The sequence below is a fragment of the Paucibacter hankyongi genome (assembly GCF_037482915.1).
In the GTDB taxonomy this organism is placed as follows: domain Bacteria; phylum Pseudomonadota; class Gammaproteobacteria; order Burkholderiales; family Burkholderiaceae_C; genus Paucibacter_A; species Paucibacter_A hankyongi.
This window is the reverse complement of sequence record NZ_JBBHJX010000026.1, coordinates 1-43,520: the sequence shown is the minus strand read 5'-3', so window position 1 is coordinate 43,520 and position 43,520 is coordinate 1. Positions and strand designations below refer to the sequence as shown.

The following is a 43,520-nucleotide window of genomic DNA, read 5'->3' as shown; positions in this document are numbered from 1 at the left end:
GACATGAAAAAAGCCCCTGGTGTCAGACCCAGGGGCTTTGTTTTTTGCGACCGGACTAGGCTTGAGGCCAAGCCGGTCGAAGTGCTTGATCAGGCCGTGGTCAGCGCCTTGCGCATCTTCTTCATAGCGGCCACTTCGATCTGGCGAATCCGCTCGGCGCTGACGCCGTACTCGGCCGCCAATTCATGCAGCGTCATGCCACCGCTGGAGTCATCGTTGACCTTCAGCCAGCGTTCCTCAACGATGCGGCGGCTACGTTCGTCCAGCGCTTCCAGCGCGCGGGTGATGCCGTCGCCGGCCAGCGTGTCACGTGCTTGCGCTTCCAAAACGCGAGTTGGCTCCTGGGTTTCATCGGCCAGGTAAGCGATGGGGGCGTAGCTCTCGCCGTCGTCGTCGGTTTGCGGCTCCAGGGCCACGTCACCGCCTGACATGCGGGTTTCCATCTCCAGCACTTCTTCGCGCTTGACGTTGAGTTCCTTGGCCACGTGGTCCAGCTGAGCTTCGCTCAGGCTGTTGCGGTGGCTCATATCGTCACTCATGTCTTCCTTCATGCTGTGCTTCATCGAGCGCAGATTGAAGAACAGCTTGCGCTGAGCCTTGGTCGTGGCGACCTTGACCATGCGCCAGTTGCGCAAGACGTACTCGTGAATCTCGGCCTTGATCCAGTGCATGGCGTAGCTGACCAAGCGCACGCCCTGATCCGGGTCATAGCGCTTGACGGCCTTCATCAGGCCGACATTGCCTTCTTGGATCAGGTCGCCCTGGGGCAGGCCGTAACCCATGTATTGGCGCGAAATCGACACGACCAGACGCAGGTGCGACAGCACCAGCTTTCCGGCGGCCTCCACATCGCCATGGTCACGCAACTTACGTGCGGCTGCACTTTCCTCTTCGGGGGTCAGCAGCGGCAGACGGTTGATGGCAGAGATGTATGCATCCAGATTGCCCAAAGAAGGCACCAGCGACCAAGGGTCACGCACCGTCAAAGCAGTAGGGGTGGACATCGTCATCATCCTTTTTCAAGAAGCAAACCTTTCGGTTCGACAGCATCAATATTAGCACTCATGAATGATGAGTGCTAATCGTCAGGGGTCTTTGGGGTTGGCCTTTAATTTAAAGGCTTAAACCGAGTGCGACTACTAACTTGCTCGGCAGAGCGAGCGCGCGACTCAGTCCATCAGGCCAAAATCGGGGCTGGCGACCATGGCTTCGATATCGAGCAGGATCAACATGCGCTCACCGATCTTGCCCAGGCCCGTGATGAAGCGCGCATCCAGCGCGGCGGCCACTTCGGGGCGCGGTTTGATCTGGTCGGTGGTCAACTCCAGCACATCCGACACCGCATCCACCACCACGCCGACAACGCGTTGGCACACATTCAGCACGATGACGACGGTGAAGGCGTTGTACTCGCCGGACTGACCGAGGCGCAGGCGCAGATCAACGATCGGCACGATGACGCCGCGCAGATTGACCACACCCTTGACGAAGGCCGGCGCATTGGCCACGCGGGTGGGCGCCTCATAGGAGCGAATCTCCTGCACGCGCAGGATGTCGAGGCCGTATTCCTCTTCGCCGACATGAAAGGTCAGGAATTGCTTCGCATCGGGTCGCGCCTGCTCGGAGGCCAATGCGACACGTGAACCTTGGGCGGAAACCAGTTCGTTGGAACTCATGATGGGATTCGGGGTGAACGCGGAACAGTTGAATTGAACCCTATTCTGCACGTTCCAGCGGTCCTGCATCGCTGGATCTGGTGGGCGCGGCCTTGTCTTTTTTCGGCCTGTCGCCCTCAGCGGCGATGCCGGGCGTGCGCAAAGTGCAAGGCCCCACCCGAACCGAGTCGAGTGGGGCCTTGGCTTTATTGACGGCGGGCTGGGCCCGCACTGCGATCAATCAAACATTGAACAAGAAATTCAGCACGTCACCGTCCTTGACCACGTATTCCTTGCCTTCGGCGCGCATCTTGCCGGCATCCTTGGCGCCTTGCTCACCCTTGTAAGTGATGAAGTCTTCATAGGCGATGGTCTGGGCGCGGATGTAGCCGCGTTCAAAGTCGGTGTGGATCACGCCGGCCGCTTGCGGGCCGGTGTCGCCCTTGTGGATGGTCCAAGCGCGCACTTCCTTCACGCCGGCAGTGAAGTAGGTCTGCAGGCCCAGCAGGCTGAAGCCGGCGCGGATCAGGCGGTTCAGTCCCGGCTCGTCCTGGCCCATCTCGGCCAGGAACATGGCGCGGTCTTCATCGCTCATTTCCGACAGCTCGGCTTCGGTCTTGGCGCAGATGGCCACCACCGGGCCGTTTTGGGCGGCGGCGTATTCCTTCAGGCGGTCCAGGAAGGGGTTGTTCTCGAAACCATCTTCGGCCACGTTGGCCACGAACATGGCCGGCTTGGCGGTGATCAGGCACAGGGGCTTGAGCAAGACCAGCTCTTCCTTGCTGAAGTCGATGGTGCGCACCGGCTTGGCTTCGTTGAGAGCAGCTTCGCACTTCTCCAGCACCTTGACCAGGGCGATGGCTTCCTTGTCGCCGGCGCGCGCCACCTTGTTGTAGCGGTGCAGGCTCTTTTCCACCGTGCCCATATCGGCCAGGCAGAGTTCGGTCTGGATCACTTCGATGTCGGAGATCGGGTCGACCTTGCCGTTGACGTGCACCACATTGCCGTCTTCAAAGCAGCGCACCACATTGACGATGGCGTCGGTCTCGCGGATGTGCGAGAGGAACTTATTGCCCAGGCCTTCGCCCTTGGAGGCGCCAGCCACCAGGCCGGCGATGTCGACGAACTCGACCACGGCGGGCAGGATGCGCTCGGGCTTGACGATCTCGGCCAGCGCTTGCAGGCGCGGGTCAGGCAGTTCCACGACGCCGACATTGGGCTCGATGGTGCAGAAGGGATAGTTTTCGGCGGCGATGCCCGCCTTGGTCAGCGCATTGAAGAGGGTGGACTTGCCGACGTTGGGCAGGCCAACGATGCCGCATTTGAGGCTCATGAATGACTTTCTGGGTGGGGCGCCGGTCGCGTATGCGGGGCAAAGCCGGCATTTTAGTCGTTCGCCGGCCTTGCGCGCCGCGGGGTCTGTGGCGCCTGCCTACAATGCCGCCATGCAAAGCTATGAGGTCTTGATTCGTGGGAGCGGCTGCGTCGGGCGCAGTCTGGCCCTGGCCCTGGGTGCGCAAGGCCTGCGTGTGGCCATGTTGGGCAGCGTCGAAGCCAGCCCCTCGCAGCGCGAGGACGTGCGCAGCTACGCCCTGAATGCCGCCTCGGTGCGTCTGTTGCGTGAACTGAAGGTTTGGGATGCCTTGCCCGCCGATGCGATCAGCCCGGTCTATGACATGAAGGTGCGCGGCGACCAGGGCGGTGCGACGCTGGAGTTTTCGGCCTGGCAACAGGGTGTGGCCGAATTGGCCTTCATCGTCGATGCCGGCGCCTTGGAGCAGCAATTGGCGCAGGCCTTGCGTTATGCGCCGCATGTGCAGGTGGTGGATGCGCCGGTGCCGGCCGATCTGGTGGCTCTTTGTGAAGGACGCGACTCCGCGCACAGGGCCGAGTTGGGCGTGCGCTTCGAGAGCCACAGCTATGGGCAACGCGGCATCGCGGCGCGATTGGTCTCGGACTCCCCGCATCAAGGCGTGGCCCACCAATGGTTCCGTTCGCCCGATGTGTTGGCCTTGCTGCCGATTGCCAAGCCGCAGCCGGGTGCTTCGTTCGGCCTGGTCTGGTCGGCGCCCGAAGCGCAGGCGGCCGATCTGTTGGCGAAGTCCGAAGAAGAGTTTGAGGCGGCGCTGAATGCCGCCACCGGCGGCGAGGCCGGACGCCTGCGTTTGGCCAGTGCGCGCTCCTCCTGGCCTTTGGCGCTGGCGCGTGCGCAGGCGGTCTCCGGGCCCGGCTGGGTGCTGCTCGGCGATGCCGCTCACTTGGTGCATCCGCTCGCCGGTCAGGGCTTGAACCTAGGGCTGGCCGATGTGGCCGCACTCGCCGGGGTCTTGGCGGCCAAGGAGGCCTGGCGGCCACTCGGCGACGAGCGCCTATTGCGCCGTTTTGCACGCGCCCGCTTGGCGCCCAACTGGGCCATGGGTGAATTGACCGATGGCCTGCTGAAGGTGTTTGCCAGCGACAAACCGGCCCTGCGCGAATTGCGCAACCGTGGCTTGACCGCTTTGAATTCTGTCCCTCCCTTGAAGCGCTGGCTGACGGCGCGCGCCCTGGGCTCCTGATCCATTCCGACCTAGATGACGATGTTGAATCTGAAGACTTTGACGATGAATGCCGGCGCTGCCGCGGCGGCTCTCCTTGCTCTCACGCTGCCCTTGTCGACGCAAGCCAATGAGGCCGTGATCCGCAAGTCCCTGACCGAAAAATTGACCGGCCTGCCCAAGATCGAGGAGGTTCGTCCGAGCCCGATGGCGGGCCTGTGGGAAGTGCGCATTGGCAACGAGATCCGCTATACCGACCCGACCGGCAGCTATCTGGTTGAGGGCGAGTTGATCGACCTGCGTACCCGCCGCAACCTGACCGAGGAGCGGGTCGCCAAACTGTTGACCATTGATTTCGCGGCGCTGCCCTTGAAGGACGCGGTGGTCTGGAAAAGCGGCAATGGCAAGCGCAAGATCGCCGTCTTTGCCGACCCCAACTGCGGCTACTGCAAGCGATTTGAGCGTTCGCTGCAGGACATGAAGGACCTGACGGTCTACACCTTTCTGATTCCAATCTTGGGCGGCGACTCTCCCGACAAATCGCGCGCCATCTGGTGCGCCAAGGATTCAAGCTCGGCCTGGCAGAGCTGGATGTTGGAAGGCAAGGCGCCGCTCAAACCGATGGGCGCATGCGACGACGCTGCCATCGAGCGCAATCTGGCCCTGTCGCGGCGCCACCATATCAACGGCACGCCGGCCATCATTTTTGAAGACGGCAGCCGTGCCCCGGGTGCGCTCAGCGCTGACCAATTGGAAAAGCGTTTGCAAAGCGTGGGCAAGAGCTGATGTGCCGAGGGTTTGGTGCGCTAGGTACGCCTTGCCATCGCCAGCCCTTGGTGCTTTTGCTGACTGATGATTCACCCGTACCGTCCTACCCTGAACCGCTTCGGAGTTCCCCCGCATGCCTGCTGATGCCAGCACCCCACCTTCGCCGATGATGGCCGTCCTGCCGCAAGCCCAACGCTTGGGTTTGTTGGGGCTGTTGCCCTTTGTGTTCGGCGCCATGCTGGTCTGGCTGGTCGGGGGGCGCAATGTGGAGGCGCACGCCTGGATCAGCTTTGCCTTGTCGGCCTATGCGGCCTTGATCATCTCCTTCCTGGGTGGCATTTATTGGGGCCTGGGTTTTCGCCAGAGCGAGCCCAGCCTGCAGCCTTTTGTCTGGGGCATCATGCCGCCGCTGGGCGCGTGGATCGCGCTGGTGATGCCGGCTTATGCGGGCCTGGTGTTGCATGGCGTGATGCTGGTGGTTTGCTATTTGGTCGACCGCCGGCTTTACCCCGCCTTGGGTGCTTCGGCCTGGTTAACGCTGCGTTTCCGCCTCAGCGCCGGCGCGGCACTGTGCTGCTTCCTCGGCGCAGCGGGCAGTTGATTTGGCGATTCAGCAAGGGCAGCACATGAATGGCATCAGCTATCAGATCGATCTGGATGAACCCTCCAGCCATGTCTTTCAAGTCACCCTGACGATACCGGCGCCGGCGGCGCAGCAGCGTGTCAGCCTGCCGGCCTGGATTCCCGGTAGCTATTTGCTGCGCGAGTTCTCGCGCCATCTCAGTGGCTTGCGCGCCTCGCAGGGCAGTCGCGAACTGGCGCTTGAACAGATCGACAAGGCGACCTGGCAGATCGCCTGCAAAGGTGCCTCGGCCCTGGTGCTCTGCTACCGGGTCTATGCCTTTGACAACTCGGTGCGCGCCGCTTTTTTGGATGCCCATCGAGGCTTCTTCAATGGCACCAGCCTGTGCCTGCGTGTGCATGGGCGAGAGCAGCAAACACACCGACTGAGCTTTGGCCGCCTGCCGGATGACTGGCGCATTGCCAGTGCCATGCCGCGCCAAGACGCGCAGGGGCAAAGCGTCTTCCACGCCGCCTCCTACGAGGAGTTGGTGGACCACCCGTTTGAGCTGGGCACTTTCTGGCAAGGCCGTTTCGAGGCCGGCGGTGTCGAGCATCAGATGGTGGTCAGTGGCGCCTTGCCGGTCTTTGATGGCGAACGCTTGCTGCACGATGCGCAACGCATCTGCGAGGCCCAGATCGCCTTTTGGCACGGCCCGGCCAATAAGCGCCGCAGCGCCCCGCCGTTCACCGGCTACACCTTCATGCTGAACGCGGTGGACGAGGGCTATGGTGGCCTGGAGCACCTGGCCAGCACGGCGCTGATCGCGCCTCGCCGTGACCTGCCGCGTGTTGGGCAGACCGAAGCGTCGGACGGTTATGTGCGCCTGCTGGGCTTGATCAGCCACGAGTACTTCCACACCTGGAACGTCAAGCGACTCAAGCCCGCAGACTTTGCGAGCCTGGACTTCACGCAGGAGAACTACACCGAACTGCTGTGGTTCTTCGAGGGCTTTACCTCCTACTACGACGACTTGATGCTGGTGCGGGCCGGCCTGATCGACGAGGCGCGCTACCTGAAGCTGCTGACCAGTACCGTCAACGGTGTTTTGGCCACGCCGGGCCGCAAGGTGCAAAGCCTGGCGCAATCGAGTTTTGATGCCTGGGTCAAGTATTACCGGCCGGACGAAAACAGCCCCAACAGCACGATCAGCTATTACGGCAAGGGGGCTTTGCTGGCCCTGGCCTTGGATCTGAGCTTGCGCTGCCAAGGTGATCCTCAGCACAAGCTGGACGATTTGATGCGCGCGCTGTGGCAACACAGCCATGCCGGTCTGTCCACTGGGGCACGCGGCGCCATCAGCGAGGCCGATGTGTTGCACCTGATCACCGAATTGGGCGGCGAAGGCCTGGCGCAGGAGTTCCGCCAATGGGTGCATGGCTTGGCCGATTTGCCCCTGGCCAATCTGCTGGAAAAAGCCGGCGTGCAATTGCGCAGCGACAAGGCCACATTGGCACAGCGCCTGGGCTTGCGTGTCAATGAGGCGGGTGGGGCGGTGGTGGTCAAGCATGTCTTGGCCGATTCGGCCGCGCAGGCCGGGGGCCTGTGTGCCGGCGACGAATTGCTCGCCTGCAATGGCTGGCGTTTGCGCCGCATCGAGGACGCCGCGCTCACCTTGAGCGCCGACCAAGCCGGTTTGAAGTTTCTGCTGAGTCGGGACCAGCGCCTGTTTGAGATGACGGTGGATCTGCCGGGCTCGCGTGTGGCCGGCTCAAGCGGCGCCGAGCCCTTGCTGCTGAGCCTGGCCGAGAAGGCGCCGGCGCGTGTGGCCAGCCTGCGCAAGGCATGGCTGAGCGGCTGAAGCGAGGCCGCGCCGGGCCCAGTGGCTGGGCTTGGCTGGTCTTGCTGGTGCCGGTGCTGGGCTTGCATCTGTGGCTGCTGCTCCGCTTGCAAGACTTGCAGCAGGATTGGGCCGAGATGGACAGCGCGATGCCCGCGCGCATGACGGTGGCTTTTGTGCGGGCGCTGCAGCCGGTAGCCGATGCGGCAGCAGCCGCGGCGGTGAAGCGGCCTCAGGCCAAGCCGGCTCCGAAACCAAAGTCAACGCTGACGCCGGGACCCATAGTCAATGAGTCGGCAGCGTCCTCGCCCGCTGAAGCCGTCGAGGTGCCCGAGCCGGAGCCAGCCAAGTTGGCGCCAGACGCTGGCCAAGTGCCGCTGAATGACGGGTCAACTCCACCTGCTCAGCCGGTCGAGCCGCCGGCTGAGCCCCCAGCACCCGAAGCGCCGCAGGCTTTTGAGCCCGGCCCGGAATGGCCGCCTTCGACACGGCTGAGTTACCAACTAACGGGCAATTACCGCGGTGCCATCTACGGCAGCGCCCAGGTCGAGTGGTTGCGTCAAGGTTCGCACTACCAAATGCATATGGACGTGGCGGTAGGCCCCAGCTTTGCGCCCTTGATTTCGCGGCGCATGAGCAGTGATGGTCAGCTGACGGCGGCCGGCATTGCGCCGCAGCGCTATGACGAAGACACGCGGGTCTTGTTCTCGGCGCGACGCCGCTCCACGCTGATGTTCGGCCCGCAAACCGTCACCTTGGCGAATGGCCGCAGCGAAGCCTCGGTGCCGGGCACCCAAGATGCGGCCAGTCAGTTCGTGCAACTGACCTGGTTGTTTTTGACCGGGCGTGAATCGATGCAGGCCGGCAAGCTCTTGGATTTGCCGCTGGCCCTGCCGGGGCGGCAGTACCGCTGGCGCTATGAGGTGCTGGGGGAGGAGATATTGCAGACGCCGATGGGCGCCTTGACGGCCTGGCATTTGGCACCGCGCAGCCTGGCCAGCGGCGGCGACTTGAGTTCCGAGGTGTGGTTGGCACCCAGCTTGCAGTACCTGCCGGTACGCCTGCGCATCCGCCAAGACGACAGGAATTATGTGGACCTGCTGCTTGAATCGGCTCCACTGCAGGAGGCCGCGGCAGCGGCTGCATCATCACCCGCATCACTCGCTTCGGCGCCGCGCCCCAGCCGCGCCTCTATAGTTGCGCCACAAGTTTCAGACAAGGAGAACCCATGAGCTACGAATGCATCATCACCGCCGTGCATGGCAGCGGTGCGCGCCGCACCGGCCTGATTACCCTGAACCGCCCCAAGCAACTGAATGCCTTGAACGATCAGCTGATGGACGAGATGGGCCAGGCCCTGCTGGCCTTTGACGCCGATGACAGCATTGGCTGCATCGTCTTGACCGGCTCCGAGCGCGCCTTTGCGGCCGGTGCCGACATTCCGACAATGGCTCCGCACAATTTCATGAGCGCCTTCAAGAGCGGCCTGATCTCGAAGAATTGGGAAACCATTCTTCAGGTGCGCAAGCCGGTGATTGCGGCAGTGGCCGGTTTTGCCCTCGGGGGTGGCTGCGAGCTGGCGATGATGTGCGACTTCATCATCGCGGCCGACACCGCCAAGTTCGGTCAACCCGAGGTCAAACTGGGCATCATCCCCGGCGCCGGTGGCACCCAGCGTCTGCCGCGTGCGGTGGGCAAGAGCAAGGCCATGGACTTGCTGCTGACTGCCCGCATGATGGATGCGGCCGAAGCGGAGCGTGGTGGCTTGGTGTCGCGTGTGGTCGCGGCCGATCAACTGATGGCGGAGGCACTGGCTGCGGCCGAGACCATCAATGGCTTCAGTGGCCCCTCGGTGATGCTGATCAAGGAATTGGTCAATCTGGCCTATCAAGGCCCGCTGACGGATGGCGTCAATGTGGAGCGCCGCTACTTCCATGCGCTCTTCGGTACCGAAGACCAGCGCGAAGGCATGGACGCCTTCATCAACAAGCGCAAGCCGGAGTTCCAGCAGCGCTGAAGCCGCCCAACTCTGTGTGCAGGCCATGACGCAAGTCATGGGATGAACGGCCCGCCGGCTTGCCTGCGGGCCGTCATTGTTTCTGTTTCGTCAATGCAGAGTTCTCGTGAGCCTAGTGTTTTCCCTCGGTGCGAATCCCTACAGTTGCGGTCATGGACTTCCGGCATGTTGCCGAAGCCAACAAGCCGAAGTCGGGCCGAGCCTGACCTCATCGACACCGTAGATAGGATTTCAGCCGATCATGAACAAGCTCTCTTTCACAATCTCCGCAGCCTTGATGTCGCTCACGCTGGGTACTTCGGCCATGGCTCAGGCAGCCGATGCCGGCAAGACCCGCGCCGAGGTCATTGCCGAACTGGAGCAGGCTCGCGCCAGCGGCGACTTGGCCCGCAGCCATGCCGAGGTGGGCGTGGGCGGCTATCAGGCGCCCAATCTGCCGCGTCAGGCCTTGCCGAGCGTGGCCGTCAAGGCGCCGGCGGCCGCCGTGCCTGCCAAGCCCGCTGCGGCGGTCGCTGCAGAAGGCAAGACGCGTGCTGAAGTGCTGGCCGAGCTGGCCCGGGCTCGCGCCAGCGGTGAACTGGAGGCCCTGCACAGCGAGGGCGGGCCGGGCTACTTCCCGGCGCCGGTCGGCCGCATCAATGGCGCGCCGGTGCTGGCCGGCCAGCCACGCAGCGGCAACTGATACGGCTCACCGCCGCTGATGGCGGTGATGGATGAAAAAAAGGGCGACTCAAATGAGTCGCCCTTTTCGCGTGGCCAATGGTCTATCAGGCTTCGCGGCGCAAAGCCGGGAACAGAATAACGTCGCGGATCGATGGGCTGTCGGTGATCAGCATCATCAGGCGGTCGATACCGATGCCGCAGCCGCCAGTCGGAGGCATGCCGTATTCCAGGGCGCGGATGAAATCGGCGTCATAGAACATCGCCTCTTCGTCGCCGGCGTCCTTGTTGGCCACCTGGGACTGGAAGCGAGCGGCCTGGTCTTCAGCGTCGTTCAACTCCGAGAAACCGTTGGCGTATTCGCGGCCGGTGATAAAGAGCTCGAAGCGCTCGGTGATCTTGGGGTTGCTGTCCGAGGCGCGGGCCAGCGGCGAGACCTCGACGGGATAGTCGATGATGAAGGTCGGCTGCCAGAGCTTTTCTTCCACCACGGCTTCGAACATGCCGAACTGCAACTCGGCCAGCGTCCAGTGCTTGGGCGCCTCTTCGCCCAGGTCCTTCAACTTGGCGCGCAGCAGTTCGGCGTCGTCGGCCTGGGCTTCGCTCAGGCCGGCATGGGCCACCAGCGACTGGCGCACCGACAGACGGGCGAAGGGCTCGTCCAGATGCACCTCTTTGCCGGCGTAGCTGACGCGGGCATTGCCGGTTGCGGCACGAGCGGCATGGCGCAGCACTTCCTCGGTGAAGTCCATCAGATCATGGTGCGTCCAGTAGGCCGCATAGAACTCCATCATCGTGAATTCGGGGTTGTGCCGAACCGAGATACCTTCATTGCGGAAGTTGCGGTTGATCTCGAACACGCGCTCAAAACCGCCCACGATCAGGCGCTTCAGGTAGAGCTCGGGCGCGATGCGCAGGTACATCTCCTGGTCCAGCGCATTGTGGTGGGTGATGAAGGGCTTGGCGTTGGCACCACCCGGGATCGGGTGCAGCATCGGCGTTTCCACTTCCAGGAAGCTGTGCTCCACCATGAAGCTGCGGATCGAGGACACGGCCTTGGAGCGAGCCACAAAGCGGGCGCGGGCGTGTTCGTCGGTGATCAGGTCGACATAACGCTGGCGGTACTTTTGTTCCTGGTCGGCCATGCCATGGAACTTGTCGGGCAGCGGGCGCAGGCTCTTGGTCAAGAGGCGCAGATTGCTGACCCGTACCGACAGCTCGCCGGTCTTGGTCTTGAACAGCTGGCCTTCGGCACCGACGATGTCGCCCAGGTCCATGTGCTTGAAGGCGTCGTAGCTTTCCTCGCCGACACCGTCCTTGGTGACGAAGAGCTGGATGCGGCCGGTGGCGTCCTGCAGGGTGCCAAACGAGGCCTTGCCCATCACGCGCTTGAGCATCAGGCGGCCCGCCACCGAGACGGCCACGGCCTGCGGCTCCAGCGTCTCGTTGTCCAGATCCCCATAGCGCTGCGTCAGCGGCAGGGCGCGGTGCTGGGGTTTGAAATCGTTGGGGAAGGGAACGGCGGTCTTGGCGCGCAAGGCGGCCAGTTTCTCGCGGCGTTCGGTGATCAGCTGGTTCTCGTCGACGGCGACGGGACTGTGGTGCGGGGCGGCGGGGGTGTGCTGGGTCATCATCAACTCATTGAATTTGCTGTGATTTTAGGCGCAGTGGCGCACCCGATCGGGTGCGGCTCTTAGAATCTGCGCTCTGAATCCCGGCCGGGATCTCTTTTTTTGCCCCCATGAGCCCGAACAATCCCCTGTTGGATCGCCCCGTCCGCTTTGCCTTGGTCGGTTGCGGTCGCATTGCCAAGAACCATATCGAAGCCATCCAGGCCCATGCCGGTCGCGCTGAATTGGTGGCGGTCTGCGACACCAAGCCCGAGCATCTGGCCGCCGCCGTGGCTTTGACGGGCGCAACCGGCTATGCCTCTTTGGACGCTTTATTGGCCGGCCACAGCGCCCCCGATGTGGTGGTTTTGGCCACGCCCAGCGGCTTGCATCCGCAGCAGGCGATTCAGGTCGCTCAGGCCGGCTTGCATGTGCTGAGCGAAAAACCCATGGCCACCAAGTTCGAAGAAGGCATGGCCATGGTGCGCGCCTGTCGCGATGCCGGGGTCAAACTCTTTGTGGTCAAGCAAAACCGCTTGAACGCCACGGTGCAGCAGGTCAAACAGGCGATTGATCAGGGGCGCTTTGGCCGCATTTTCCTCAGCACCGTCAATGTGTTCTGGACCCGCCCGCAGAGCTACTACGACGCTGCCCCTTGGCGCGGCCGTTGGGATCTGGACGGCGGCGCCTTCATGAACCAAGCCAGCCATTACGTCGATCTGCTTGATTGGCTGGTCGGCCCGGTGGACAGCGTTCATGCCTACACCGCCACGCTGGACCGTGACATCGAAGCCGAAGACACCGGCGTGATGAGCGTGCGTCTGCGCCACGGCGGCCTGGGGTCCATCAACGTGACCATGTTGACCTATCCGCAGAATCTGGAAGGCTCCATCACCATCCTGGGCGAAAAAGGCACGGTCAAGATCGGCGGCACGGCGGTCAACAAGATCGAGCATTGGCAGTTCGCTGACAGCCGCCCCGAGGACGCGGCCGCGCAGGCCGCCAGTTATGAATTGGGGCAGGGCGGTGGCAGTGTCTATGGATTCGGCCACCCGCTCTACTACGACAACGTCATCAAGACCTTGCGCGGCGAAGCCAATGCCGAGGTCGATGGCTACGAAGGCCTGCGCTCGCTTGAAATTCTGATCGCGGCCTATCGCAGCGCTCGTGATGGCCAGCGCGTTGGCCTGCCCCTGGTGTTTTGAGCATGAGCTACTGGAAACACGACTCCGCTATCGTCGACGAAGGCGCGCAGCTGGGCGAGGGCACCAAAGTCTGGCACTTCGCTCATATCAGCCCGGGTGCCCGCATCGGTGAGCGCTGCGCTTTCGGCCAAGGCGTCTATGTAGGCAATGATGTTCACATCGGCCACAACGTGCGGGTGCAGAACAATGTCTCGGTCTACGACGCGGTGACGCTGGAGGACGATGTGTTTTGCGGCCCCAGCATGGTGTTCACCAATGTCTACAACCCTCGCGCCGCCGTGGCGCGCAAGAACGAATATCGGCGCACGCTGGTGAAGCAGGGCGCTACGCTGGGTGCCAACTGCACCATCGTGTGTGGTCACACGATCGGACGTTATGCCTTTGTCGGCGCTGGCGCGGTGGTGCAAAAGGACCTGCCGGACTTTGCTTTGGTGGTGGGCGTGCCGGCGCGTCAAATCGGCTGGATGAGCCGCTTCGGCGAACGACTGCCTTTGCCTTTGAAGGGCGAAGCTGAGGCCACCTGCCCGCATACCGGCGACGTCTATCGCCTCAGCGGTGATCGCCTTGTACTGATCTCGGAAGGAAAGCTCGCGTGAGCGTCAACAGCCCCCAGAACCTGCCCTTCATCGATTTGAAAGCCCAGTACGCCGCACTCAAGTCCGAGATCGATGCGCGTATCCAGCGGGTGCTGGACCATGGTCAATACATCATGGGCCCCGAGGTCAAGGAGTTGGAGACCGCGTTGGCCGCCTATGTCGGCGTCAAGCATTGCATCACCGTCTCCAGTGGCACGGAGGCGCTCTTGATCGCGCTGATGGCTTTGGATCTGAAACCTGGCGATGAAGTCATCACCACGCCCTTTACCTTTGCCGCCACGGCCGAGGTGATTGTTTTGCTGGGCGGTGTGCCGGTGTTTGTGGACATCGAGCCCGACACCTGCAATATCGACGCGCGCCTGATCGAAGCCGCCATCACGCCGCGCACCCGCGCCATCATGCCGGTCAGCCTCTACGGCCAGGTGTGCGATATCGACGAGATCAACGCGATTGCAGCGCGTCATGGCGGCATTCCGGTGATCGAGGATGCAGCGCAGAGCTTTGGTGCCACGTACAAGGGCAAGAAGAGCTGTGGCTTGAGCACCTTTGGCGCGACCAGTTTCTTCCCTAGCAAGCCGCTGGGTTGCTACGGCGACGGCGGCGCTTTGTTCACCGATGACGATGGCTTGGCGCAGGCGGCGCGTGAGATTCGCGTGCACGGCCAGAGTCAGCGTTACACGCACACGCGACTGGGCGTGGGCGGGCGCATGGACACGCTGCAATGCGCCGTGGTCTTGGCCAAGCTGCCCCGTTTCGACTGGGAACTGGAGCAGCGCCTGCGATTGGGTGCGCGATATCAAGCGGCCTTGGCCGAATTGCCCGTGCAAAGCTTGGCCGTGCGCGAGGATCGCAATTGCGTTTGGGCGCAGTTCACCTTGCAAGTGGACGACAGGCCGGCGCTGCAAGCGGCATTGACGGCCGCAGGCATTCCGACTGCCATTCATTACCCCAAACCGATGCATCAACAGCCGGCTTATGCCCGGTTCGGCCAAGGCGGCAGCTTCCCCAATGCCGAGCGCGCCGCGCAGCGTGTGATCAGCCTGCCCATGAGCCCCGACCTCAGCGAAGCGCAGCAAGACCAGGTGCTGGCCGCCTTGCGCTCGGCGCTGGTTTGAGATGGCTTGGGTGCGCGTCACTGAATGAAAAGTAGCGGCCTGCTGCGTTCCACGCTCACTCTGTTGGCGGGCAGCGCCTTGGCGCAACTGCTGCCTTTGTTGCTTGGCCCTTGGCTGACACGTATTTACACGCCGACCGAGTTTGGCCAGTTTGGGTTCTTGTGGGCCCTGGCCAGCAATCTGGCGGTGGTTGCTTGCGCCCGCTATGAATTCGCGCTGCCGATGGAAATGGAGGATTCAGCCGCTGCCGTGTTGCTGGCTCTGTGTGCGCGCGTCTTGCTGTGTGTGGTTTTGTTAGCGGGCCTCGTGGGCTTGCTCCTTTGGCGCTGGCAAGACCTGGCCCTGGCCTGGGGGCTGCCACTGGCCGTCTTGGCTGCTGCCTTGACGCAAGCCCTGACCCTGTGGGCGACCCGGGCGCAGCGTTTTCAAGCCTTGGCCCTGGCGCGGGTGGCGCAGTATGGTGGAGGTGCCTTGCTGCAGTTGCTCTTGGGCCTGGCGGGCGCGGGCGTCGCTGGGCTTTTGCTGGGGCCGGTGGTCGCGGGTGTCGTGGCCGCATTGATGCTGGCTCGGCCTGCGCCTTTGGGTGGGTGGGCCGCTTTGTGGCGTATGCCTGTTGCGGTGCTCAAGCCCATGGCGATCAAACATCGCGACTTCCCCTTGCTGAATACGCCGCATGCCTTTGCCGGCGCCTTGCAAGATAGTCTGGCCATGATTTTGATTGCCGCCTGGTCGGGCGATGCTTCTGCCGGCTATTGGGCCTTGGCCTTGCGTTACTTGAAGGCGCCGGCCAGCTTGGTCGGTGGCGCCTTGTCTCAGGTGCTGTATGCGCGTCTGGTGCAGGCAAGACACAGTGGGACTGAGTCGCTTCGCTTGGTGCGTCAATGCATGGCGCTGCTGCTGCTCTTGGCCTTGCCGATGATGGGGGCCTTGATGCTCTGGGGGCCGGCTCTGTTTGCCGCCGTGTTCGGTGAGCGTTGGCAGGATGCCGGCGAATTGGCGCGAGCCCTGGCACCCTATATTGCGCTGCATTTCGTGGCCTCGCCCATGTCGGTGGCGATGATGGCTTGGGGTGCGCAAGCCTGGGGCTTGCGGCTGGCGCTGTTCGGGCAGGTCTTGTTTGTATTGGGCTTGGTCGCCGGTCTTTGGCTTGGGGGGCTGATCGGGGCGGCCTGGGGCGTGTCCGCCGCTATGCTTGCCTACTTCGCCTACTTCTTCTGGGCCTTGGCGCACTGGAAGACGTTTCCAGCGCATCAAAACCCGACGCCAAACGAATATCAGAACTGAAAGCAAGACCGCGTGCGAGCCTGGCTGAACCCATTCATCAACCGTTGCCGGCGGCGTTTGCAACGCCTGCTCAGCCATCGCATCATCTTCGGTGAGCGAAGCTGGGACGGCCGCTCCTTGCGGCACACCCGCATCGCGCCCAGCACCTGCATTGAGGGCGAGGCGGGCTTGCGCTTGGCCGATCATGTCTTCATTGGGCAGTTCAACTTCATCGAAGCCACAGCGGGCCTGCAGATTGATGAAGGCGTGCAGATCACCAATTACGTCAGCATGGTCACCCACAGCTCACACCGTTCGATCCGATTGTTGGGCGCCAGTTATTCTGCACATCAAGGTGAGCGCCCCGGCTATATCAAAGCGCCGATTCACATTGGCGCCTACAGTTTTGTCGGGCCCCACAGCTTGATTGAGGCCGGCAGCGTGATCGGCAAGGGTGCCTTGATTTGCGCCTATGCGCAGGTACGTGGCGAGGTGCCAGCCTTTGCCATCATGGCCGGTCAGCCGGCCGTGCAGGTGGGCGATGTGCGCGATGGGGATGCCAAGCTCTTGGCGCAGTACCCCGAACTGGCACCGCACTACCAAGCCTGGGCGGGCGAGTTGCCCAAGACCTTCGAAGCATGAAAGTCGCAAACATCCCTGCCAAGCCCCTGCGATGGGTGCTGATCGGCGACGGCGAAAGCCCGCATCTGCTGAAGTGGGCCCGCGCCTTGGCGCAGCGTCCCAACATCGAGTTATGGGCCGCCTCCTCACGCGGCTTTTTGCCCGAGTTTGATTGGCTGATTCCGGCGGGGCGGCGTCATGCCATGAACACCCGGCCCGAGCACGCTGGCGGCAACCTTGGCGTGTTCAAACAGCTGCCGGGCCTGGGCGCCTGGTTGGCCGAGGTGGACGCCGACTGGCTGCATGCCCATTACCTGACCTCGCATGGCACCCTGGCCTGGGCGGCGCGTCGCGGTTGGCGCCTGCGGGCGGGCATCATCGGTTCGGCCTGGGGCAGCGATATCTTGGTGACGCCGCAGCAAGGCTGGGCTTACCGCTGGTTGACCCGCAAGGTGCTGCAGGCCTGCGCCTTGAGCACCTCGGACTCTCAGCACATGAGCGGCGTGATGAAGACGTTAGGTGCGGGCGAGGTGATGACCTTCCCCTTCGGCTTGGAGGCCATGCCCAAGAGCAGCAATGCAGCAGCTTCGCGCAAGCAGCCATGGTTGTTCTTTGCCAATCGTGGTTTGGAGCCGATTTATCGGCCTGAGCGGGTGATTGCGGCCTTTGCTGCGGTGGCGACTGAAGTGCCCGAGGCCCGGCTGGTGGTGGCCAACGACGGCTCGCTGCGCGAGCCCTTGCAGCAACAGGTGCGGGATCTGGGGCTGGCCGAGCGTGTGCAATTTGTGGGTCGGCTCGACGTCACCACGCAAGCGAGCCATTACGCCAAGTCGACCTGGTACTTCAGCCTGCCGCAGAGCGACTCGGTGTCGGTGTCGGTGCTGGAGGCCATGGCGCATGGCTGCGTGCCCTTGCTCTCAGACCTGCCGGCCAACCGTGAGCTTTTGGGTGAGCCGACGCAGCGCGGCCTTATTGTTGATGAGGCGGCTTTGCCTGACTTGCCTGCGCAATTGCGGGCGCTGAGCGAGCGTCTGCCTGCCTTGGCCGCCGCCAACCGCGCCTGGGTGGCCGAGCACGGGCTCTTCGCCCCGGCGGTGGAGAAATTTTTGAAGCGTGTGAAAGAACTGGATTCGACGACGTGAAGCTGCTGCTGATCAACCATTACGCCGGCTCACCCGAGCATGGCATGGAGTACCGCCCTTACTACTTGGCAAGGGAATGGGTGCGCCAGGGTCATCAAGTCTTGATCCTCGGCGCTTCGCAGTCGCATGTGCGCAGCACTCAGCCGCAAGTGGGCGTGCAGATTATCAATGGGGTGCATTACTGCTGGTACGACACCCCCGAGTACGCCGGCAATGGCTGGCAGCGCCTGCGCAATATCTGGAGTTTTTGCCGCCAGATTGCTGGCGATGCCAAACATCTGGCCGAGGGCTTTGCGCCCGATGCGGTGATCGCGTCCAGCACCTATCCCATGGACATCTGGGTAGCGCGCAAGATCGCCCGCCAAGCCAACAAGTTGCGCCCCTCGCAGGCGCTTACGCCTTCGATCCCCCAAGGGGATGTGGCCGCCCTTGGGAGCGGCCCGGCGGGCGGCCGGACCAAGCTGGTCTACGAGGTGCACGATCTGTGGCCCTTGTCGCCGATTGAACTCAGCGGCATGTCGCCTTGGCATCCCTTCGCGCTGCTCTGCCAAAAAGCCGAGAACGATGCCTATCGAGACGCCGATCGGGTCGTTTCCATGCTGCCCAAGGTTCACGAGCACATGGCGGCCCATGGGCTGGACCTAAGCAAGCTGAGCATCGTGCCGAATGGCATCACGATCGATGAGTGGCAAGGCGAGCCCGAACCCTTGCAGGCTGAGCTGGCGGCGCATTTGGCCTTGCTCAAAGCCAGCGGTCGGCTGGTGCTGGGCTACGCCGGCTCGCATGGTCTGCCCAATGCCTTGGACGTCTTGCTGGATGCGGCCAAACTGCTGAGTCAGACGGAGGCCGGACGAAAGATTGCCATCGTCATGGTCGGCGGCGGGCATGAGAAAGCCCGCTTGGCGGCGCGGGTGCAGGCCGAGGGGCTGAGCAATGTCAGCTTGTTTGACCCCATTCCGAAGGCGCAGATCCCGAGCTTGTTGACGTGTTTCGATCTGGCCTATATCGGTTGGCAGCGCACGCCGATTTATCGCTTTGGCATCGCACCGAACAAGCTGATGGATTACATGATGGCGCAAGTGCCGGTGCTGCATTCGGTGGAAGCGGGCAATGACCCGGTGGCCGAAGCTGGCGCGGGCCTGACCGTGGCGCCCGAGGACCCGGCCGCAGTGGCCCAAGGCGTTTTGCAACTGGCGCAGCGCAGCCCGGACGAGCGCGCCGATATGGGGCGAAAAGGGCGGGCTTTCGTGCTGGCGAACCACACCTATCCGGTGCTGGCCCAGCGCTTCATCGACGCCTTGAGTTAAACCTGCATGAGCCAGCGCCAAGAAGAGCTTGAGGCCATTGCCGAGCGCTACCAGCGCCGCGCCGGCGCTGTGCCTGTCGACCGGTACAGCTTGCTGAGGCCCGAAGTCTGGCAGATGTGGCAGGAGCGGCAGCGGGCCTTGCTGCGCGTCTTGGCGCAAAAGCCGGGCTCGCCGGCGGACTGGCGCTTGGCCGAGGTCGGCTGCGGCGCCGGTGGCAATCTGCAAGAAATGCTGCGTTTTGGTTTCAGGCCTGAGCATTTGCAAGGCGTGGAGTTGTTGCCCGAGCGTCATGCGGCGGCCCGCGAGGTCTTGCCCGAGGCCGTGCGCCTGAGCTTGGGTGATGCCTCGCAAGCCGAGATCGCGCCGGCCAGCCAAGACTTGGTTTTGCAATCGACGGTTTTTTCCTCGATCTTGAGCGACTCGGTGCAGGTGGCCTTGGCCCAGGCCATGTGGAACTGGCTCAAACCGGGCGGCGCCGTGCTTTGGTATGACTTCATCGTCGACAATCCACGCAATGCCGATGTGCGCGGCGTGCCGATTCAGCGGGTGAAGGCCTTGTTCCCGGATGCCCGCATCCGCTGGCAGCGGGTGACGCTGGCGCCACCGCTGGCCCGGCTGGTGTGTCGCCTGCATCCCAGTGCCTATACCGTGTTCAATAGCATTCCTTGGCTGCGCACCCATGTGCTGGCCGTGATCGAAAAGTCATCTTCATGAGTTCTGAGTCCTCGTCTCAAGTCCCGTTTCTGCCCTTTGCCTTGCCTGAGATTGGCGAGGATGAGATCAATGAGGTGGTGGACACGCTGCGCTCGGGCTGGGTGACGACCGGCCCCAAGGCCAAGCGCTTTGAGCAAGAGTTCGCTCAGTTTTTGGGCGAACCCGAGATTGAGTGCATCGCGGTCAACTCGGCTACTGCTGGTCTGCACTTGGCTTTGGAAGCTTTAGGCATCGGCCCCGGCGACGAGGTCATCACCACCACCCACACCTTCACCGCCACCGCCGAGGTGGTGCGTTATTTGGGCGCGGACGTGGTCTTGGTGGACATCGACCCCAAGACCCTGAATATCGACCCCAAGCTGGTCGAGGCCGCCATCACTCCGCGCACCCGTTGCATCATCCCGGTGCACTACGCGGGTCTGGCGGTGGACATGATCGCCATCCTGGACATTGCCCGCAAGCACGGTCTGCGCGTGGTGGAAGACGCGGCTCACGCCTTGCCCACGACCTTGGAGAAAGAGCTGATCGGCACCATGGGTAGCGACGCCACGGTGTTCAGCTTCTATGCCAACAAGACCATGACCACCGGCGAGGGCGGCATGCTGGTGACGCGCAATGCTGAGTTGGCCAAGCGCGCCAAGGTGATGCGCTTGCACGGCATGAATCGCGATGCTTTTGATCGCTTCACCGCCAAGGTGCCGAGTTGGTATTACGAGATCGTGGCCCCCGGCTACAAATACAACTTGACCGATATTGGCGCGGCGCTGGGTATTCACCAACTCAAGCGCTTGCCAGCCTTTCAACTGCGGCGCGAGAAGATCGCGCAGGCTTACAACGAGGCCTTTGCCGACCTGCCGCTGATCTTGCCGCCGGAAGCGATCGAGGGGGATGTGCATTCCTGGCATCTCTACGTGCTGCGCTTGAGCGATGCCGCTGACATCGACCGCGACGCCTTTATCGAAGCGATGTTCGCCGCCGGCATCGGCTGCAGCGTGCACTACATCCCTTTGCATCTGCAGCCCTATTGGCGCGACCGCTATGGCCTGACACCCGAGCAGTTCCCGCATTCGCAAAAGGCCTATGAGCGTAGCTTCAGCATCCCGCTCTACACGGCCATGACGGATGCTGATGTGGAGCGGGTGATCGCTGCTGTGCGCCTCATCGCGCGGGCTTGATTTCGCCGTCGCAACGAGTTCCTCTCCATGGCCAAACGGCTTTTCGATCTCTTCTGTTCCGGCCTTGGCCTCGTGCTTCTGTCGCCGCTGCTGCTCGTTGTGGCGATCTGGATCAAGCTCGACTCACCCGGCCCGGTCATGTTCCGGCAGGAGCGGGTGGGGCGATTCGGCAAGCCTTTTTACATCCATAAGTTCCGCAGCATGCGTGTCGATGCCCCCGCCCTAGGGCCGCAAATCACGATTGGCCAAGACCCTCGCATCACGCGCAGTGGTCGCTGGCTGCGCGCCAGCAAGATCGATGAGTTGCCGCAATTGTGGGACGTGTTCCGTGGCGCCATGAGTTTGGTCGGCCCCCGGCCCGAGGTGCCGCGCTATGTGGCGCTGTACACGCCAGAGCAACGTGATTTGGTCTTGTCGGTGCGGCCGGGCATTACCGATCCGGCCTCCCTGCAGTTCCGCAACGAGAGTGAGATCCTGGCCAGCGCTGCGGATCCCGAGCGTGAGTATGTCGACGTCATCATGCCGGCCAAGTTGCAGATTGCTGGCGACTATGTGCGACATGCCAGTGTTTGGACTGATTTGCGCTTGATCTTGGCCACGCTGGGGGCCCTGGGTCACATGGACTCATACTCTGTCTCGAACAATAAAAAATAGCAGTACGCAATGAACTGGTTGTCTCTCGACGCTTTCTTGACCCGCATCCGGCCGCAGCGCGAGGCGCTGGCCCTTGGGCTGGATCTGGCCGTGGTGGCCTTGGCTTGGCAAGCCACGTATTTGTTCCGCCTCGGCTTTGAGCGCTGGTTCAGTGCCCGGCCCGCTTACGACCACTGGGTCTTGCTGGGCTTTGTGCTTTTGTATGCCTTGGTGCTGAAGGGACTCAAGGTGCCCAAAGGCATGTGGCGCTTCTCGGGTTTTGGTGAGGTGCAGCGCTTGGCCCTGGTTTGCTTGATCGCGGGTTTGATCGGCGCCACCGTGGTGCTGATGGCGCAACTCAGCAAAGTGCCGCGCGCAGTCTTGGCTCTGCATCCTCTGTTCACCCTGATGGGTCTGGCCATGTTGCGCATGGTCTATCGCATGCTCTACGAGCATATGCGCAGCCGCATCAGTGGCAGCGCGCAGGAGCAGCGCCGCGCCTTGGTGATGGGCGCAGGCGACGCGGGGCGACTGCTGGTGGCCGGCATCCAGCACAGCCAGGGCTGGGTGGTGGTGGGTTATTTGGATGACGCACCGAGCAAGCGCGGTGCTCGCGTAGGCGGTGTGCCGGTGTTGGGTGCGCTGGAGGAGGCCAAACACTTCTCGGAATTGCACGGCATCACCCATCTGATTGTGGCCATGCCAGCGGCGACGGTGGCCCAGCGACGCCGCGCGCTCGATTTGGCGGGTCAGGTCGGGCTGCCGGTCTTGACTGTGCCAAGCAGCCAAGAATTGTTGGAAGGCCGCCATGTCGACCAAGTCCGCGACATCGAACCCGAAGACCTGCTGGGCCGCGAGCCTGTGGAATTAGACGAAGGCGGCATCAGCGAATGCCTCTCAGGCAAGGTCGTCTTGATCACCGGCGCCGGCGGTTCGATCGGCTCCGAATTGTGCCGGCAAGTAGCCCGTTATGGCCCGTCCAAGATCGTGCTCTATGAGCTCAGCGAGTTCGCGCTGTACACCATCGAGCAAGAACTGGGCGAGAAGTTCCCTCACATTTCCTTGGTGCGCCTGGTCGGCGACGTCAAAGACCTGGAACACCTGCGCTACGTCTTCGGCAAATACAAACCGCAAATCGTCTTCCATGCTGCGGCCTACAAACATGTGCCCTTGATGGAAGAAGAAAACGCCTGGGCCTGTCTGCGCAACAACACCCTCGGCACCTACAACGCTTGCCAGGCCGCCGCCGAGCATGGTGTTGAACGCTTTGTGCTCATCAGTACCGACAAGGCGGTCAATCCCACCAACGTCATGGGCGCCACCAAGCGCGCAGCCGAGTTGGTGATCAGCCATATGGCCGCTGAATCAGAGAAGCAGGGCCATCCCACCAAGTTCATGGCCGTTCGCTTCGGTAATGTGTTGGGCTCCAGTGGCAGCGTGATCCCCAAGTTCAAGGAGCAAATCGCCAAAGGCGGGCCGGTGACGGTGACGCACCCGGACATCACGCGTTACTTCATGACCATTCCCGAGGCAGCGCGTCTGGTAGTGCAGGCGGCAGTGATTGGTGAGACAGGGCAGGTGTTGATTTTGGACATGGGCGAGCCGGTTAAGATTCTGGACCTCGCACGCGACATGATTCGTTTGGCTGGGCGCGAATCGGCAAGTATCAGAATCGAGTTCTCAGGGCTTCGGCCAGGAGAAAAGCTCTTTGAAGAATTGCTGGCTGATTCGGATCACACGCTACCTACCGGGATTTCTCGGCTGAGAGTCGCATGTTTGGCTCAGCAAAGCGCTGAGATTGAGCGGCTCATGGCCTTGCTTGAACACGCAAAACAGGCTTTGGCTCCGCAGGCTGATCAATTGCATGACGAGTTGGCGCGCGTGGGTCTGGGCTACCTCAGATCTGCGGAGTTGAATTTTCAGCCTCCGTCGCGTTAGAGCTTGGTAAGAGCGGGCAGGGCTGAACGGCTTTTGTCGACGGACACAGAGCCGATTGATTCAATTTACTTGTAGAACTTTATGACCATTCTCGTTACCGGCGGTGCCGGCTTCATCGGCAGTAACTTCGTTCTTGACTGGCTCAAAGGCTCTGACGAGCCCGTAGTGACGCTGGACGCCCTGACCTATGCCGGCAATCTGGAAAACCTGGCCGTGCTGCAAGGCGATGCCCGGCACACCTTCGTCAAAGGCGATATCTGCGATCGCGCCTTGGTCGACCAACTGCTGAGCCAGCATCGCCCGCGCGCCCTGATCCACTTCGCCGCTGAAAGCCATGTGGACCGCTCCATCAGCGGCCCCGGCGCCTTCATGCGCACGAACATTGAAGGTACTTACACCCTGCTGGAAGCCGCGCGCGCCTACTGGAGCGGCTTGAACGATGCCGACAAGGCCGCTTGGCGCTTCCACCATGTTTCGACCGACGAGGTCTACGGCTCGCTCAGCGCTGAAGACCCGCCGTTTGCTGAGTCCAAGACCTACGAGCCCAACAGCCCATACTCGGCCAGCAAGGCCGCCAGCGACCACCTGGTGCGCGCCTGGCACCATACCTACGGCCTGCCGGTGCTCACCACCAATTGCAGCAATAACTACGGCCCCTTGCACTTCCCTGAGAAGCTGATCCCGTTGATGATCGTCAATGCCTTGGCGGGCAAGGCCTTGCCCATCTACGGTGATGGCAAGAATGTGCGCGACTGGTTGTTCGTGACCGACCATGCCAGCGCCATTCGCGCCGTGCTTCAGGGCGGGCGCGTGGGCGAGACCTACAACATCGGCGGCTGGAACGAGATGACCAATCTGGAGATTGTGCATACTGTGTGCGAGTTGCTCGACGAGCTACGTCCCGATGCTGCTGGCAGCTACAAGCGCCTGATAGCCTACGTCAAAGACCGCCCCGGCCACGACCGCCGCTATGCTATCGACGCCCGCAAGATCGAGCGCGAACTGGGCTGGCGCCCGGCCGAGACCTTCACGACGGGGATCCGCAAAACCGTGCAGTGGTACTTGGATAACCCCGAGTGGGTCGCGCGCGTGCAAAGCGGCGCCTACCGTGACTGGGTCGCCCAGCAATACCAAGCCTGAGCGGCCGATTCATGAAAATTCTTTTGCTAGGCAAGAACGGCCAAGTCGGCTGGGAGTTGCAACGCGCGCTCGCCCCTTTGGGTGAGCTGGTCGCGCTGGATCGCAGCGAAGGCGCCGACCTCGCTAAGCCCGAGGTCTTGCGGGCCACGGTCCGGGCGGTGGCGCCGCAGGTCATCGTCAATGCCGCAGCCTACACCGCGGTCGACAAAGCCGAGACCGAGCAAGACCTGGCCCTGCAGATCAATGCCCAAGCGCCGGGTTTGCTGGCCGAAGAAGCCAAGCCACTTGGCGCCGTGCTGGTTCACTACAGCAGCGACTATGTGTTCGACGGCAGCGGCAACACGCCGCGCGATGAAGATGCCGCCACCGGCCCCTTGAGTGTCTACGGCCGCAGCAAGCTGCAAGGCGAAGACGCCATCCGCGCCAGCGGCTGCCAGCACCTGATTCTGCGCACCAGCTGGGTCTACGCCGCACGTGGGGGCAACTTCGCCAAGACCATGTTGCGCCTCGCGGCTGAGCGCGAGCAACTCAAAGTCATTGCCGATCAGATCGGTGCGCCCACCGGGGCCGATCTCTTGGCCGATCTGACGGCACAGATGCTGCCCGCATTAAGAGCAAAGCCTGAACTCAGTGGCACCTATCACGCCGTGGCCAGTGGCGAAACCAGTTGGCATGCCTACGCGCAGTATGTGATCGAGTTCGCCCGCGCCCGGGGGCAAGCCTTGCGCGTGGCGCCCGAGCAGGTGCTAGCCATCCCGACCCGGGACTACCCCACGCCCGCTCAGCGCCCGCTCAACTCCCGCCTGTCCACCGCCAAGCTGCAAGCCGCCTTCGGCCTGCGCCTGCCGCATTGGCAGCAAGGGGTGGCGCGCATGTTGATGGAAATTCTCTGAGCCCCAAACACATGGCAGGGCCTGACTGAGGCGAGCTTCTTATCCCAGCCCGCCCCTCGGGCCCGTCACCGCATCAAGGAGAGACCCATGACGAACAAAAGCCGCAAAGGCATCATCCTCGCCGGAGGCTCCGGCACCCGCCTGCACCCGGCCACCCTGGCCATGAGCAAGCAATTGCTGCCGGTCTACGACAAGCCCATGGTGTACTACCCGCTGGCCACGCTGATGCTGGCCGGCATCCGCGACATCTTGCTGATCAGCACCCCGCAAGACATCCCCCGCTTTGAAGCCCTGCTGGGTGACGGCAAGCGCTGGGGTCTCAACATCAGCTACTGCGTGCAGCCCAGCCCGGATGGTCTGGCCCAAGCCTTCATTCTCGGCAAAGACTTCATCGATGGCGCCCCCAGCGCCTTGGTGCTGGGCGACAACATCTTCTACGGCCACGACTTCCAAGGTCTGCTCGGCAGCGCCAATGCCTGCCAAAACGGCGCCACTGTGTTTGCCTACCATGTCACCGATCCTGAGCGTTATGGGGTGGTGGACTTCGATGCCAACAAGACAGCCTTGTCCATCGAAGAGAAGCCTGCCGCACCCAAGAGCAACTATGCGGTCACGGGCCTCTACTTCTACGACGAGCAGGTCTGCGACATCGCCGCCGGCATCAAGCCCAGCGCGCGCGGCGAGTTAGAGATCACCGACGTCAATGCCCAGTACCTGCGCCAAGGCCAGTTGCAAGTCGAGATCATGGGCCGCGGCTATGCCTGGCTGGACACCGGCACGCATGACAGCTTGCTCGAAGCCGGGCAGTTCATCGCCACGCTAGAAAAGCGCCAAGGCCTGAAGGTCGCCTGCCCCGAGGAGATCGCCTTCCGCTCGGGCTGGATCACGGCCGATCAGCTGGCCGCGCTGGCCAAGCCGCTGGCCAAGAACGGCTACGGCCAGTATTTGCAAAAACTCCTGAGCGAGAAAGCGTTTTAAGCTTCACTATGAATGTCATCCCCACCGCCTTGCCTGAAGTCCTGATCCTCGAACCCCGCGTGTTCGGCGATGCCCGCGGCTTCTTCACCGAAAGCTGGAATGAGCAAACGTTCAACAAGGCGGTCGGCCACGAGGTCCGCTTTGTGCAAGACAACCACTCTCGCTCAGTCCGCGGCGTGCTGCGTGGCCTGCATTTTCAAAGGCCCCCGCACGCACAGGGCAAATTGGTGCGCTGCATCAATGGCCGAGTATTTGATGTGGCTGTGGACATTCGTAAGTCCAGCCCTAATTTTGGAAAATGGGTCGGTGTGGAACTCAATGCAGAGAATCACAAGCAGTTGTGGATCCCGCCTGGTTTTGCGCATGGTTTCCTGACGCTCAGCGAAAGCGCCGACTTTTTATACAAAACAACTGCGTACTATGCCCCACAGGCTGAAGGCGCAGTACTGTGGAACGACACATCAATTGGAATTGTATGGCCTGATACAGGTTTACCACCGACTCTTGCATATAAAGACTCAGTGGCTGCGCCACTGAGCAGCCAGACTAATAAAGTATTTGAATAATCTTACCCTATGAAAATCACCGTTGTTGGCTCAGGCTACGTTGGACTATCAAATTCTGTCTTACTGGCTCAAAAGCACCAAGTCACCACACTGGACATCGACCTAGCTCGGGCAGATGCAATCAATCGCAAGCAATCGACCGTTTCAGATGCATTGATTGAGGACTATCTCGCCACCCGGCCCTTGCAATTAGTTGCAACCACGAATAAAGAACTTGCATACCAAGATGCAGAGTTGATCATCGTTGCGACACCGACGGACTACAACCCTGAGACCAATTATTTCGATACATCGAGTGTCGAATCTGTTTGCCGGGACGCTCTAAAGTTTAATAGGGCTGCACCCATCGTGATTAAATCGACCATCCCGGTCGGATTCACCAAACGGCTTAGCGAATCTTTGCAAACAAACAGAATCATCTTTTCACCTGAATTCCTTCGGGAAGGTAAGGCGCTTTTTGACAATCTGCACCCATCACGCATCGTCGTTGGCAATAAGGGCGAATCTGGTCGCGCCATTGCCGAAATGTTTGCAGACTGTGCTGAAAAACAGAATATCCCGGTCTTGTTGACTGATGCTGACGAGGCCGAGGCGATCAAGCTTTTCGCCAACACCTACCTGGCCATGCGCGTCGCCTTCTTCAATGAGCTTGACTCTTATGCCGAAGTTCATGGCTTGGATTCCAGGCAGATCATTGAGGGAATCGGACTGGACCCCCGCATCGGACTGCATTACAACAACCCTTCATTTGGCTACGGTGGCTACTGTTTACCCAAGGATACCAAGCAACTCTTGGCCAACTACAGGGATGTGCCTAACAATATCATCAGGGCCATTGTTGACAGCAATACAACTCGCAAAGATTTCATTGCTGACTCCATTTGCAAGCGAAATCCCAAGACAGTCGGTATATACAGGCTGGTAATGAAGGCTGGTTCTGATAATTTTAGAACTTCTTCTATTCAAGGCATCATGAAAAGACTAAAGGGCAAAGGGATTGACGTGATAATTTACGAGCCCACCTTATCTAACGACTTGTTCTACAACTCAAAAGTAATAAGCGATTTTGAGTTTTTTAAGTCGAGCGCCGATGTGATTATTGCAAATAGAATGTGCCAAGATTTAATGGATGTCCAGAAAAAGGTCTATACACGAGACCTTTTTGGCAAAGACTGATTCAGGGGCGCCAACTTGAACGCGAGAATGCTATGGTTTATTCGATAATAACGATATGCGCCTTGTTTGGACTTGCTTACGCCCCTTCTTTTGGGGCCGTTATTGCTTTATTGATGATTGCAATTTTGTCGAGCCCTTTGCTTTTTTTGCATAGTCCGCTGGCGACTGGCGTGGCTGAAGGCGGAAGCGCAAGAAGTGTGAATGTCGCATTATTAATTGCATTCTTGGCAGGAGGGGCGAATTTGGTTTTTATTATTAATTCGGTTGGTGCCGACCCATCCATGATGTTTGATTTCGAAGGAATTTCAGAAATTGCTGTCAAATCCACTATTAACCGTTACGAAGAAAACGTAGATTCAAACAGTGGGAATCCGCTTATTCTGGCCCTTTCACTTTTTATTGTTTTTTATATAAAACTAAATGAAGATGGGCTGATTAAGTCCAGTCTTGCTTTGATCCCCATATTACTGTATTCGATTTTTACGACAGAAAAATGGCCCTCTTTTCTTGGGGTAGTTTTTTTTCTTTGTGCAATTTTTGCTGGTGGGATTGAGCAACAACGACGACATCTAGCAAAAATTTTGGCCCTGCTAGGAGTTGTTCTCATATTGATGATGCTTACATTGATAATAAGAAGTGGCTCGGAAGATGTGTTTGAAATTTTTCCTCACTTCGGAAACTATCTATTCGCCCAATACAAAGGCTTTGGCGACTGGTTTGTTAATGAGTATGACTCAGATATATTGGGGCTTGGGCCTTCTAGCTTCATGGGTCCTCTAAATGCCCTTGGATTTATAAGGCGCGAATCAGGTGGGGGATTTTCGTCGTATGAATTGTACGGCCTTGAATCAAATATTTATACGGCATTCCGTTATTTGCTATCTGATTTTGGAGTGCTTGGGGTTTTTCTAATAAACACTGGAATTGTGGTCGTTTTCAATTATTTGGGCAAAGTGGGGGCGCGATCGATGCAGCTTTCCTTGTATTGTTTTATGCTGTTCTGTGCCATCTTGTCAATAAATGTAACGCCCTTTGCCCATAATTCAACCGCCTTGGCAATTGCGGTGTCATCCCTCTATTTTGGAATCTACAAGTTGAGAGCATAGGTAGCGCGACGCACTTCAAATGCAAAATCTGGCGACAGATTTAACTAATTGACAAAATGAAAATATTGTTTGCAATCGTAAATTATAAAACAACAATTTTGGCGCGGAGTCTGATTGAATCTGTGAAAGACTCATTGAGATTGTGTGAGTCCAAACAGTTGGGCGTTGAAGTGGCGCTTGAAGTGTATTTCAATCATATTCCAAACGAATGCGAGCTTGAGCTTTTAGATTCCATCCAGTTACCTCGTGAACTGACGCTTGAGAAAATAACAGACGGATTGAATTCAGGGTATTTTGGAAGGTTGCCGGCAGTACAGGCATCCGCCCAATCCCGCAGTGCTGATCTAGTGATCTTTGCCAATTCTGATTTGCAACTGGACCTGGACTTTTTCGAAAACCTTGTTGCTGCGCACCGGCAGGCTCCTGCAAATTGCGCTGTATTTGCTCCAGCGATACTTTCAAAATCTACAGGGAATGATTCCGGGCTGAATTACGTTGAAAGAGTAAGCACGTCGAAACTGAAGAAATTGGCCCTAATATTTAAATGGCGCTGCTCGTATGTTGCCTATTCAGGATTGAACTTGATTAAATCGAAAATCAAGGGCGGACTCTTAAGAAATAAACCAAATGGCGGTCGCGGCAGCCAGAAGGTTTTCGCGCCACATGGCGCATTGATTGTATTTCGATCATTAGATTTTTTCCTAAAAATTCCGTCTTACCCCGTCTTCCTGTTTGGGGAGGAAATTTTCCTAGGTGACCAACTGATCAAGTTTGGATATACAGCCTGGTATATGCCAGATTTGTTGGTTTACGATGTTCAGCATGCTTCAATATCCAAGATCCCAAGCGATACTGTGAGAATATGGCACCTTGAATCCCTTCGTGCATTAATTAAAATTCGGAGTTCAGCTTAGTGGTTGATCTTGTCCTTTCAGTAAATACAAATTAATCGAAAAGACAATAAATATCATTTTGCGGAAGGAATCCTCAAGACTCTCCCTTTGAATTCTTCTCAATGCGCAGTATCTTGCACCCCGCCCCCACTCCCACCCCCCCCCCCCCGCCCGCTAAACAACCAGAGAAATTTTCGTTTGAAACGAGACGCCCGATTTGATGTTTTAAGGCTTGTTGCAGTAATTCTGGTGATGTTTCATCACCTGGTTCCGCAATCCTTCCCTTATGGTTTCGTCGGCGTGGATGTTTTCATCGTTATAGCAGGCTATTTTTCGACCCAGGGAGTGAAGGAATCTAGCGGATGGTCGGACTATATTAATCGCAGGGTTCAGCGGATATATCCAGAGTTATTTTCGATTCTGATTATTTGCACGGGCTTTGCGCTCGTGCTTTTGACGAATCAAAGACTGAGAGACTTTGGTAGCACCTTAGTGGGCGCTTTTTTTTCAAGCGCAAATGTACTATTCGCCTTTAAGAAAGATTACACATACGGATACTCAGACGCTTCCGCCAATCCGTTGATGCATTTGTGGAGCCTAGGCTTAGAATTCCAATTCTATTGCCTTGCCCCATTTATTATTTGGGTAGCAAGCAGATTTCAGAGACTCGGCATGCTAGCCGGAGTACTTATTTCACTTATTTCATATAAATTTTTTACTCTCTCCGAGCAGCACTCATACTATCTATTGCTGTCAAGAATATGGGAATTTCTGTTGGGCGTCGGATTGAGTCTCGGAATTTTCGGAAAACCCATTGTTGGAGATAGACTCAACTACTGGCTTTTCAATCTGGGTGCGGGTGCTTTGTTTTTATTGGGGTTGGGCGCTAATCAACTTCATTCAACTTTCAATTGGACACTGGTTTCTGTAGTATTGACGGCAGTCGTTATTCAGTACACCAATACTGTAACGCTTCAATCGAATAAGTGTGCCAAATGGCTGACTTTTTTCGGAAGAGAAACATATATAGTCTATTTGTGTCATTACCCGGCCATTGCATTTTCCAAGAGACTAGACCTAGTCTTCGGGTTCAATTTTTGGGCTTCATTCACAGTCCTGCTGCCTTCATTTTGCTTCACTGTATATCTGGGGCGCAATTTGGTGAACTCCCTTTGGCGGGATGGAAAGGGCAGACTTGTACTAATTGCCATCTCAGCCGTATTATTGTCGGTAGGCGGTATGCTATGGAGGGGGGATTGGAGTCACGCTACTCAGTCAATTAATGGCGTCACCCCCGCTGAGATTACAAACATTGGCGTAGACTACAGAAAGGATGGTATATGCAACACGACTCGGTCCGAGTATGTCCTGCGCGAATGCATTCGCGGCAATGGCGCAATAAAAATCGCGCTTATTGGCGATAGCTTTGGCGCCGCTTTAATGTCCGGCTTTGGCGGCAAGGATTTAGAGAATAGATACACAGTTCATCAATTCACTAAAAACGACTGCCCATTTTCAGAAAATATAGTTGTTCGACCAAACAGCTTTTGTTCTGAATTCAATAAGAAATTGTCAATCCGATTGCAAGAACTTCGCCCGGATGTTGTATTGCTACAATATCGTTGGTGGTCATATGCTTTTCGCGGTTTGAATTACAACATAAATGGCGTGAGCGGAAGCATTTATTGTATTGAGAATGGGTGCGACAGTGGCCTGGTGCCCGGAATTGATGCTCGGGTGATCAATTCTTTTGCGGAATCAATAAATAGAAATTTGCACTCCATTGGGGCGCGCGCAATTTTAATTTCCCCGACTCCTGAATATGATGAATCCATACCCCAGGCTGTAGCGCTTTTGAAAACTAGAAATGCTGCTGGGGTAGATTGGATAAGCCTGCAAGAACGCGAGGAATCGAGGCGGTATTCGCAAATTGTTTATAGAGAAATATTAAAAGAAACTGGACTTGAGGGATTCGAAGCATCATCTTCGTTTAATGATGGCTCTGGCCGTTTCATGGCTTACCGAAACGGGGAAGTGTATTTTTATGATTCGAATCATTTAAGTCATCTGGGTGCTCGTTTGGTATGGAGTAAGCTCGATGCATTATTGTCGCCAAAATAAATGAATTGGATACTCATGAGCGTGTCGAAAGAGCGGGTGGCAAGAGGGCTGTCAGTTTTGTTGCAAAATGGTTTGTCTGCGGCAAACTTAGTAAGTTACTTTATTTTCGTGAGGGCGGGCTTTTCAAAGGAAATATCCATTGCAATGGCAATTGTTTCAGTTGCGTTCGCGCTTTCGGAGGGGGGGTTGTCAATAGTCGCTCCGTTGTTGCTGAGAAGGCACTCCCGACGGAGTGTTGGCTTGGCGAAAAGCATGTTGCTTCTATCTGTGTGCGCTTTTTTCTTGTTGATTGTTTTGTTTAGTTTTGGGGCCTGTTTTTTTTATGGTGCCAACTTTATTGGCTGGATTACTGTTTATTCTCTGAATGTCCTGCTGCTTTTGATGCTTCCGTCATGGATTGGGAGTTCTTTTTTCGGCCCAATGGAGTTGACCCTTATCGGCGGGGCGAAAGGAGGGCAATTACTTGTTTTGGCCATACTTCCTAGCCTTGAAACTTATTTCCTCAGTTCGGCTCTGCTTATTTTTCTTGCCGCGTATTTCTTAAATAATAGGCTAGGTACGCTGGTATTTTTTCCTGGACTTAGAGTTTTGAAGGTTATTTTTCGGGCTTTGTCCAAGGTTTTTATTAGTAAAACTGTAGCGTTTACGGTGTATTCTTTGGTTCCTGTGGCTATTGGCTTGTTCGCCGGTGTTGGGAGTACCGTTGATTACGTTAAGATTGAGCGCATCAAGGCCCTATACAGTTCATTGTTTTCGCCGGTGGTTCAATATTTTTATCTATCTAAGGCGGCATTGACACAAGCGAGGGATGGTCCCGCTTGGAGGGTGATCGGTGTTTTTGCTGTCGTTAACATTTGCTTTCTATCCTTGACGCTTTTTAATGAGCGTTTGGGAACTGAAATTTCGGCGATTTTAGGCGTCGATATAAGTTCGTTGCGAATTGGTCTTCTTGCTGCAGCAACTTCAGTATTTTCTTCCTTGGTTGTATATTTCATTGCCGCCATTGGGGGGGATTTCACTGCCATGCTGAAAGCGGCTGGGATTCAGGTTTTTGCTTTTGTTAGTCTGACGATTGCTGTTTCTCTGGATTTTGCATCTGTTTCTTATGTTTTGTTGATCGGCGAGTTCATCTATTTTCTGTCGATGGTATTGTTTGTTTTGTTTGGTAAAAGTTTGAAGCGGACTTGAGTGATGAAACTAAGTGTAGTTATTCCTTTTTACAAGGAAGTTGACCTCATCGATCGTGCTGTTACGTCGGTGATTGCCAACTTTCCGGATATAAGTTCGTTGGAAATATTGATTTGTAATGATGGCCCTCTTAGTGAGGAAGCTGTCGGTGCTGCTATTTCTTCCAATGGAGGTCGCGCTGTTAAGATATTGAAAAATAGATTCGCTCGAGGGCCGGGTGGGGCTCGCAATACGGGACTTGATGCCGCGTCCGGTGACTTGATTGCCTTTTTGGATGCTGACGATTTTTGGCTTCCTGGCAAGTTCAAGGCCCAGCAAGCGGCTATAAGCCAGGGCGCCACCTTCGTTGCGACTGCATATCGTTTCGACACTGGGCATGCCATGGTCCAGCCTCCTTCGAGGATCGAGCAGCCAAGCGACGTCTTCCTTCGCCGGGGTATTGGCACCTCGACGGTGATGATTACTCGTGCGTTGTTGGCCGGCCTCCGGTTCAAAGATATTCGGTTTGCACAAGACATTGATTACTGGTATGCGCTTGCGCGTAGTCCCCATTTCCGCTATGCGGCTGTCGACACTTGTTTTGTCGAATACAGTACCGGGGGATCGACCAAAAACAAATGGGTGCAACTCAAGTATCTATACAAGGTGCTGAGCATTAATCGCGTCTCCTGGGTAAGCCGCATCCGTGTGCTTACCAGTTACGTGTTGGCAGGCGTCTATAACCATTACATCAAACGGCTCTTCGTCTGAGCGCTGCGCAGTAAAAGGAATCATCTCATGGTGGACAATTTAATTTGGATTCGTGGCGAGATCATTCGCCAAAGTCAGGCTACAGTGAATGTACTTTCACCAATGGCTCAGTTCGGTTTAAATGTGTTCGAAGGTATTCGCTGCTATTGGAACGAAGAGAATGGCGAGCTCTATGCCTTTCGATTGAAGGAACACCTTGACCGGCTGATGTTGTCTTGTCGCCTTGTGCGTCTGCCTGCACCCTACAACCCCGGCCAGATTGAGGCGTTCATGAGAGCGGCCATACAGGCTAACGACTTCCAGACCGATACGGCCGTTCGCATGACTATCTTCGGAGATGGGCAGGGCACTTGGAACACTTGTGAGCCGGTATCGATGTTCATTGCCCCAATGGCAAAACGACGTACTCAGTTGGAAAAGGTGCCTGCACTGAAGGCTTGCATCTCCTCTTGGGAGCGGATTAACGACAATGTCCTCCCGCCACGGGCTAAGGTCGGCGCTAATTACATCAACGGCCGTTACGCGCACCTCCAAGCTCGCCATGACGGGTATGACCTCCCAATTTTTCTGGGGCAAGATCGAAAGGTCGCCGAGGGGGCTGGCGCCTGCCTCTTCATGGTGCGCAATGGGGAGTTGATAACTCCACCCACTACCTCATCGGTGCTGGAGAGCATCACCCGTGACACAATCATGGTGCTTGCTCGCGATTCCGGTATACCAGTGGTGGAACGAACGATCGACCGCACCGAGCTTTACCTTGCAGACGAAATATTCCTATGCGGCAGTGCGGCGGAAATCTCTCCCATTGTTTCGGTGGACGGCTACGTGCTGGGCAAGGGACAGCCAGGCCCCATCACTTTGTCGATGCTCCATGCCTACCTTGCTGTCAGCTCCGGCGAAAATCCTGATCATCCAGAATGGCGGACTCTGGTTCACCGCCGCCCTTGAGCTTTCAACTTCCGTAAGTCTTTGTCTGACCATATCCCGAACTGACTAGAACCCGTCTCATGAAGCTTTCGCGCGAATTTCTTGACCATGTCGCCGCCAGTCACGGCCCCAGTTTCTACCTCCTGGACTCCTGTCGATTTCAGGACAATTTCAAGCGCCTCACTTCGGCCTTTCGAGTTCATTACCCGCAGACGACCATCGCCTACTCCTATAAGACTAACTATGTACCGCGTTATTGCGAATTGGTGTCGCAGTTGGGTGGCTATGCAGAGGTAGTCTCGAGTATGGAAATGATGCTGGCGCTGAAGCTCAAGGTTCCTGCCAGTAAGGTGTTTTTCAACGGACCCTACAAAGAGCACGAACACGTGCAGTCATTACTGGCAGCTGGCGGCACGGTCAACGTTGACTCCTGGGAGGAATTGCAGCGAATCGCGTGTTCTGCAGATACCCATCCTGGTGCGCCGTTTAAGTTGGGGCTGCGATGCAACTTCGAGGTGCAAGATGGCGTGCACTCACGTTTCGGCTTTGATGTGGAAAGTCAGGAGTTCCTGGACGCAGTTGCCCTCATTGACAACCATCCGAAGTTAAAGCTGTCAGGGCTGCATTGCCACTTCGCTACACGTAGCCTGGACTGCTGGGTGAACCGCACCAAGGGCATGATTGCGGTGATTGACCGCCATTTCCGCCATCGATTGGCTGATCTGGCTCATGTAAGCCTAGGTGGCGGCATGTATGGGCACATGCCCAGCGAGCTCAAGGCACAGTTTCCAGTGACGATTCCGGAGTTCGAGGACTACGCTGCCGCAGCAGCTCTTCCTTTCGCCCGCTACTTCGAAGAGACGGGCAGTGCCCATCGGCCTACCCTCATCATCGAACCTGGTACAGCTCTGGTGGCGGATGCGATGAAGTATGTTTGCCAAGTCAACAGCGTTAAGCTCGTACGTGGCCGCACCGTAGTTTCTCTGACCGGCAGTTCGTACAACATCAACCCGAATCCAAATCGAAAGAACGTGCCCATCGAGTGTTTCCCAACTCCGGGCGCTACAGCGCGAACACAAATGATTGGCGCATATTTCGGCGGATACACCTGTATCGAAGGTGATTACCTCTACAAAGAGTTCAGCGGCACTTTGGCTGTAGGTGACTTTATTGCCTTTGACGATGTCGGTTCGTACTCAGTCGTCATGAAGCCGCCATTTATCCTACCCAATGTGGCGATAGTCGAGCCTCTCACCGATGGGCATAGTTACAAGCTCATCAAGCGTCGCGAGGTTTTCGACGACATTTTTCAAACATATACCTTCGAATGAGCATGCGGCTGTTGTATATCACCAAGGACCCGGCCGTCGGCCAAGTTGCCCAACGAGCAGGCGTCGACTGGATCTTTGTCGACCTGGAGTACCTTGGAAAGAAGGACCGTCAAGCCAACCGGGATACCGTGATCTCAACTCACACACTGGACGATGTCCGGGCCATGCGGGAGGTCGTCACCACTTCACAGTTGATGGTGCGCATCAATCCGTGGGGTGCATGGAGTAGTGATGAAATCACAGACGTGATTGCAGCCGGTGCCGACATCATCATGCTGCCCTTTTTCTCCACAGCAGGCGAGGTAAAAGACTTCATTGTTAAGGTTGGCGGGAGGGCAAAGACTTGCTTGCTGCTTGAGACGCTGACAGCTATCGAGGTACTCGATGATATTCTGGCAATCCCGGGCATCGATTTTGTTCATATCGGGTTGAACGACCTTCATATCGAGCGGGGCACCACGTTCATGTTCGAGTTCTTGGCTGACGGCGGGGTTGACCGAATAGCCGCAAAGCTACGCAATGCCGGAATAACATTTGGATTCGGTGGCATGGCACGCATTGGCGGATTGGTCCCGCCAGCCGAGCGCATCCTGGCCGAGCATTTCCGTTTGGGCTCGACTGGGGTGATTCTCTCCCGGAGCTTTTGCCATCCCTCGCAGGCCACGGGTACGGAGGACTTCGAGGAGATGTTCCAGCAAGAAGTTGAGAAGATCCGCGAACAAGAGAGGACGCTTGTTCAAGCTGATGCCGGCTTCTTCGAACACAACCGGCGACAGGTCATCGATGAGGTGGCAATGGTTGTGAATCAGATGAAGGAGAAACTCGGGTGAACTGCGAAAAAGGTGCCTCCCCACTCACGCAACTGGTCTTACGCAGTCTCGACCTGTTTTTCTCTTTGACGACTCTGGTGGCTTTGTTTCCGCTTCTGGTGTTGGTCGCCATTGCCCTGCGCTTCTCAGGTGAGGGTGAAGTGTTTTACCGTCAAGTGCGGATTGGGAAGAACGAACGTGAGTTCCGTCTGCTTAAGTTTGCCACCATGATGAAGAATAGCCCTTCCATCGGTTCCGGGGAGCTAACACTACCCAACGATCCCCGAGTGCTACCCATGGGGCGGTTTTTAAGAAAGACCAAACTGAACGAGTTACCTCAGCTCTGGAATATCGTAGCGGGAGACATCAGTGTGATCGGCCCCAGGCCGCAGACCCGCCGCTACTTTGACTGCTATCGTCCTGAGGACAAGGTTTGGATCAGCAAGATCAGGCCCGGGCTCTCTGGGGTGGGCTCCATTCTGTTTCGCGATGAGGAGTCATTGCTTGCCATGGTCGCTGATCCGGTGTCCTTCGACGACCAAGTTATCACTCCCTATAAAGGTAAGGTTGAACATTGGTTTGCGGTAAACCAGTCTGTCTTCCTCTATTTCGAGCTCATCATCACCACCTTGTTGGTTGTGCTGCTGCCTTCCGCAGGCCTACATCGACGTCTCTTAGGACGTGTGCCACCACCACCAACTGCGCTTTCCGCAATGCTTTAAACATAAGACGGAGCATGAATTGAATGCATTGAACCTCCTGGGGCGCCAAGAGCCTCTTTTCGATCATGATATTTCCGATCATGACTTAGCCATCCGAGAGATGTTGGCCAAAGCACGTTGCTTAGTGATCGGTGGTGCCGGTACCATCGGCCAAGCTGTAACGAGAGAACTCTTCAAGCGAGATCCTGCCGCTCTGCATGTCGTAGACATCAGTGAGAACAATATGGTCGAGCTAGTGCGAGACATTCGCAGCACGATCGGGTACGGCAAAGGCGATTTCCGCACTTTCGCAATCGACTGCGGTTCGCCCGAGTTCGCGGCGCTGTTTCAGGCCGAAGGCCCGTATGACTACGTGTTCAATCTGTCGGCGTTAAAACACGTGCGGAGCGAGAAGGATCCATTTACGCTGATGCGTATGATCCAGGTGAACGTCTTCAATACCGTCAGCACACTGCGTTTGGCCAAAGCTGGCGGTGCGAAGAAGTACTTCTGCGTTTCGACGGACAAGGCGGCAAACCCGGTGAACATGATGGGTGCTAGCAAGCGCATCATGGAGCTTTTCCTGATGCGCGAAAGCCTCACCCAATCGATCTCGATGGCCCGTTTCGCGAATGTGGCATTCTCAGACGGATCTCTACTCCACGGTTTCAATCAACGTTTCGCAAAACGCCAGCCTATTTCGGCTCCGAATGATGTTCGTCGTTACTTCGTGACCCAGCAGGAATCAGGCGAGCTATGTCTTCTGTCGGCCATGTTGGGTGAGAGCCGCGACATCTTCTTCCCGAAACTCAGTGAAAAACTGCACCTCATCACTTTTTCAGAGATCGCCCAGAAGTACTTGCATGGACTGGGCTATGAGCCATACGAATGCCAGTCAGAAGATGAGGCACGGGATCGCGCCGAAGAGCTGATCAGCCTCCGGAAGTGGCCCTGTTATTTTTTCAAGAGCGATACCACGGGTGAGAAGGACTTTGAAGAGTTTTTCACTGATAAAGAGGACCTGGACATGTCCCGGCTGTCTAGTGTGGGTGTCATTCGCAATCCGGCCGAGTTCGACGAAGGTCAACTGCAGCGCTTCGAACAGCGGGTGGCGGGTTTGCGCTCAGGGGGAAGTTGGACGAAAGCTCAATTGGTCACTCTCTTCTTTGAAATGTTGCCGGATTTCGCCCATCTTGAAACGGGCAAGTATTTGGATCAACGGATGTAACCATGCAGCGAATACTCGACATTGTCCTCTCAAGCTTTGCCCTTTTACTGCTGTCACCGCTGTTGCTTCCAATCGCCATACTGTTGAGGTTTACAGGCGAGGGAGAAATATTTTTCCTGCAGGAGCGTGTTGGCAAGGGCGGTAAGCCTTTTAAGCTTTACAAGTTTGCCACCATGTTAAAAAACAGCCCAAGCATTGGTACGGGCACGGTAACTGTGAAGAATGACCCTCGGGTATTACCAATGGGTCGATTCCTTCGCAAGACCAAAATCAACGAATTACCCCAGTTGCTTAACATTCTTCTTGGGTCGATGAGCGTGGTGGGGCCCCGTCCGCAAGCACGGAAGAACTTCAATGCCTTCCCAGATGAATTTCAGCAATTGATCGTCAAAGTCAAGCCCGGGCTGTCTGGCGTTGGGCCCATAATATTCCGCGGCGAGGAAGATATCTTGGCAGATCACGCAGGCACGGTTGACTTCTACGATAAAGTGATTGCCCCCTACAAGGGGCAAATTGAGGCGTGGTACGTTACCAATCAATCCATGAGTACCTACTTCATAGTGATTTTCGTTACTATTTGGGTTGTACTATTTCCAAGTTCGCGTATCGCGTGGCGCGCTTTTAATGGCTTGCCTGTTCCCCCGGGAGAACTAAAAGGTCCCCTGAACTATGTATAGCTGTCTTTCGGCGCTAATAAACGCCCCTCCTAAAGGTTTAACGACTGGTCATAGTGCCTCCTGAACTTTACATCTAACGGATGAAGAGTCTTTCTGGTCTTGACTCCCCGACGAGTTTTTGGAATTCCGAAAAGAGACTGCCGAAAGTCCCATCATATTTCCATATTACGCATGCAAGAACATACCCCAAAATATATTAGCCTTGACCAGGGCTCCTCTGACCGCGCTTTTGGACTTGTGTTTGCAGTCTTTTTTACCGTCATAGGATTGTTCCCATTGCTGCGCGCGCAAAACATGCGGCTGTGGGCGTTAGTAATAGCTGCTACGTTTTTTCTGCTGGCTTTAATTGCTCCACGAATTCTTGGACGAGCCAATCGCGGATGGGCTAAATTCGGACTGTTATTGCACAAGCTTGTCAGCCCAGTGGCGCTAGGCTTGCTGTTCTTCTGCGTTGTCACACCAACGGGTCTATTGTTGAGAGCATTAAATCGAGACCCTCTGCGCCTGCGGTTCGAGCCCTCATCTAAGACTTACTGGCTTGATCGCACTCCGCCGGGACCCGAGGCAGAATCACTTAAAAACCAGTTTTAGGACTTTCGGGCATGTCATTTCTAAAAGAACTTTGGGCATTCATGGTTAGTCGCAAGAAATTTTGGTTGCTGCCTATTATGGTCATGATGGTGGTACTAGGTGCTCTCATCGTTTTCGCACAAGGCAGCGCAGTAGCTCCGTTTATCTACACGCTGTTTTAGACCATCATTATGTACGTACTTGGCATTTCAGCCTACTACCATGACAGCGCGGCCGCTTTACTGCACGACGGAAAGATAGTAGCTGCGGCGCAGGAGGAGCGCTTTACTCGCAAAAAGCATGATGCGGGATTCCCCAAGTATGCCGTTGAATACTGCTTGCGGGAAGCTGGAGTTTCCTTGGGGGAAATCGAATATATTGCTTTCTACGACAAGCCGTTTTTGAAATTTGAGCGCCTTCTGGAAACCTATGTGGCTTTAGCTCCGCGGGGTTTCTCGTCCTTTCGCTTAGCCATACCCGTTTGGTTGCGAGAAAAGCTGTTTCTAAAAGATATCCTGCTGAAGGAATTCAAGAAATTTTCGCCGAGCTATGACTGGAATAGCCGGCTTCGTTTTTCAGAACATCACCTCAGTCACGCTGCCAGCGCTTTTTTCCCTTCGCCATATGAAGAGGCTGCTATTTTGACCATGGATGGCGTTGGCGAATGGGCTACCACTTCGCTGGCAATCGGACGTGGCAATAGCTTGGAAGTCATCAAGGAGATCCACTTTCCACATTCGTTGGGCCTTTTGTATTCGGCTTTCACCTATTACACCGGGTTCAAAGTAAATTCCGGAGAATATAAGGTCATGGGGTTGGCCCCCTATGGCGAACCAAAGTACGTGGGGGAGATTTTCGAACACTTGGTAGATTTGAAAGAAGACGGCTCTTTTCGCTTGAATCAGTCATATTTTAACTACTGCACTGGGCTGACCATGACAAGTCAGCGGTTTCACGATTTGTTTGGCGGTCCACCGAGAAAAAGTGACGAACCGCTGAATCAACGCCATATGGATTTGGCCGCGTCGATCCAGAAGGCGACCGAACAAATCGTCCTCCGCCTCACTCGCTCGATCCGAAGGGAAACCGGGATAAGAAATCTATGCCTTGCCGGTGGCGTGGCGCTGAATTGTGTTGCCAACGGCAAGGTGTTGAGCGATGGCCAGTTTGACAGCGTCTGGATTCAGCCAGCCGCTGGTGATGCTGGGGGGGCACTCGGCGCCGCGCTCGCTGTGCACCACATCCATTTAGGACAAGCCAGAACTTCTTTTGGAAAGGACAGCATGCAAGGTTCCTATCTAGGGCCGGCGTTCCAACAATCAGATATAGAAAGCCGCTTGACTGCTATCGGTGCAAAGTTCAGCGTTATGAAGGACGACGAACTTTTTGAGCTTAGTGCTGCTGCGCTTGCGGAAGGGCAGGCGCTCGGGTGGTTTCAAGGGCGTATGGAATTTGGTCCACGTGCGCTAGGTGCTCGTTCCGTTCTCGGTGATGCCAGATCGCCGACCATGCAGTCAGTGCTTAACCTCAAAGTAAAATACAGGGAATCGTTCCGACCTTTTGCCCCTTCCGTGCTTCGTGATGACGTTGCCGACTGGTTTGAGTTGGATGGTGACAGCCCATATATGCTGCTCGTGGCGGATGTTGCCAAAGAGCGCCGGCTCGAAATGACCGAAGCCGAGCAGTTGCTTTTTGGCATCGAAAAATTGAACGTACCGCGTTCGGAAATTCCAGCTGCCACTCATGTGGACTACTCTGCGCGCATCCAAACCGTACATGCTGACAGCAACCCGCGCTATCACGCTTTGATCTCTGCTTTTAAACATAAGACAGGATGCCCAGTTGTAGTCAATACCAGTTTCAATGTGCGCGGCGAGCCAATCGTTTGTACGCCTGAAGATGCCTTTCGTTGTTTCATGGGAACGGAAATTGATGCGCTGGCAATAGGGAACTGTTTCCTTAGGAAAGAAGAGCAAGCGCCTTCTTTGAGGCTCAGCTATGAATCAGCATTTGAACTCGATTGATCGACACTTTCTGATTAGGCTGATTGGCTGGTCCCTTTTGGCATCCATCCTTTACGCGATGGCCTGCGCCATTATCTTGTTAACCAGTCTTATTCTTTTTCAAAAGGGAATAACTCCCAGCCTGCCATGGATATCCAATGTACAGAAACATCTCTACATGGAGTCAAGAAATGTCTGGCAGGCGCAGCCAGACTGCGTCGTATTCGATCCAAATTTGATTTTCAGGCCGAAAGATGGAAGGTGTCAGTTTGATAATATCGAGTTTCAGACGGAACTTTCTTTCTCGCCGGAAGGGCGCTATACAGGGGGCAAGCCTACTGGCAAAGGTATAGTGGTAATCGGAGATTCACACGCCATGGGTTGGGGCGTGAATGATTTGGATACTTTTTCAGCAGAGCTGCAAAGGTTGAGCGGTCGTGCGGTATTCAATCTCGCGGTTTCTGGTTATGCGACCGACCGGGAATTGATGCGCTTGGAAAATTCAGATTTATTGAATAAGGTCGATATCGTTGTTGTTCAATATTGCGACAATGATCTGGATGAGAACCTCCGCTTCCAGAACCTATCGAAAGAGTCAGCCCAGCGGAAGTTCTCGGTTGTCAGTCAGTTAGGGGGGCAGCCTCCAGCCTTGTCGGGCAAACTTGAGTATTTGAAGAAAGCATTTCAAGTCACCGTTAAAGTCCCATTTATTGGGATTCGCAGCAGCCTGAAGCTGAAAAAGGAGGAAGACTACGATTTTCCGCAGCACTACCAACCATTTCTAGATGCAGTCAATCGACATGGCGCGCTCAAATCCAAGCGGGTCATAGTTTTTTATAGTAATGGACAAGGCATAAAATTCAAAAACTTTCCTGCGGGAAAAGATCAGCAGTTGCCTAATTTCGAATTTGTTGACATGGGCTTGGGTCGGGGCGACTACTATAGAATGGATGACCACCTGACCCGGGCAGGCCATATGAAAATCGCTCGCCGGCTACTTACCGTGATTCAATCAATACCGTAATTGCGGCATTCCGTGTGATCATTGGGCTGCTGCCGATTCCATGGGAACCCGTAAGCTCACCCACCAAGTAGACAACTGAAA

Annotated in this window: 42 protein-coding genes; 38 read left to right on the top strand and 4 right to left on the bottom strand. The window is 57.1% G+C overall.

Annotation, left to right across the window (positions count from 1 at the left end; genetic code table 11):
• Positions 1-89 precede the first annotated feature (89 nt).
• The 3 genes from rpoH to ychF form a co-directional block, all read right to left on the bottom strand.
• Positions 90-1,013 (bottom strand): RNA polymerase sigma factor RpoH, encoded by a 924-nt coding sequence (gene rpoH, locus WG899_RS21725; RefSeq protein ID WP_444718887.1) that lies wholly within the window; start codon positions 1,011-1,013, stop codon positions 90-92.
• 156 nt (positions 1,014-1,169) lie between these two features.
• Positions 1,170-1,676, bottom strand: a complete 507-nt coding sequence (locus WG899_RS21720) for a chemotaxis protein CheW (RefSeq protein ID WP_339597754.1) — start codon at positions 1,674-1,676, stop codon at positions 1,170-1,172.
• A gap of 220 nt (positions 1,677-1,896) precedes the next feature.
• Positions 1,897-2,988, bottom strand: a complete 1,092-nt coding sequence (gene ychF / locus WG899_RS21715) for a redox-regulated ATPase YchF (RefSeq protein ID WP_339597753.1) — start codon at positions 2,986-2,988, stop codon at positions 1,897-1,899.
• Between the two features lie 112 nt (positions 2,989-3,100).
• Here ychF and WG899_RS21710 point away from each other — a divergent pair, with 112 nt between their 5' ends.
• The 7 genes from WG899_RS21710 to WG899_RS21680 all read left to right on the top strand — a co-directional run bounded on the left by WG899_RS21710 (position 3,101) and on the right by WG899_RS21680 (position 10,061).
• Positions 3,101-4,213: an FAD-dependent monooxygenase gene (locus WG899_RS21710; protein ID WP_339597752.1), complete on the top strand. Its 1,113-nt coding sequence runs from the start codon at positions 3,101-3,103 to the stop codon at positions 4,211-4,213.
• 21 nt (positions 4,214-4,234) lie between these two features.
• A complete protein-coding gene (locus WG899_RS21705; RefSeq protein ID WP_339597758.1) occupies positions 4,235-4,978 on the top strand; it encodes a DsbC family protein in 744 nt (247 codons plus the stop codon).
• 115 nt (positions 4,979-5,093) lie between these two features.
• On the top strand, positions 5,094-5,561 hold the full coding sequence (locus WG899_RS21700; RefSeq protein WP_339597751.1) for a DUF3429 domain-containing protein: 468 nt from the start codon (positions 5,094-5,096) through the stop codon (positions 5,559-5,561).
• A gap of 25 nt (positions 5,562-5,586) precedes the next feature.
• Complete coding sequence (locus WG899_RS21695; protein ID WP_339597750.1) at positions 5,587-7,383, top strand: M61 family metallopeptidase; 1,797 nt, start codon at positions 5,587-5,589, stop codon at positions 7,381-7,383.
• Positions 7,368-8,594, top strand: a complete 1,227-nt coding sequence (locus WG899_RS21690) for a DUF3108 domain-containing protein (protein ID WP_339597749.1) — start codon at positions 7,368-7,370, stop codon at positions 8,592-8,594. Before WG899_RS21695 ends, WG899_RS21690 begins: the two co-directional genes overlap by 16 nt.
• Positions 8,591-9,379, top strand: a complete 789-nt coding sequence (locus tag WG899_RS21685; protein ID WP_339597748.1) for an enoyl-CoA hydratase — start codon at positions 8,591-8,593, stop codon at positions 9,377-9,379. The genes WG899_RS21690 and WG899_RS21685 overlap by 4 nt, the downstream gene beginning before the upstream one ends.
• A gap of 241 nt (positions 9,380-9,620) precedes the next feature.
• A complete protein-coding gene (locus WG899_RS21680) occupies positions 9,621-10,061 on the top strand; it encodes a DUF4148 domain-containing protein (RefSeq protein WP_339597747.1) in 441 nt (146 codons plus the stop codon).
• Positions 10,062-10,146: 85 nt separating this feature from the next.
• Here the strand turns inward: WG899_RS21680 and lysS are convergent, their stop codons facing one another.
• Positions 10,147-11,673: a lysine--tRNA ligase gene (gene lysS, locus WG899_RS21675; protein WP_339597746.1), complete on the bottom strand. Its 1,527-nt coding sequence runs from the start codon at positions 11,671-11,673 to the stop codon at positions 10,147-10,149.
• Between the two features lie 107 nt (positions 11,674-11,780).
• Between lysS and WG899_RS21670 the strand changes: the two genes are divergently transcribed.
• The 31 genes from WG899_RS21670 (at position 11,781) to WG899_RS21520 (ending at position 43,439) form a co-directional block, all read left to right on the top strand.
• Positions 11,781-12,854, top strand: coding sequence for a Gfo/Idh/MocA family protein (locus WG899_RS21670; protein WP_339597745.1), 1,074 nt, complete (start codon positions 11,781-11,783; stop codon positions 12,852-12,854).
• A gap of 2 nt (positions 12,855-12,856) precedes the next feature.
• Positions 12,857-13,450: an acyltransferase gene (locus WG899_RS21665; RefSeq protein WP_339597744.1), complete on the top strand. Its 594-nt coding sequence runs from the start codon at positions 12,857-12,859 to the stop codon at positions 13,448-13,450.
• A gap of 20 nt (positions 13,451-13,470) precedes the next feature.
• The gene (locus tag WG899_RS21660) at positions 13,471-14,565 is read left to right on the top strand and encodes a DegT/DnrJ/EryC1/StrS family aminotransferase (RefSeq protein ID WP_339597757.1); all 1,095 of its coding nucleotides are present in this window, start codon (positions 13,471-13,473) and stop codon (positions 14,563-14,565) included.
• Between the two features lie 24 nt (positions 14,566-14,589).
• Positions 14,590-15,849: a lipopolysaccharide biosynthesis protein gene (locus WG899_RS21655; RefSeq protein WP_339597743.1), complete on the top strand. Its 1,260-nt coding sequence runs from the start codon at positions 14,590-14,592 to the stop codon at positions 15,847-15,849.
• Between the two features lie 12 nt (positions 15,850-15,861).
• A complete protein-coding gene (locus WG899_RS21650) occupies positions 15,862-16,470 on the top strand; it encodes an acyltransferase (RefSeq protein WP_444718886.1) in 609 nt (202 codons plus the stop codon).
• Positions 16,467-17,591, top strand: coding sequence for a glycosyltransferase family 4 protein (locus WG899_RS21645; RefSeq protein ID WP_339597742.1), 1,125 nt, complete (start codon positions 16,467-16,469; stop codon positions 17,589-17,591). Before WG899_RS21650 ends, WG899_RS21645 begins: the two co-directional genes overlap by 4 nt.
• A complete protein-coding gene (locus WG899_RS21640; protein ID WP_339597741.1) occupies positions 17,588-18,898 on the top strand; it encodes a glycosyltransferase family 4 protein in 1,311 nt (436 codons plus the stop codon). The genes WG899_RS21645 and WG899_RS21640 overlap by 4 nt, the downstream gene beginning before the upstream one ends.
• Positions 18,899-18,904: 6 nt before the next feature.
• A complete protein-coding gene (locus WG899_RS21635) occupies positions 18,905-19,612 on the top strand; it encodes a class I SAM-dependent methyltransferase (RefSeq protein WP_339597740.1) in 708 nt (235 codons plus the stop codon).
• Positions 19,609-20,787: a DegT/DnrJ/EryC1/StrS family aminotransferase gene (locus WG899_RS21630; RefSeq protein ID WP_339597739.1), complete on the top strand. Its 1,179-nt coding sequence runs from the start codon at positions 19,609-19,611 to the stop codon at positions 20,785-20,787. Before WG899_RS21635 ends, WG899_RS21630 begins: the two co-directional genes overlap by 4 nt.
• Before the next feature lie 27 nt (positions 20,788-20,814).
• Entirely contained in the window at positions 20,815-21,441 is a 627-nt protein-coding gene (locus WG899_RS21625) for a sugar transferase (protein ID WP_339597738.1), read from the top strand.
• A 9-nt stretch (positions 21,442-21,450) separates the two neighbouring features.
• Positions 21,451-23,358 (top strand): polysaccharide biosynthesis protein, encoded by a 1,908-nt coding sequence (locus WG899_RS21620; protein ID WP_339597737.1) that lies wholly within the window; start codon positions 21,451-21,453, stop codon positions 23,356-23,358.
• 81 nt (positions 23,359-23,439) lie between these two features.
• The gene (gene rfbB / locus WG899_RS21615) at positions 23,440-24,498 is read left to right on the top strand and encodes a dTDP-glucose 4,6-dehydratase (RefSeq protein WP_339597736.1); all 1,059 of its coding nucleotides are present in this window, start codon (positions 23,440-23,442) and stop codon (positions 24,496-24,498) included.
• A gap of 11 nt (positions 24,499-24,509) precedes the next feature.
• Positions 24,510-25,391, top strand: a complete 882-nt coding sequence (gene rfbD / locus WG899_RS21610; protein WP_339597735.1) for a dTDP-4-dehydrorhamnose reductase — start codon at positions 24,510-24,512, stop codon at positions 25,389-25,391.
• A gap of 87 nt (positions 25,392-25,478) precedes the next feature.
• The gene (gene rfbA / locus WG899_RS21605) at positions 25,479-26,369 is read left to right on the top strand and encodes a glucose-1-phosphate thymidylyltransferase RfbA (protein WP_339597734.1); all 891 of its coding nucleotides are present in this window, start codon (positions 25,479-25,481) and stop codon (positions 26,367-26,369) included.
• A gap of 8 nt (positions 26,370-26,377) precedes the next feature.
• A complete protein-coding gene (gene rfbC, locus WG899_RS21600; protein WP_339597733.1) occupies positions 26,378-26,935 on the top strand; it encodes a dTDP-4-dehydrorhamnose 3,5-epimerase in 558 nt (185 codons plus the stop codon).
• Positions 26,936-26,944: 9 nt separating this feature from the next.
• Entirely contained in the window at positions 26,945-28,111 is a 1,167-nt protein-coding gene (locus WG899_RS21595) for a nucleotide sugar dehydrogenase (RefSeq protein WP_339597732.1), read from the top strand.
• A 62-nt stretch (positions 28,112-28,173) separates the two neighbouring features.
• A complete protein-coding gene (locus WG899_RS21590) occupies positions 28,174-29,217 on the top strand; it encodes an oligosaccharide repeat unit polymerase (protein WP_339597731.1) in 1,044 nt (347 codons plus the stop codon).
• Between the two features lie 56 nt (positions 29,218-29,273).
• Positions 29,274-30,131 (top strand): hypothetical protein, encoded by an 858-nt coding sequence (locus WG899_RS21585; RefSeq protein WP_339597730.1) that lies wholly within the window; start codon positions 29,274-29,276, stop codon positions 30,129-30,131.
• Positions 30,132-30,308: 177 nt separating this feature from the next.
• Positions 30,309-32,231 (top strand): acyltransferase family protein, encoded by a 1,923-nt coding sequence (locus WG899_RS21580; protein ID WP_339597729.1) that lies wholly within the window; start codon positions 30,309-30,311, stop codon positions 32,229-32,231.
• Positions 32,232-32,246: 15 nt separating this feature from the next.
• Positions 32,247-33,419 (top strand): hypothetical protein, encoded by a 1,173-nt coding sequence (locus WG899_RS21575; protein WP_339597728.1) that lies wholly within the window; start codon positions 32,247-32,249, stop codon positions 33,417-33,419.
• Positions 33,420-33,422: 3 nt separating this feature from the next.
• A complete protein-coding gene (locus WG899_RS21570) occupies positions 33,423-34,169 on the top strand; it encodes a glycosyltransferase family 2 protein (RefSeq protein ID WP_339597727.1) in 747 nt (248 codons plus the stop codon).
• A 27-nt stretch (positions 34,170-34,196) separates the two neighbouring features.
• Positions 34,197-35,117, top strand: a complete 921-nt coding sequence (ilvE, locus tag WG899_RS21565; RefSeq protein ID WP_339597726.1) for a branched-chain-amino-acid transaminase — start codon at positions 34,197-34,199, stop codon at positions 35,115-35,117.
• Between the two features lie 59 nt (positions 35,118-35,176).
• Positions 35,177-36,427 (top strand): alanine racemase, encoded by a 1,251-nt coding sequence (locus tag WG899_RS21560; RefSeq protein WP_339597725.1) that lies wholly within the window; start codon positions 35,177-35,179, stop codon positions 36,425-36,427.
• The gene (locus tag WG899_RS21555) at positions 36,424-37,257 is read left to right on the top strand and encodes an aldolase/citrate lyase family protein (RefSeq protein WP_339597724.1); all 834 of its coding nucleotides are present in this window, start codon (positions 36,424-36,426) and stop codon (positions 37,255-37,257) included. The genes WG899_RS21560 and WG899_RS21555 overlap by 4 nt, the downstream gene beginning before the upstream one ends.
• The gene (locus tag WG899_RS21550; protein ID WP_339597723.1) at positions 37,254-37,958 is read left to right on the top strand and encodes a sugar transferase; all 705 of its coding nucleotides are present in this window, start codon (positions 37,254-37,256) and stop codon (positions 37,956-37,958) included. The genes WG899_RS21555 and WG899_RS21550 overlap by 4 nt, the downstream gene beginning before the upstream one ends.
• 19 nt (positions 37,959-37,977) lie before the next feature.
• A complete protein-coding gene (locus WG899_RS21545) occupies positions 37,978-39,165 on the top strand; it encodes a UDP-N-acetylglucosamine 4,6-dehydratase (RefSeq protein WP_339597722.1) in 1,188 nt (395 codons plus the stop codon).
• A gap of 2 nt (positions 39,166-39,167) precedes the next feature.
• A complete protein-coding gene (locus WG899_RS21540; RefSeq protein WP_339597721.1) occupies positions 39,168-39,842 on the top strand; it encodes a sugar transferase in 675 nt (224 codons plus the stop codon).
• 171 nt (positions 39,843-40,013) lie between these two features.
• Positions 40,014-40,433: an SxtJ family membrane protein gene (locus WG899_RS21535; protein WP_339597720.1), complete on the top strand. Its 420-nt coding sequence runs from the start codon at positions 40,014-40,016 to the stop codon at positions 40,431-40,433.
• Between the two features lie 11 nt (positions 40,434-40,444).
• Positions 40,445-40,594 carry a DUF5989 family protein gene (locus WG899_RS21530; RefSeq protein ID WP_339597719.1) on the top strand — a complete coding sequence of 50 codons (150 nt, stop codon included), beginning with the start codon at positions 40,445-40,447 and terminating at the stop codon, positions 40,592-40,594.
• 9 nt (positions 40,595-40,603) lie between these two features.
• Positions 40,604-42,436, top strand: coding sequence for a carbamoyltransferase family protein (locus tag WG899_RS21525; RefSeq protein ID WP_339597718.1), 1,833 nt, complete (start codon positions 40,604-40,606; stop codon positions 42,434-42,436).
• On the top strand, positions 42,411-43,439 hold the full coding sequence (locus WG899_RS21520) for an SGNH/GDSL hydrolase family protein (protein ID WP_339597717.1): 1,029 nt from the start codon (positions 42,411-42,413) through the stop codon (positions 43,437-43,439). Before WG899_RS21525 ends, WG899_RS21520 begins: the two co-directional genes overlap by 26 nt.
• The last annotated feature ends 81 nt before the right edge of the window (positions 43,440-43,520 follow it).

Coding starts and splice junctions, on each gene's coding strand:
- WG899_RS21535 (WP_339597720.1), top strand. CDS start 40,014: ATGCAAGAACATACCCCAAAATATATTAGCCTTGACCAGGGCTCCTCT.
- ilvE (WP_339597726.1), top strand. CDS start 34,197: ATGGTGGACAATTTAATTTGGATTCGTGGCGAGATCATTCGCCAAAGT.
- WG899_RS21685 (WP_339597748.1), top strand. CDS start 8,591: ATGAGCTACGAATGCATCATCACCGCCGTGCATGGCAGCGGTGCGCGC.
- WG899_RS21690 (WP_339597749.1), top strand. CDS start 7,368: ATGGCTGAGCGGCTGAAGCGAGGCCGCGCCGGGCCCAGTGGCTGGGCT.
- WG899_RS21520 (WP_339597717.1), top strand. CDS start 42,411: ATGAATCAGCATTTGAACTCGATTGATCGACACTTTCTGATTAGGCTG.
- rfbB (WP_339597736.1), top strand. CDS start 23,440: ATGACCATTCTCGTTACCGGCGGTGCCGGCTTCATCGGCAGTAACTTC.
- WG899_RS21705 (WP_339597758.1), top strand. CDS start 4,235: ATGTTGAATCTGAAGACTTTGACGATGAATGCCGGCGCTGCCGCGGCG.
- ychF (WP_339597753.1), bottom strand. CDS start 2,988: ATGAGCCTCAAATGCGGCATCGTTGGCCTGCCCAACGTCGGCAAGTCC.
- WG899_RS21645 (WP_339597742.1), top strand. CDS start 16,467: ATGAAAGTCGCAAACATCCCTGCCAAGCCCCTGCGATGGGTGCTGATC.
- rfbD (WP_339597735.1), top strand. CDS start 24,510: ATGAAAATTCTTTTGCTAGGCAAGAACGGCCAAGTCGGCTGGGAGTTG.
- WG899_RS21575 (WP_339597728.1), top strand. CDS start 32,247: ATGAGCGTGTCGAAAGAGCGGGTGGCAAGAGGGCTGTCAGTTTTGTTG.
- lysS (WP_339597746.1), bottom strand. CDS start 11,673: ATGATGACCCAGCACACCCCCGCCGCCCCGCACCACAGTCCCGTCGCC.
- WG899_RS21620 (WP_339597737.1), top strand. CDS start 21,451: ATGAACTGGTTGTCTCTCGACGCTTTCTTGACCCGCATCCGGCCGCAG.
- WG899_RS21560 (WP_339597725.1), top strand. CDS start 35,177: ATGAAGCTTTCGCGCGAATTTCTTGACCATGTCGCCGCCAGTCACGGC.
- WG899_RS21630 (WP_339597739.1), top strand. CDS start 19,609: ATGAGTTCTGAGTCCTCGTCTCAAGTCCCGTTTCTGCCCTTTGCCTTG.
- WG899_RS21635 (WP_339597740.1), top strand. CDS start 18,905: ATGAGCCAGCGCCAAGAAGAGCTTGAGGCCATTGCCGAGCGCTACCAG.
- WG899_RS21530 (WP_339597719.1), top strand. CDS start 40,445: ATGTCATTTCTAAAAGAACTTTGGGCATTCATGGTTAGTCGCAAGAAA.
- WG899_RS21695 (WP_339597750.1), top strand. CDS start 5,587: ATGAATGGCATCAGCTATCAGATCGATCTGGATGAACCCTCCAGCCAT.
- WG899_RS21525 (WP_339597718.1), top strand. CDS start 40,604: ATGTACGTACTTGGCATTTCAGCCTACTACCATGACAGCGCGGCCGCT.
- WG899_RS21585 (WP_339597730.1), top strand. CDS start 29,274: ATGAAAATATTGTTTGCAATCGTAAATTATAAAACAACAATTTTGGCG.
- WG899_RS21555 (WP_339597724.1), top strand. CDS start 36,424: ATGAGCATGCGGCTGTTGTATATCACCAAGGACCCGGCCGTCGGCCAA.
- WG899_RS21625 (WP_339597738.1), top strand. CDS start 20,815: ATGGCCAAACGGCTTTTCGATCTCTTCTGTTCCGGCCTTGGCCTCGTG.
- WG899_RS21570 (WP_339597727.1), top strand. CDS start 33,423: ATGAAACTAAGTGTAGTTATTCCTTTTTACAAGGAAGTTGACCTCATC.
- rfbA (WP_339597734.1), top strand. CDS start 25,479: ATGACGAACAAAAGCCGCAAAGGCATCATCCTCGCCGGAGGCTCCGGC.
- WG899_RS21710 (WP_339597752.1), top strand. CDS start 3,101: ATGCAAAGCTATGAGGTCTTGATTCGTGGGAGCGGCTGCGTCGGGCGC.
- rpoH (WP_444718887.1), bottom strand. CDS start 1,013: ATGATGACGATGTCCACCCCTACTGCTTTGACGGTGCGTGACCCTTGG.
- WG899_RS21595 (WP_339597732.1), top strand. CDS start 26,945: ATGAAAATCACCGTTGTTGGCTCAGGCTACGTTGGACTATCAAATTCT.
- WG899_RS21670 (WP_339597745.1), top strand. CDS start 11,781: ATGAGCCCGAACAATCCCCTGTTGGATCGCCCCGTCCGCTTTGCCTTG.
- WG899_RS21665 (WP_339597744.1), top strand. CDS start 12,857: ATGAGCTACTGGAAACACGACTCCGCTATCGTCGACGAAGGCGCGCAG.
- rfbC (WP_339597733.1), top strand. CDS start 26,378: ATGAATGTCATCCCCACCGCCTTGCCTGAAGTCCTGATCCTCGAACCC.
- WG899_RS21655 (WP_339597743.1), top strand. CDS start 14,590: ATGAAAAGTAGCGGCCTGCTGCGTTCCACGCTCACTCTGTTGGCGGGC.
- WG899_RS21540 (WP_339597721.1), top strand. CDS start 39,168: ATGCAGCGAATACTCGACATTGTCCTCTCAAGCTTTGCCCTTTTACTG.
- WG899_RS21720 (WP_339597754.1), bottom strand. CDS start 1,676: ATGAGTTCCAACGAACTGGTTTCCGCCCAAGGTTCACGTGTCGCATTG.
- WG899_RS21700 (WP_339597751.1), top strand. CDS start 5,094: ATGCCTGCTGATGCCAGCACCCCACCTTCGCCGATGATGGCCGTCCTG.
- WG899_RS21680 (WP_339597747.1), top strand. CDS start 9,621: ATGAACAAGCTCTCTTTCACAATCTCCGCAGCCTTGATGTCGCTCACG.